Genomic DNA, 54526 nt, shown 5'->3' on the forward strand with positions numbered 1-54526 from the left:
TTGAACAGGTAGACGTCGGCGCCGATCCGGTCGGCGGCCAGCGACTCGACCGCCTTTGCCGCGAGCTCGCTGAAGATTGCCTCGCCCGCCTTGTCGTAGTTGAGCAGCTGGGTGACCGAGTCGCACTCGGCGGTGGCGAATTCGGGGTGCGAGCCCACGTCCAAATACAGCCTGGAGCCGTTCGCCGTGAAGATGTTGGAGCTGCGGTGCTTCGCCACCACCGGGCGGAACAGGTAGCGCGAGACCTCCTCCGGCGTCAACACCGCCTTGCCGTCGCGGTAGGCGGCGACCCCGAACTCGGTCTCCACCCCCATGATGCGGCGGGGGTACATCTACTGCCCGCCCTTTTGCACGAACGAGCGGACGAACTCCTCGGCGTTGGTGTCCAGCAGCGCGTCGATCTCGTCGAGGAGATCGTCCGTGCCCTGGGTGTTGATCTGCGCCTGCGATTGTTCGAGGTCTTGCTCCTCGCCGTCGTCGCCGCCCGGGTAGCCGAAGATCTGCTGCTGATTAGCCATGCTGTAACCCTAACGCGTCAATGAGCTCGTGCACCCCATGAGCTGCGTCGAGCGCGTCGCCGACGGTTTCCTTGGTAAAGGAGTCGATCGTATCCATCGGCACCCGCACCAACTCGTCGCCCACCCGGAAGATGATCGACTGCCAGCTGGCCGCAGCGATGTCCTCGCCGAACTTTGAGGTCACACGCCCGCGGAAGTACGCCCGCGAGTCTTTCGGCGGGGTCACCGCCGCGTGCTCGATCTCCGCGGTACTCACCATCGTTTTCATCCGCCCCTTGCGCACCAGCGCGTGGTACAGCGACTTCTCGGGATCGATGTCGGAGTACTGAATGTCGATCAGCTGCAGCTTCGGGTCCGCGATATCCACGCCGCGATCTACATACTGCTTGATCAGCGCCCATTTCGCCGTCCAATCCAGGCGGTCGGCCGTTGAAAGCGGGTCGCGTTCCAGGTCGTCGAGGATCTCGCCCCAGAGCTGGAGCACTTGCTTATCGACGCCCCCCAGCTCCCCCAACGCCCCACAACGATCCCGATACTCCCGCAGGATGGCGGTGGCGGAGAGGAGGCGGGCGTCGGCAAGCAGGAGCTCATGGGTGAGCGACGGATCGTGCGAGACCTTTTTGATCTCCGCGACCGGATTCTTCAGCGCAAGGTCCGAGAAATCCACCCCGGCCTCGATCGCGTCGATCACCAGCTTGGTCATGCCGACTTTGAGGAAGTTCGCGTACTGGCTCATGTTGGCGTCGCCCACAATGACGTGGAGGCGGCGGAACCGCTCCGCATCCGCGTGCGGCTCGTCGCGGGTGTTGACGATGCCGCGGTTCAGCGTTGTCTCCAGGGAGATCTCCTGCTCGAAGAAATCCGCGCGCTGCGAGATCTGGAACCCCGCCCGCTCGTTCGCCTGCCCGATGCCCACCCGGCCCGCGCCGATGATGACCTGGCGCGTGACAAAGAACGGCATCAGCGCCTGTGTCAGGCGCTGGAAGTCGGTGTCGCGGGAGTAGAGGTAGTTCTCGTGGCTGCCGTAGGACTGGCCCTTGCCGTCGACGTTGTTTTTGTAGAACTTCAACGGCGGGCACGGCTCGTGCTTGTTCAGCACGCTAACCTGCTGTTCCCAGAGCTGGCGGACCGCGGCGGCCGCCTTGTTCAAGTAGATGTCCCCCGCTGCGTCCTGCACCATCGCGTCGAACGCGTTCGAGGTCTCCGGCGCCGAGTACTCCGGGTGGCCGTGGTCGACGTAGAACCGCGCCCCGTTCTCGGTCACCACGTTTGCAACGCCCATCGCGTTCGGGTCCACCACCGGCACCGTGCGGTAGCGCTGGAGGTCGAACCCGCGCGTGTCTTTGAGTGGAGCCTCCTCCTCGTAGTCCCACCGCGACCGCGCCGCCGTGTGCAGCGCCGCGTACGCCACCACCGCGTGCGTGGAGGTGAGCAGCGGGCTCAGCGTCGGGTCGTCGGGACAAGTGATGCCGTACTCGGTCTCGGTGCCCATAAAACGTGCCATGGGTCACCAGCCTAGTGGGGGGCGGAAATTATGCGAGGCATAATACCGTCTACTTGAGGTTGAGGGCGTATCGAACGTGTGGGCGGTGCTGTTGGGGGTCTGGTATCCGCAAAACCCCAGGGGATTATGCCTGGCATAATACCCTTTACTTTAGGTTGAAGGTTGCTTTCTCTTCATGCGAACGCGTGTTCTAATTCGTGGCTTCGTGTGTTAGGTGCGTTTTGTATGGTGTATCCACTCCGTCCAAAAGGACCTTGAAACAAAGGAAACATAGCCATGACCAGCACGATTACCGCCACCGATTTCGACGTCAACGCCAAACCGCCGTCGAAGCGAGCATATGAGATCGCAGATGCGATCAGGCGCTCTCACCAGAGGGCGAACATGACGAAATCGGACCTTCTCGAGCAGATAGCGGAGTTTGACGCCAGCGATCTCGCCTACTCATTCGGCGCGGTGAGCACCGCAAGCTGGCTCGCCCGCGAGTTGCACTACCCGGTCCCCACTGCCTACGAGTACGTCCGAGTGGCGCGGAAACTCCAGGAGTTTCCGATGCTCAAGACGGCGTTTAGCTATGGCGAGCTGGATTACACCACGGTGCGGCTGCTGCTCCGGTACATCAATGAGCGCAACGAGAGAGGGCTCCTCGTGCTGGCAAAGGAACTGACGTTTACCGAGCTTCGGCGCGTCCTCGCCGGCGTCGAACCCGAGGATAAGGATGACGATGAAAAGCCCGACGAGCCGTATCTGGACGCCCACACTCGCGACGACGGGATGATCGCCGGTAGTTTCCTTCTCCCACCAGTCGAGGGCGAGAAATTCAAGGCTGCCCTCAAGATTGCGGAACTGGCATCCTACGGGGCGCAAGAGGGTGACGAGACCGAACCTCCTAAAGAGGCGTGCCCTGCGAAGATGGTGGACGAGCCGCGCCCCAATCCGGGGATGAGTGCGGAGAAGATCCTCCGGCCGCCGTCGCGGTTCGGGGCGCCGCTGAAGTCAGCGATGTACGACGCATTCGTCACCATGATCGACATGGTGCGCACGAACCCGGTCAGTCCCCTTCGAGCGCCCGGCGCGCACGTGAACATCATGTGCACGACGGACGGCAGGGCGTGGATGCCCTCGAACCCGCAGGCTCCGTCGAGCGCGATCCGGCAGTACCTCCACAACGCGCTGGGCCGCTGGCACATCATGGATGGCAAGGGGCTCACGCTGAATATGGGTAGACAGCAGCGGTTCGCCACAGATGCGCAGGTTACCGCGCTGCTCGCTCAGTGGGAGTACCAGTGCGCGATGCCCGGGTGCAACCACTCGCGGTTTATGGAGATCCACCATATTCACGAGTGGGTCGATGGGGGCTCAACCGACATCGACAACCTGATTCCCCTGTGTTCAAGCTGCCACTCGAAGGTCTCGCACGGTCTTGCGCACATCGCCAACAACAGCGGGTACATCGAGTTTAGGTTCCTCGACGGGTCCCGGTACGTCGCCGAGGGCCGGAGCCTGCCTAAGCGGGTGGAGGACTTCGAAGGTCCGATGGTCCTCGACCCCGACGAGGTGACCTTTGGCTAGAGGTTGAGGGTTACCAGCCGCGCTCCGCGAGACGGTGCGGGGCGGGAAGGTCGGCGACGTTGATGCCGACCATGGCTTCACCGAGCCCGCGGGAAGCCTGGGTGACGGCGGCGATGTCCTGCCAGTTGCGGGTCGCGGCGACCACGGCCTTGGCGCGAGCCTCCGGGTTGCCGGACTTGAAAATACCCGAGCCGACAAACACGCCGTCCGCGCCGAGGTGCATCATGAACGCGGCGTCGGCGGGGGTGGACACGCCGCCGGCGACGAGCAGGGGCACCGGCAGGCTGCCGTGCTCGGCAACGTAAGCTACGAGGTCGTAGGGCGCCTGAAGCTCCTTGGCGGCCACATAGAGCTCGTCGCGGTTTCCTGCCCAGATCGCCTGCAGGCCGGCGATCTCGGAGGTGATCTTGCGGATGTGCTTGGTGGCCTCGGAGACGTCGCCGGTGCCAGCCTCGCCCTTGGAGCGGATCATCGCGGCGCCTTCGTTGATGCGGCGAAGCGCCTCGCCGAGGTTCGTCGCACCGCAGACAAACGGCACCTCGAAGTCGCGCTTGTCAATGTGGTTGACGTAGTCGGCTGGGCTTAGCACTTCCGACTCGTCGATGTAGTCCACGCCGAGGTGCTCGAGGATCTTCGCCTCGTACACGTGGCCGATGCGCGCCTTCGCCATCACCGGGATGTCGACGGCGTCGATGATGCCCTCGATGAGGTCCGGGTCGCTCATGCGGGCGACGCCGCCCTGGGCGCGGATGTCGGCGGGGACGCGCTCGAGCGCCATCACAGCGACGGCGCCGGCGTCCTCGGCGATACGGGCCTGCTCGGGCGTGACCACGTCCATGATCACGCCGCCGAGGAACTGCTTGTTTACTTCGGAAAAATCAGCCATGCGAACAAGTCTGTCTATCCAACTGGTAGATTCCAAGAGCCAGTTCTAGATAGTTTCTCTGTACCAGTTGGAGGGGCACAGTGCTTATCGACGTCACCGCGAACCACCCGCTGCCCCTTCCCGCGCAGATCGCGGCCGGAATTCGGGCCGCGGTCGCTGACGGCAGCTTGATGCCGGGGGACGCGGTGATATCGACGAGGGCGCTCGCGGCGCAGCTCGGGGTCTCGCGCGGGACCGTGGTCGCCGCGTACGACCAGCTGATTAGTGAGGGCTACCTGCTTGCGTCCCAGGGGGCGCCGACTCGAGTGCACCCGGAGCTGCCCGCGGCGAGCGGCCAGGCTGGTGCGGCGGGTGGGGTTGAGGTGGCGTTGGCAAGCAACCTGCTGCTGTCGCTGAAACCTGCGCCGAGCGCTGCGGGCGGCGTGCGGCCTGCGGCGTGGCGCGCGGCGTGGCGGGAAGCAGCTGCGGAGCCGGGTGGGCCTGTGGACAAGTCGGGGCAGCCGGAGCTGCGGGAGGCGGTGGCTGAACACCTGCGCCTCACCCGCGGGCTGAATGTCGCGCCGGGGCAGCTGGTGGTCAGCGGTGGCTCGCGCGAGGGGCTGATGCTGATCCTGGCCACGCTCGCTGCGCAGACCGGGCGGCGGTTGCGGGTGGGCGTGGAAAGTCCGGGGCACCCGGGGCTGCGGCGCATCATCCCGATGGGTGGGCACGAGCTGGTTGAATGCGCCACGGACGTGGGCGGAATTGAGGTGGCGCACCTGCCTGGCGGCCTGGACGCGGTGCTGGTGACGCCAGCGCACCTGTACCCGCTCGGCGGAACCATGCCGGCAGCGAGGCGTGCACAGCTGGTTGAGTGGGCGGTGCGCACCGGCACGGCGGTGATTGAGGACGACTTTAACGCGGAGCTGCACTACCGGACGGCGCCCCAGCCGACGCTTGCCGCGCAGGCGCCGCAGGGCGCGGAAGTGTTCACGCTCGGGACGTTTTCGACGCTTTTGTCGAAGGAGTTGGCGGCGGGGTATGTGGTGGCGTCGGCAAGCAGCGCGGAGAGCTTGGCGCAGACGCGCCGGGTGCTGGGGATGCCGGTGAGCGCCGTGACGCAACGCGCGGTCGCCCACCTGCTGCGCGGAGGGTACGTCCGGCGCAACACGCGCGCGGTGCACGCGCGGCTGGCGGCGCGCCGCGACGTGCTCGAGGCCGACCTGCTCCCGGCGCTGCGGGGGATGGGCGCTGCGGCGGAACTGTCCGGGGCGGTCGGCGCAGACGCCGTGGTGTCCTTCGCGTCCGAGGAGCGCACGGCCGAATTCGAGGCGCTACTCGCGCAAGCCGGGTACGAGGCGGGCCGGCTGCCCCGCGCACTGATCTTGAGTTTTTCTCACCTCGACGAGGCGGAGTTCGCGACAGCGGTGGCAACGCTGGAGCGCCTGACCAGCCAGGCGTAGATCGCGCCGGTGATGTTGTGCAGCACGGCGGCCACGGCGCCGGGCAGCGCGGCTTCAGGGGCGAAGAACTTGCCGGCCATGCCGGACGACAGGCCGGCGGATTGGGTGCCCACCTCAACCGCGACGGTGCGGCGGTAGCTTTCGGGCTGGCCGGTGAGTTTGGCGGCGTAGTAGCCCAGGACGTAGCCGAGCACGTTGTGCAGCAGCACGGCGAGGAAGACGATGGCGCCGACCTGCAGCAGCGCGTCCTTGTTCTTGGCCACCGTCGGGAAGACCACGCCGCCGATGCCGAGGATGGAGATCCACGGCAGGACCGGGGAAATCTTCTCCATCCAGCTGTCCAGCACGTAGCGCAGGACGATCCCGCCGATGACCGGGATGAGCACCGTTTGGGCGAGGGTCTTGGCCATACCCGCGGCATCGACGTCGACATTCTCGCCGGCGAGCAGCAGCATCACGATCGGCGTCATGAACGGCGCGACGAGCGTGGACACGCTGGTCATTGCGACCGACAGGGCGACGTCGCCCTTGGCCAGGTAGGCGATCACGTTCGAGGAGGTGCCGCCCGGCACCGAGCCGAGCATGAGCAGGCCCACCGCAAGCGCCGGGTTGAGGCCGAGCAGCTTAGCGACGACCACCGCTCCCACCGGCATGATGACGAATTGGGCAACGACACCGATCAGCACCGGCACTGGCCGCCGGGCGACTTCCTTGAAATCCGGGATGGTGAGGGTGAGCCCCATCCCGAACATGATGATCATGAGGAAGTACGTGATGTACTGCGTCCATGGCAGAAACGGCGCCGGAAAGAAAAACGCGATTATCGACCCAATGAGGATGAACGCGGGGAAAGCCGCGACGGCGAGGGCTGCCGAACGATCCGCCGCCTCTTCGCGAGTGGTCACAGTGACCTCCTGTCCGTTATGTGGGACTGAAGTCCCGCCTTTTGAGATGGAGGCTACTGTACGGGATCGGTCAGCACTTCCGCAGCGATTACGCGTTTTCCGTGGCGGCCCGTGATCCGCGCCCACTCGTCGGGGTTGGCGGTGTTCGGCATGTCCTCGCTCTCGTCCTGCTCGGCGCGCACGGCGGCGCGCAAGTGGTCGGCGGTGACGCCGCTTGCCGCACCCGCGATGTGGTCCTTGATCGCGAGCTTCTTGGCGCGATCGACCACGTTGGCGATCATCGCGCCGGAGGTGAAGTCGTGGTAGTGGAGGGTTTCGGTGCTGCCGTCGACAAGCGACAGCTCGACGAACGGGCGCGGTGCGAACATGGCGTCGACTGCGGCGGCGATGAGTGCCTCCGGGGTGTCCGCGAGCGGGATGTCCGGGGTGATGTAGCGGGAGAAGATGTCGGCGGCCTCTTCTCGGTTGGGGCGCGAGACGCGGATCTTGATGTCGAGGCGGCCGGGGCGCAGGATCGCCGGGTCGATGAGCTCCTCCCGGTTGGTGGCGCCGATGACGATGACGTTTGCGATGCCCTCCACGCCGTCGATCTCGGTGAGCAGCTGAGGCACGACCGTGGTCTCCATGTCGGAGGAGACGCCGGAGCCCCGGGTGCGGAAGATCGACTCCATCTCGTCGAAGAAGACGATGACGGGGCGGCCGTCGGAGGCGAGCTCACGGGCGCGCTCGAAGATCAGCCGGATACGGCGCTCGGTCTCGCCGACAAACTTGTTGAGCAGCTCTGGGCCCTTGACGTTGATGAAGTGCGCCTGTCCCCCGTCGCCGATGCGCTGAGACAGCGAGTTGGCCACGGCTTTCGCAATCAGCGTCTTGCCGCACCCGGGCGGACCGTAAAGCAGCAAGCCCTTCGGCGGCGCGAGCTGGTAATCGCGGTAGAGCTCGGGGTACGCGAACGGCAGCTCGACGGAGTCCTTGATGGTGTCGATCTGGGAGCTCAGCCCCCCGATGTCGTCGTAGGTGACGTCCGGGACCTCTTCGAGCGAAAGCTGGTTGACCTCGGTCTTGGCAATGCGCTCGAAGGCGAATCCGGATTTCAAGTCGGCGAGCACCGTGTCCCCAGCGCGCGCCTGGTCCACAAGCGGCTGCGCCAGCTGGACCAGGTGCTCGGTGCCCTGGGTGTCGGCGACGACCGCGCGGCCCCCGTCAATCTTTTCAATCAGCGTGACAAGTTGGCCGGTTGTTTCGTAGCCGCATGCTTCGACGATGACGGTGCCGTCGCCAAGCCGGACAAGCATGCCCGGCGCGAGCGCATCCGGTGCGATAGTCGGGGCGATCTTGACGCGCATCTGGCGACCCGAGGTGTAGATCTCCGCCTCCATGCCGCGGGGCGCGGGCGCGAGGTAGATGCCGTAGGTCGAGGCGGGCTCGGCCAGCGCCTCAACTTGGCCGTAGAGGCTGTTGAGCTTGTCGCGGCTGGATTTCAGCAGCTCGGCGAGTTTCTTGTTGCGCGCGCCGAGTTCCTGGTTGTCGCGCTTGAGCTGGCGCAGCTCCGGTCCGAAGGCGTCGTCTTCAATCATGGGGCCAAGCTTATCTACGCGCCCTGCGCTGCGGACGCGGCGGCGTCACACCGTCGGCCAAGCGGCGCGTCCACACCAGGAACGCGGTGTGCGCGTTCATGCGATGCTCGGGGCGGGTGGCAAGACCCTCGACCTTCCACTCGCGGAGCAGCGTCTCCCAGGCGCGGGGCTCGGTGAAGCACTTGGCTTCGCGGATTGCCTCCATGATGTTCATCAGCTGCGGGACGGTGGCGACGTAGGTCATGAACACCCCGCCCGGAATGAGCAGGTTTTTGACCGTGTCGATGAACTGCCACGGCTCGACCATGTCCAAGATGAGGCGGTCGACCGGGCCGCCGAGGTCTTCCTGGGTGACCTCGCCGAAGTCGCCGAGGCGCGGCGACCACCAGGCGGGCTCGCCGCCGAAGTACTCGGCCACGTTGTCGCGGGCGAAGGCGAGGTGGTCGTCGCGGATCTCGTAAGAGAACACGTGGCCTTCTGGCCCGACGGCGCGAAGCAGCGACATAGTCAGCGCACCGGAGCCCGCACCCGCCTCGAGCACGCGCGCGCCCATGAAGATGTCGCCTTCAACCAAGATCTGGGCGGCGTCCTTGGGGTAGATCACCGCGGCGCCGCGGGGCATGGAGAGCACGTGGTCCACCAGCAAATGGCGGAAGCAGAGGAAGTCCGCCCCAAGGGTGGACTGCACCACGCTGCCTTCGTCGGAGCCGATGATGTCGTCGTGCTCGACAATGCCCTTGTGGGAGTGGAACTGGCCGCCCGGCACCAGCTCGACGGTGAAGTGGCGGCGCTTCGCGTCCGTCAGCTGCACCTTGTCGCCGGGGCGGAACTTGCCGGAGTAGTTGCTGATCATGGTGGTCTACGCCCCTTTGTAGTAAGCGGTGAGCGCCTGTTGGAACCAGGCTTGGTCCTTGAGCCCGACGAGTTCGCGGGCGGAGTGCATGGCGAGAAGCGGAACGCCCGCGTCCACGGTCGGGATCCCCAGCCGCGTGGCGGAGATCGGGCCGATGGTGGAGCCGCAGGGAACGTCGTTTCTGCCCACGAAGGTCTGCACCGGCACACTCGCTGCGGCGGCCGCGCGGGTGAACACGGCCTGCGTCTCGGCGTCGGAAGAGTAGCGCTGGTTGGCGTTGATCTTCAACACCGGACCTTTGTTTATCAGTGGCCGGTGCGTCGGGTCGTGCTTCTGCGGGTAGTTCGGGTGGACGGCGTGCGCCGCGTCCGCCGAGATGATTGACGACGCCGCGTAGAGCTCCAGCGGGTCGCCCAGTTCAGGGGCAAGCTCAGCGGCCAGCTTCGCCAGCACGCGTTCCAGCAGCGGTCCGCCGGCGCCCGTCGCTGAGGCTGAGCCGACCTCCTCGTGGTTGAAGGCTGCGAGCACCAGCACGTCCTCGGCGTCGTCCACCGCGTCGAGCAGCGCAGCCAGCGAGGCGTGCACGCTGGTGAGGTTGTCTAGGCGGCCGGCGGCGAGCGTCTCGCCCACCACCGCGGGTGCTTGCGTGTCCACGGAGATCAGCTCGTGGGAGATCACCGCTGCTGGGTCGACGCCGGCAGCGGCAGCAATGATCTCGCGCATCGACTCGTCGACGCACAGTACGGGCTGCATGTGGGCCTGGCGGTCCAGCTCTGGCACGTCCCCGCGGTAGAGGTGGATCGCCAGGCTGGGAACGCGCGCGATGGCGGGTGTGCGGATGAGGTGGCTGGTGCCGTCGGCAAGCGAAATGCGCCCCGCGAACGCGAGCTCCCTATCCGTCCACGTGTGCAACAGTGGGCCGCCGTAAATCTCGACGGGCAGCTGGCGAAACCCCTCGCCGGCGAATTCCGCGCCGGGTTTGAGCATCAGCCCTGGTGAATCGGTGTGCGATCCGACGATGCGGAAGCGCGCCCGTGGTGACTCTGGCACCCACCAGGCGATCACTGCGCCGCCCTGGACGTGCACGTGCCCGCCGGGCGTGGTGGCGGTGTCTTCGGTGAATCCGGCTGCGACGCACGCGTCGCGGACGGCCTGCGCTGCGTGGAAGGCGCTCGGGCTGGCGGAGATAAACTCTGCGAGGCTAGTCATGCCTTTAACCCTAGTGCTGCGATATTGTTGCCCCGATGTCTCTCGCCCTCTCCCCCTCCCGCGCCGGTGATTACCAGCAGTGTCCGCTGATGTACCGGCTCAAAGTCATCGACAAAATCCCCGAGCCGAAGTCCATCCACCAGGTCCGCGGCACGCTCGTCCACGCGGTGCTGGAAGAGATGTTCACCTGGCCGCGCGAGGCACGCACCTACCCCGCGGCGGTCAAACGTCTCAAGCCGGCGTGGGAGAGGATGCAGGAGCAAGAGCCCGCGTGCGCGGAGCCGGTGGAGGACGAGATGCAGTTGCTTGTCGACGCCCGCGCCCTCCTCAAAGGCTACTTCCACATGGAAGGCCCCGAACGCTTCGACCCGCACGCCCAAGAGATGCGCGTCGAAGCGGTGCTGCCCAACGGCGTGCCCGTGCGCGGGTTCATCGACCGCGTGGACATCGCTCCGACCGGCGAGGTACGCGTGGTCGACTACAAAACCGGCAAAATGCCGCTGCCCCGCTACGCCGATAGCGCCCGGTTCCAGATGCGCTTCTACGCGCTGGTGTACTGGCGCCTCTTCGGCGTCATCCCGGCCCAGCTGAAGCTCATGTACCTGAAGGTCATGGACACCATGATTTTCACCCCGTCGCGCGAGGAGCTGGAGTACTTCGAACGCGATCTCGGCGACCTGTGGGCGAAAATCGTGGCCGACGGCGAGGCCGGGTCCTTTCGCCCGCGGCAGTCGCGGTTGTGCGACTGGTGCCCCTTCCACGACTTGTGCCCGGTATACGGCGGCACTCCCCCGCCGTACCCGGGCTGGCCGTCAGAATAGGCCGGTAATCGCGCCGTTTTCGTCGACGTCGATGTTGTTGGCGGCCGGCACCTTGGGCAGGCCCGGCATGGTCATCACGTCGCCGGTCAGCGCCACGATGAACCCGGCACCGGTGCGCGGAACGAGGTTGCGCACGTGCAGGGTGTGGCCGGTCGGCGCGCCGAGCTGAGTGGGGTCGTCGGAGAACGAGTACTGCGTCTTCGAGATGCACGCCGGAAGCGTGTCCCAGCCGTTGTCTTTCAGCGTCTGCAGGTCCTTCAGCGCGGCGGCCGAGTACTGCACGTCGTCGGCGCGGTAGATTTCGCGCGCGATGGTGGCAATGGCGTTCTCCACACCGTCGGCCGGGTCGTAGAGTTGGGCCGCCGTGCCTTCGGAGTAGTTTTCGAGCAGGGTCTTGGCGAGCTCGATTGCGCCGTCGCCGCCCTTGGCCCACACCTCGGACTCCGCCAAAGCGATGCCGTTTTGCTGCGCCCAGTCCTTCACGAAGTCGCGCTCGGCCTGCGTGTCGGAGGTGAACAGGTTCAACGAGACCACCGGCGTGACCCCGAATTTAGCCACGTTCTCCACGTGGCGCTCGAGGTTGTCAATGCCCGCCTCAAGCGCCTGCAGGTTCTCTTCGTCCAGGTCCTGTTTGCTCACGCCGCCGTTGTACTTCATCGACCGGATCGTGCAGACCACGACGGCGCCCGCCACGTCGAGGCCGCCGGCGCGCGCCTTAATGTCGAAGAACTTCTCCGCGCCGAGATCCGAGCCGAAGCCAGCCTCGGTGAGCACGATGTCCGCGTAGCGCTGCGCGGTGCGGGTGGCGATTAGCGTGTTGCAGCCGTGCGCAATGTTGGCAAATGGGCCGCCGTGGATGAATGCCGGAGTACCGCCCAGAGTTTGCACCAGGTTGGGGTTGATAGCGTCCTTGAGCAGGGCCGCCATTGCGCCCTCGGCCTCGAGCTGGCCGGCGGTGACCGGCTGCTTGTCGTAGGTCAACCCGACCGTGATCGCGGCGAGGCGCCGCTTCAGGTCGGCCAATTCGGTGGCGAGGCCCAGAATTGCCATGATCTCGGAGGCCGCGGTGATCGTGAAACCGGTCTCGGTGGGCACGCCGTTGCCCGCGCCGCCGAGGCCGGTGACCACGCCGCGCAGCGAGCGGTCGTTGACGTCGAGGCAGCGCTGCCACGTCACTCGGCGCGGGTCGATGCCCAGCGCGTTGCCTTGCTGGATGTGGTTGTCAATAAGCGCGGCGAGCGTGTTGTTGGCAGCGGTGATGGCGTGGAAGTCGCCCGTGAAGTGGAGGTTGATGTTCTCCATCGGCACGACCTGGGCGTACCCGCCGCCGGCAGCGCCGCCTTTAATGCCCATGACGGGGCCGAGGGACGGCTCGCGCAGCGCCACCATCGCCTTGTGGCCCAGCTTGGCCAGCGCGTCGGTCAGCCCGATCAGCGTGGTCGACTTGCCCTCGCCTGCCGGCGTGGGCGACACGCCGGTGACAAGCACCAGCTTGCCCGGGTGCGAGTCCGGAACCTGGGTGGTGTCCACCTTGGCCATGTACTTGCCGTATGGGATCAGTGCGTTAGCGTCCACCCCCGCTTTCGCGGCGATGGCGTCAATCGGTTCCAGGGTGTGGGCTTGGGCAATTTCGACGTCAGATGGGATACCTGTCATATCGGACTAGAGTACCGCAGCGCCCAACACGTACCCGAGGCCTACGGCGATGGCGATGCAAATCACGCCCGGCACAAGGAAGGGGTGGTTGAAGACGTATTTGCCGATGCGGGTGGATCCCGTGTCGTCCATCTCCACGGCCGCGAGCAGCGTCGGGTAAGTAGGCAGAACGAACAGCGCAGACACGGCCGGGAAGGCGGCGACGGCGGTCAGCGGGCTGACCCCGATCGCAAGCGCGGCCGGCATAAGCGCCTTGGCTGTGGCGGCCTGCGAGTAGAGCAGGCACGCTGCGAAAAAGAGCACCACGGCGAGCAGCCACGGCTGCGTCTGCAGCACGTCGCCCGCGATCGCCTGGATGTCCTCGATGTAGAAGTTGATGAACGTCGTGCCCAGCCAAGCCACGCCGAGCACGCACAGCGAGGCAGACATGCCGGACTTGAACACCTGGGTGCCGAGCACCTCAACAGCCTGGTTCTTGCTGATCAGCAGGATGACGGCGGCAGCCGCCAACATGATCGCCATAATCGCCTCGTTGCGGGGCACGCTCGGCTCCTGGATGAGGCCGACCTGATCAGAGATGAGCGTGGCGTAGATCATCACGACCGCAATGGCGATGAGGAAGACCCAGACGGATGCCCGGGCACCGGGCTTGGTGGTTGCGGCGGATTGGGCGGCTGGCGGGGAAACCAGGCCGTCGTTAAGCCGCTGCTGATACACGGGATCGTCCTCGAGGTCCTTGCCAAGGCGGTTGGCCACCCAGGCGGTGGGGAAGATGGCGATAAAGGTCGCGGGGATCATCACAGCCAACAGCTGGAGGTAGCCCACGCCGAGCGGCTCCAGGATGGACGCCATGAACACCACGGCGGCGGAGATTGGCGAGGCCACAATGGCCATCTGGCTGGCTACGACGGCCACCGACAGCGGCCGCGACGGGCGGACCTTGCCCTCCTTCGCCACTTCCACGATCACCGGCAGCGTGGAGAACGCGGTGTGGCCGGTGCCAGCAAGCACGGTCATCAGCCAGGTCACGATCGGCGCGTACAGGGTAATCCGCTTCGGGTTGCGGCGCAGGAAGCGCTCAGCCAGGTGGACGAGGTAGTCCATGCCGCCGGCGAGCTGCATCGCGCTAATCGCCGCGATGACGCACATGATGATGCCGATGACGTCGAAGGGAATGGCGTCGGCAGTAACGGGGACGCCGGTGGCGCCAAGGAGAAGGACTCCGAGGCCGCCGGCGAAGCCGATAGCCACGGAGCCCATGCGGGCGCCCAAAACGATGGCGCCCAAAAGGATCGCGAGACGGATGAGGAACAGCATGCACTGATCATGTCACGCCGCTTGCCCGCCCAAAGTTAGCAAATAGTGTGATCTACAACTAGCGCTCGTCCTCGTCGATGTACAGCGCGCCGCGGTACTCGGGGTGCATGAGGTTTTCCTTGCTCAACACCTTCTTCAGCTCGTCTTCGGTCATGAGCTCCTTTTCCAGCACCAAGTCGTAGACGCTCCTGCCCGTCGCTGCCGCCTCGCGACCAATGAGGTCCCCGGCGTGGTGGCCGATGACCGGGTTCAGGTAGGTCACGATGCCGATGGAGTTGGTGACGTACGCCTCGCACGCCTCCTTGTTGGCGGTGATGCCTTCCACGCACTTCTCGCGCAGGGTCCGCGCCGCGTTGGCGAGAAGGTTAATCGACTCGAAGAGCGACTGGGCGATTACCGGCTCCATCACGTTGAGCTGCAGCTGGCCGGCCTCGGCGGCCATAGAAACCGTGACGTCGTTGCCGAACACCTTGAAGCAGACTTGGTTGACCACCTCCGGGATAACCGGGTTGACCTTAGCCGGCATGATTGACGAGCCCGCTTGGCGCTCGGGCAGGTTGATCTCGTTCAGGCCAGCGCGCGGGCCGGAGGACAAGAGACGAAGGTCGTTGCAGATCTTCGACAGCTTCATTGCCGCGCGCTTGAGCGCCGAGTGCATCATGACGTACGCGCCGGTGTCGCTGGTGGCCTCGATGAGGTCGGGCGATGCCTGGATGTTCAGCCCGGTGACCTCACGCAACGCGGTGACCGCCTGGTCGCGGTACCCGCTCGGCGTGTTGATGCCGGTACCGATCGCGGTCGCGCCCAGGTTCACCTCGAGCAGGGACTCGGCGGCGGCGCTGATCGTCTTCTGCTCCTCCGCCAGGTTCGAGCCGAACGCGGAGAACTCCTGGCCGAGTGTCATCGGCACCGCGTCTTGGAGCTGGGTGCGGCCCATCTTGATGATGTCGCTGAACTCGTCGCCTTTCGCGCGCAGCGATTTCTGCAGCCCGTCGAGCTCGACCAGCAGGCGGTCGATGGCGTAGTAGAGGCCCAAGCGGAACCCGGTCGGGTACGCGTCGTTGGTGGACTGGCTCATGTTGACGTCGTCGTTCGGGTTGATGACGTCATACGAGCCCTTCTCCTTGCCCAGTATCTCGAGCGCAACGTTGGCCACAACCTCGTTGGTGTTCATGTTCACCGAGGTGCCGGCGCCGCCCTGGAACACGTCGGAGGGCCACTGATCCATGCAGTAGCCCTCATCCAGAATCTTGTCGCACGCAGCGATGATCGCCTCGGCCTTGTCCTTCGGCAGGGTGTGGAGGCGGCGGTTGGCGATCGCGGTTGCCTTCTTCACCTGCACCATGCCGCGGATGAACTCTGGGAATTCGTTGATCGTGGTGCCCGAGATCTGGAAATTGTCTACGGCTCGCAGGGTGTGGACGCCGTAGTAGCTTTCCGACGGCACCGCGAGCGTGCCAAGCAGGTCTTCTTCAGTGCGTGTAGTCATAGAGCCCATTGTACGGGCCCCATGACAGGCCAGGTTAGGCCAGGTTACAGCCGTGCGATGCGCAGCTGTGTGGCCAAAATGCCCTCGGCGCCGATGCTGGCGAGGTCGTCCATCACCCGGTTGGCGTCGGCCTTCGGCACCATAGCGCGGGCAGCGACCCAGCCCTCGCGCTGCAGCGGAGAGACCGTCGGCGCGGAAACGCCCGGGGTCACCGCGACCGCGTCATCGAGGTTGGCCCGCGCGATGTTGTAGTCGACCATGTAGTAGTTGTGCGCCGTCAGGATGCCGGTGATGCGGCTGAGGACGCGCTGGTGGTCGTCGTTAAGCGTCACGCCCCCGCGCTTGACCACCACGGCCGCACTCGCCATGATCGGCTCACCAAACGGGGCAAGCCCCTGCTGGCGCAGCGTGGCGCCGGTGGACACCACGTCCGCGATCACATCCGCAACACCCAGCTTGATGGCGATCTCCACCGCCCCATCGAGGCGGATCACCGACTTGGGCTGGATGCCGCGATCAGCGAGGTAGTCCTGCACCAGGTGCGGGTAGGAGGTGGCGATATTTTTGCCCTCAAGCTGCTCGATCGTCCAGCTCTCGTTCTGCGGCGCGGCGAAACGGAAGGTCGACGAGGCAAAGCCCAAGTCGAGCACCTCCTCGACGTCCGCGCGTGAGTCAGCGGCGAGGTCGCGCCCCGTGATACCAAGGTCCAAGTGGCCCTGGGCGACGTAGATAGCGATGTCCTTCGGGCGCAGGAAGAAGAACTCAACGTCGTTCTCCTCGTCGAGCACGTTGAGCGCCTTGGACACTCCGCGGCCTTTGTAGCCGGCCTCTTTCAGCACGGTCATGGCGTGCTCGGACAGCGCGCCTTTGTTCGGAACAGCGATCTTGATCATGGTGCTAAAGATACTTGTAGATGTCGTCGGTGGTCAGTCCGCGCTTGATCATCATGACCTGCGTCCAGTACAAAAGCTGGCTGATCTCCTCCGCCAGCTCCGCGTCGGACTGGTACTCGGCGGCGATCCACACCTCGCCGGCCTCCTCGATGACCTTCTTGCCGATGAAATGCTCACCCTTGTCCAGCGCCTCAACGGTGCTGGATCCGGCGGGTCGCTCGGCGGCTTTCTGGGTGAGTTCAGCAAACAGGTCGTCGAAGTTTTTCACGGTGGTTAATGCTAGCCCACAGCATCCGCGTACCACCCGACAACATCCGCGGCAATCGCCCCTTCGAAGTTTGCCGGGTTGAAGCGGTGCACGCATGCGGGCACGTCCTCCGCCAAGCCCAGCACCACGCAGCCAGCGTCCACGGCCGCGGTCATCCCAGCCCAGGAGTCCTCGAAGACAAGGCACTCCTCAGGTTCTGCGCTCGCTCGCCTGGCCGCTTCCAAGTACATGTCGGGGGCGGGTTTCGGGTTCGCAACCTCGTCGCCGGTGATCGAGTCGGTGAAGAAGTGCCGGCCCATGGCGTCAATGCACCTGTCGGCCAGCACGCGCTCGGTGTTGGTGGTCACGTACATCGGCGTGCCCGCCGCCGCCAGCGACTCCAGTACGCCGCCCACACCCGGGTTGAGGTCGATGCCGCCCTCAAAAAGCTGCGCCATGCGATTGAACATGAAGGTGCGGTAGTGGTTGACGTTGACGTCGACAAGCGAAAGCCCTGCGTACTCCGCAAGGATCCGCAGGGTGTTGTCGAAGCTGCCGCCAACGGTAAGCTCCCGCACCTCCGGCGTGATGCGGCGGCCGAGCTCCTCCGAGAGCGCGTAGGTGGCCTCGCCCCACAGCGGCTCGGTGTCGATCAGCGTGCCGTCCATGTCCCAGAAGATGGCGGCCGGGGTGCTACTCAAAATCGGGCAGCTCCGCAAGCGCCTCGTCGGTCGCACCCGTGGCTGCGCACGCGCGGAAGACGAAGGATTCGATGTCGGCCTTCTCCTCCGGCTCGAGCACGGCGAAAGCGTACTTCGTGTTGAACTCGTCCAAGTTGGCGTAGAACGGGGTCACCACGGCGACCAGCTGGTCGCCTTCCGGATCGTCGCCGATGACGTCGAGCGCGTCGAGGAACATCTCCATGATGTGCTTGAGCTCGGGCAGCACGTTCGCGTCGAACGGCTCGTCCCAGAGCTCCTTGTCATCGTCGTTAAGGTAAGCACCCGAGGCAAAGGTGTGCAGGTCGTCGATGAATTCGTCGACGTCAGGCTGGAACTGGCTGCGGATCGAGGTCATGGCCTTCATCTTCGTCGATTCGCTCTAAATCCGCACGCCAAGCAGGCCGTCGATCGCGGCTGCGAGGATGCCGTCGTGATCCCCCTGAGCCTTATCGATCACCTCGAGCGCGGCAGGCGTGTCCAGGTCGTTGGCCAGGGCTTTTCGCAGCTTATCGACGCCCTCCTCCACGTCCTCCCGCGCCACCTCGCGCTGCAAGCGCTCACGCCAAGAGGCCAGACGCTCCTGCGCGGCATTGAGGGCCTCATACGAGAAGTCGCGGTCGGCGCGGTAGTGTCCACCGAATACTGCAAGGCGGATCGCGGACGGGTCGTAGCCCTCGCCACTCAGCTTGTGCACAAAGACCAGGTTGCCGAGCGACTTCGACATCTTCACACCGTCGAGCGCGATCATGCCGGTGTGGACGTAGTGGCCTGCCATGCGCGCGACGTTGTTGGCGGCCTCAGCGTGCGCCGCGGAGAACTCGTGGTGCGGAAAGGCGAGGTCGTTACCGCCGCCTTGGATGGCAAAGTGCTCGCCCAAGCGGTTCGTCGCAATCGCGGAGCACTCCACGTGCCAGCCGGGGCGGCCTGGGCCGAACGGGGATTCCCACGCCGGCTCCCCCTCGCGGTGGCCACGCCACAACAGCGCGTCCAGCGGGTCGCGCTTGCCTTCGCGGTCGGGGTCGCCGCCGCGCTCCGCGAAGTACGAAAGCATCGTCTCGCGGTCCAGGTTGGACTCGTAGCCGAACTGCTCGGTGGCGGTAATCGGCGCGTAGATGTCACCGTGGTCGAGCTCGTAGGCGGCGCCGGAATCGAGGAGTTTTTGCACCATCACCACGATCTCATCAACGGCCTCCATCGCGCCCACGTAATCCTGTGGCGGGAGGACGGAAAGGACCTCCATGTCCGAGCGGAAGAGGTCGATCTGGCTGGTGCCCAGCTCGCGCCAGTCCACCCCGTCGCGCTCGGCGCGCTCGAACAGCGGGTCGTCCACGTCCGTGATGTTCTGGACGTAGTGCACGTCGTGGCCGTTGGCCAGCAGCTGCCGGTACACCAGGTCGAAGGTGAGGTAGGTCGCCGCGTGGCCGAGGTGCGTGGAATCGTACGGCGTAATGCCGCAGACGTACATCCCCACCCGCTCACCGGAGGTGTCGACCGGTTTGACCACCTGGTCCGCGGTGTCGAACAGGTGCAGCGGAACAGGTGTTCCGGCAACGGACGGGACTTCGGGCACGGGCCAGGATTGCATGGCGGCAAGCCTACAGGCTGTTCTTAATAGGGCTGCATCACGCCAGTTGCGAGAAGCAGCATCACGATAAGCCCCAGCGGGATGCGGTAGGCGGCGAACCACGCGAACGAGTGGTTGGAGACGAACTTCAAAAGCCAGGCGATTGAGATGTAGCCCAGCACGAACGCGACGCCGGAGCCGACGAGCAGCTGCATGCCGGAGGCCGCTTGCCCTGCCTGCGGGTCAAAGGCGTCGGGTAGTGAGAACAGGCCGGAGGCGAGCACCGCGGGGATGGCGAGCAGGAAGGAAAAGCGCGTCGCCACCTCTCGGTCGAGGTCACGGAACAGGCCGCCCGAGATGGTGCCGCCGGAGCGAGAGACACCCGGGATCAGCGCGAGGCACTGCCACAAGCCCATAGCCACCGCGTCCTTCATCGTCAGCTCGTCGAACCCGCGGGTCTTCTTCCCCACCCGCTCGGCGAGGATGAACACGAAGGAAAACAGGATGAGCACCGTGGCGGTGATCCAGAGGTTGCGGAAGTTCTCGCGGATGAGATCTTTCAGCAGCACGCCCGCGAGGCCCACCGGGATAGTGCCGACGATGACCATCCACCCCATGCGGTAGTCGCGCCCCCGCTTTTCCGGGTTGGCCAAACCGGTGAACCAGCCGGTGAGGATCTGCCAAATGTCTTTGGCAAAGAAAACCAGCACGGCGAGCTCGGTGCCGAGCTGGATCACCGCGGTGAAACTCGCGCCGGCGTCCTCGCCCCAGAACAGCTCCGAGACGATGCGCAGGTGGCCGGATGAGGACACTGGGAGGAACTCGGTCAGGCCCTGCACGATGGACAGGACGACGACTTGGAGCCACGTCATGGTTTCAGTCACGGCATGCAACACTACTCTGGGGGCTGTGAAGAACTCGCGCACACGCAACGCCGCAGCAATCCTCGGATCACTGATGGTGCTTTCCGCCGCCGCGTGCGGCAAACCCACCGATATCGTCGACGAGCTCGCCGTGGACATGGGTAACGCCACCCCGGTCGAGTCCCCTGCCGCAGCGAACCCGGACGGGCGCGTCATCGATTTTGAGCCGGTGCGCGACTTAGACACCACCGAGGGCCTCGTTGGCGTGCGCACCGGCGATGCGCTGACGATCGGCTCTCCGGCAGAGCTGGGAAGCGGTGAAGCCACCCGCTACGAGCTTTCCCCCGAGTGCGGGGATGCGTCCGCCAACGCCGGCACGTTTTCGGTTGCGTGCGGAAACGTCGTTCGACTCTTCAGTGCGGGCGGCGAAGATAGCGTGCAGGTGGAAGTGCCGGTGACGGCGGCGACGGTGGCGACCTCTGGTGAGGTGCTCGTCGGCAGCGACACCGAGCGCACCGTGTGGGTGTACCGGGACGGCGAAATGGTGAAGAAGATCCCGGTGGCGCGCGAGACCGACCAGATTCAGGCAGTCGCGGTTGAGGGCCAGCCAGACACTGTGGTGCGCACCAGCCGCTTCGACACCACAATCCAGGACCTTGACTGGGCTGGAGGGCGACAGGGCGGCACTCTCCGCGTCGGGCTCGGCGTGGGCAAGATCGCCGCTGGCGAGGACGGGCTTGTGCTCGCCGCCGACGCCACCGGTTCGCAGCTGTTGGTCTACACCTCCGACGACATCATCCGCCTGCACCAGATGGCGCCGGTGGCCGAAGGCCCGTGGGACGTGACCTGGGACCGCACGCACCGCCTTGCGTGGGTGTCGTCGACCGCGGGCAACGTTGCTGCCGGGTACGACATCTCCCGCGGCGTGCCGCGCGAGTTGGTCAAGGTGGAGACGGTTGCTGATCCGCAAAGCATTGTTTCGCTTGACGACGGCAGCCTCATCATCGCCTCCGCCACAGGCGGAGGACTGCAATTTGTTGACGCCGCGGACATCGTGGCAAAGAGTAAGGAGTGAGCACGGTGACGTTGTACGACAAGGCTTTGAAGGTGATGTTCCGGATCCCCCCGGAACAGATCCACGGCATCATGTCCGTGGCCTTGGGCCTGTTGAACGTGGCCAAACCGTTAAACCGCGCAATGGAAAAGGTGGTGCGTGTCCACGATCCGGTGCTCGAGCAGGAGCTGTTCGGCGTCCACTTCCCCGCGCCGCTGGGGCTTGCGGCGGGCTTCGATAAGAACGCCACCGCGGTTGACGCGTGGGGCGCGATCGGCTTCGGTTACGCCGAATTAGGCACCGTGACTCCGAAGCCGCAACCCGGCAACCCTGCCCCGCGCCTGTACCGCCTGCCCGCGGACAAGGCGATTTTGAACCGCATGGGCTTCAACAACGACGGAGCGCTCACCGTCGCGGAGAACCTTAAGGGCCGTCGCTCAAGCGACGTGGTGGGCATCAACATTGGCAAGAACAAGACCCAGACCGACGCGGTGGCAGATTACCGCGCTGGCGCCACGCTGCTCGGCCCGCTGGCGGATTACGTCGTGGTGAACGTTTCCTCCCCCAACACCCCGGGTCTTCGCGATCTGCAGGCCGCTGACGAACTGCGCCCGATCTTGGGCGCGGTCAAGGACGCCACCGACACCCCCGTGCTGGTGAAGATCGCGCCCGACCTGTCGAACGAGGACATTGACGCGGTCGCCGACCTTGCCGTGGAGCTGGGGCTTGACGGCATCGTCGCCACGAATACCACCATCTCACGCGATCACCTCACCACCCCTGCCGACGAAGTGGCCGCGATGGGCGCAGGCGGCATCTCCGGAGCGCCGCTTAATGACCGAGCTCTTGAGGTGCTCGAGCGCCTCCACGGCCGCGTCGGCGGCAAGCTCGTCCTCGTCAGCTCCGGCGGCATCATGAACGCCGAGCAGGCGTGGGAGCGCATCGCTGCGGGCGCCAACCTGCTGCAGGGCTACACCCCGTTCATCTACGGCGGCCCGGGTTGGATCTACAACGTGCACAAGGGCCTTGCGCAGCAGGTGAAGTGCCACGGCTTGAACAATATCGCCGACGCTGTCGGCAGCGGGCTCACCTGGAAAAACGCCTAAGGATCAGCGCGCACAACAGCGCGCCGACTCCCCAGAGCACGAGCCACATCGTCGGTGCCACAGTGAGCACTGTGTTCGGCAGGAGCATGCCGATTGCCAATAGCGCGACAGCGCTGCCCAGCGCGATTAGCTGCGATCGCGAGCCGGGCTGCGACGTGTTCGATGTGGCGAACGCGCCGAAGATAACCGAGGCTGCGACGATCGCGACGAAGCGCGAGGTGATGTCGAACACCGCCTCGCCGCGCATGACCGCGAGAAACGCGAAGATGAACAACACCACGGCGGTGGCGATGAACGCCCCGCCGACGCGAAGTTGAATCGGTGCCATTCGCTAGAACTTACTCGTTCTCGAACCATCCCCAGGTGATGGCGCGGCCGAGCGTGTGGAAGTACAGGTTGAACCCGAGCTGGGTGGGGTTCGCGATCTCTTCCGGATCGAACTCGGTGTCCACGGCGTGGACGGCGTACAGGTAGCGGTGCGGGCCGTGGCCGGCCGGAGGGTTCGCGCCGTAGTACCCCTTTACCCCCGAGTCCCCCGCGAGCACCACGGCACCGACGCCGTGGCCGTCTTCCGACCCAGCGCCAGCCGGCAACTCGGTCACGTCTGCCGGGATGTTGAACGCCGACCAGTGCCAGAAACCGGAGGCCGTCGGCGCGTCCGGGTCGAAGCACGTCACAGCAATGGTCTTGGTGCCCTCCGGGACACCGGACCACGTGAGTTGGGGGCTCACCGCGCTGTCGCCGGTGAGTTTCTCCGGCAATTTCTCGCCGTCGGCGATGTCGTCGGAGCTCAGCTCGAACGCCGGGACGTCCTTCAGGGGCGCGTACGGGTCGGGTCCAGGGAAACGGTCTGAAACGTAAGAAGCAGTCATGGCTTCACTCTACCTGGAGCACGCATCACTCATTCTGAACTGGGGATTTGGTACTCCCACACGGCCGCCCTATAGTTATGCGAGTGCCCGGCCGAAAGGCCGAACAAACACCCAAAGCCCGGGTGGCGGAATGGCAGACGCGCTAGCTTGAGGTGCTAGTGTCCTATTAACGGACGTGGGGGTTCAAGTCCCCCCTCGGGCACAATGTGACCGGCGTTGTACGTGATTTGGACGTAGAACGCCGGTTTCGTCTGTGGTGAGGAAGGTGCGGCAAGATGCAGCGGTTGGGCGTCCGCCGAATCGTGTTGCTCGTGTGCCTAGCCGCCGCGTTCATCGCCGCTTGGGTGCTGCTCGAGGTGCCTCCGCTGGCGGTGATGCGGCAATGGGCGGAGGCCGCCGGCGCCTGGTTCCCGGTGCTGTTTTGGCTGTTGTACGTGGTGGTCACCCAGTTCCCGCTCCCCCGCACCATCATGACGGTCTCCGCCGGCATTCTGTTCGGCACGGTCGCCGGTATCGCCATCGCCATCACCGCCACGACCGTTTCCGCGGTGATCTCCCTTGTCCTGGTCCGGTTTCTGTTCCGCGACTTCGTCGCACCGCAGCTTACCCACCCCGCGGTTGAGACTGTTAACCAGCGCCTCGAGCGACGCGGCTGGGCTGCCGTTGCGAGCCTGCGCATGGTGGCGTTTATCCCCTTTTCCGTGATGAACTACGCCGCCGCGCTGACCCGCGTGCCGGTGCTCCCCTTCGCGGCTGCCACCTTCGTTGGCTCCTTGCCCGGCACGGTTATCACGGTGCTGTTCGGTGACACCCTCACCGGTGAGGCCAACCCTGCGGTAGTTGTGCTGACAGTGGTGCTCACGCTGGTAGGGCTTTCGGGCTTGCTTATCGACGCCCGCGTGCCCCTCGACGGCTACACTCAATCGACATGATTGGCGTGCACGCAAGGTACCGAGGACGCGACAAGCGGCGGGCCGAGGTCGTCGCACGCTCCGCGGAGGCGCTCGCCACGCTTCCGGGCGTGTCCCCCTTCGAGGTGGTGGGTGTAGAAGACATCCGCGCCGACGTGGACACCCCCGAGCACGCGCTCAATCTCGTGATGGCGCTGCTGTCGGACGGCGACTGGGCCATCGGGTTGGGCATTACGTCCCACGGCCGCGGCGTGCACGCCGCGAGTGATGCGGTAGGAACCCGCCCCGCGCAAGTGAAGGTGAACGTGGACACCCGCCACCCGGGTACCGCAGCCGACGACATTGCTGCGGCGTTCGCGCTTGTGGGACACGTGCTGCACAAGCGCACCTTCGAGGGGCGCGAAGCGACGGCGCTCGTGCGCAGCGGCATGAACCAGAACGAGGCGGCGCAGGCGCTCGGCATCTCGAAGCAGGCGATGAGCCAGCGCCTGCAGGCCGCTGGCTGGCAGGCGGAGCAGGCCGGGTGGCAGCTCGCGCTGAACTTGATTACTCGGGCTGAGGCAGATCGAGCCGACGGCTGACCTGCTCGATTTCCTTTACCGGCGCCGGCTCCGGCGCCGGGGTCTGGGTCGGGTCTGGCGCGTCGACGTGCTTGTTGGCAACCGCCCGCGCCTCGGCGAGCGCCTTTGCTAGCTCCGGGTCAGTGGAGGTGTCGAACCACTCCTCAGGGTTTTCCTCGCCGGCCATCTCGCGGGTTTGCTCGTCCACGCGCTCAGCTTCGTAGCGGAACACCCCGTCCTGGTCTTGTTTGGCAAAAGCCTTGGCGAACTGCTCCAGCGAGTTGCCGAACTGGGACGGAATAAGCCACATCGTCGCCGCCTCGTTGCCGGCGATCTTCGGCAGCTGGTCGAGATACTGGTAGGCGAGCAGCTCCGGAGTGACGCCGGAGGACTTAATTGCGGCGTTGACCTTCTGGATCGCCTTCGCCTCGCCCTGCGCCTCCAAGTACTTCGCGGCGCGCTCACCCTCGGCGCGCAGGATCATGGCCTGACGCTCCGCCTCCGCGTTGAGGATCGCGGCGTGCTTCTCGCCCTCCGCGGACAGGATTCGGGCCTGCTTCTCACCTTCTGCGGTCTTAATGTCTGACTCGCGCTTACCCTCTGCCGTGAGAATCATGGCGCGCTTCTCACGATCCGCCTTCATCTGCATCTCCATGGACTGCTGGATGGACGGTGGCGGATCAATGGCCTTCAGCTCGACTCGGCTAATGCGCAGGCCCCACTTGGCAGTGGCGGCGTCCAGCTCTCCGCGCAGGCGGCGGTTGATGGTTTCACGGGAGGTCAGCGTCTCCTCCAGCGTCATGCCGCCGACCACGTCGCGCAGCGTGGCCACCGAGATCTGCTCCACGCCGACCAAGTAGTTGTCCACGCCGTAGATGGCCTTGGCTGGGTCGTTGATCTGGAACGTCACCACCGTGTCAATCGCCACGGTGAGGTTGTCCTGGGTGATCACAGCCTGCGGCGGGAAGGACACCACCCGCTCGCGGGTGTCCACGCGGGCGCGCACGCGGTCGATGTAGGGCACGAGAAGCGTCAGCCCGCCTGAGACGGTGCGCGTGTAGCGGCCGAGCCGCTCAATGACGGCGGCTTCGCCCTGCGGGATCAGCTTCACGGAAGCGAACAGCAGAGAGACGACAAGGATAAGGACGACGACCAATATGATTGCGGGACCCATCGATTACTTCTCCTTCCACACGACGGCGACGGGGCCGTCAATCGCAGATACGGTAACACGTTCGCCGGACGCTAGGGTTTCGCCTGGATCGAGGCAGCGGGCGGACCACAACGACCCGTCGATAAGCACCTGCCCCCTGCTGCCTGACACCTCTTCAACCACCTGGGCTGGCGAGCCGACCAGCGCACGCGGCGACTCGTCGTAGACCGGCGGGGTGTCGAGGCGGCGGCGCAGGTACGGGCGCAGGAAGAACCAGAAACCGGCGGAGGTGACAGCGAAGACGACGACCTCCGCTGTCAACGAGATGCCGGCGAGCGCAGCCGCCGCCGTGGTGAGCGCACCTGCGGCGAGCATGAGCAGCGTCAGCTCGCCAACGGCAAGCTCGAGCGCGGCGAGTAAACCTGCGGCCGCGAACCACACCAAAGCACCCATGCCCAAAACGTTACACGGTGCTACTACATCTCCAGGTCGCTCTTCGAAAGTTCCGGAGTGGTGACGAAATCGACTAGCCGCTCCACCGCGCCGATGAGCGTGGAATCCAGGTCGCGGAAGGTGGCAACCGAGCTGTAGACCCGGTGCCACCCCTCCTTCGGGTCCGACCACCCAAGGCGCCGGCACACGCCCGTTTTCCAGTCCTCGCCGCGCGGCACCTCCGGCCAAGCCCGGATGCCCACGCTCGCTGGCTTCACCGCAGCCCAAATGTCGATGTACGGGTGGCCGGTGACAAGGACGTGCTCCCCGACATCGGCGACGAGGCGCGCCTCTTTTGTTCCCTCAATCAGGTGGTCCGCCAGCACCCCGATGCGGGCATCGGGGCCGGGGCCGAACTCCGCAAGCCGGGCGGGGAGGTTGTCCAAGCCCTCGAGGTACTCGACGACAACGCCCTCAACCCGCAGGTCGTGGCCCCACACCTTCTCCACAATCGCGGCGTCGTGGATGCCCTCCACCCAGATCCGGGACGGGAGCGCCACCTTCGCCTTGACGTTCTCGACTTTCCGCGAGCCGGAGTTAGACCGTTTCGGCCCCTCCTCCTTCGGCGGCAACCACCTCGTCAGCGTGACGCGGTTGCCTTCCAAAAGGAACGCGCCGGGCAGCATCTTGAACAGCCTTTGCACGCCGCGCCGGTCCTCTAACCGCACGAAATCGCCGTCGTAGGTCCGCTCAAATCCGACGACTGCGCCGACGAACTCGTCGCCGACAATCTCGACCACAATCCCCGGCTCCGCAGGGACCTGCGGGTAGGTGGGTCTGCGGTTGCGCTCGTGGCCGTGAAAAATGTCCATATCGGCGATCAAGTCTATCCGCTACAATCGCGCGAATGCAGACGCGCGCCGAAGTGTATTCTCCGCTCCAGAACACCGCTGTGTGGCTGGCCGCATGGCTCTATAACGTGGAGTCGACAGACGACACGGTGCAGGCGATCACCGACCTCGGCGGCCGGCACAGCTACCAGGATTTCGGCGTCGAGCCGCTGCTCGCCCGGCTGCGGGCCACCGCGGCGCTTGATTCCCCCGGGCCCGTGATCCGCCTGCTGCTGTGGGGGCCGGGTCAGGCTGCCGGCTTGCGCCCCGGCAGCCCTGCCTACGAGGCGCTGACCCCCGCGGGTGCGGTAGCCGTGCTCGACAGGGGCGGGTTGGCGCACGTGCTCGTGCCCGAGTACTCGCCCCGCGGCGTGTCGTGGCGCTGGTTCGAGGAGAGCGAGCGGCTGCCGGAACCCGAATGGCTTTCCCCGGGCGAAGCCGACGCGCTGTTGTCCCGGGCGACGAACGAGGCTGCCGATCTGATCGAGGCCGCCGGCGGCTCGCGGAAGGACCTTCCGAACCCGCGGCTTGCCGTGGGGTCATTGGCCGACTTCTACGACACCCCGGGACTTCCCGCCGGCGTCACCCCGCGCGCCGCGAAACTGTTCGCCAGGGCCGACCGGGTGGCGGCGACTATTGAAACGGTGACTGACCGCCTCGAGGACCACACTTTCGACCCCCAGCTGTTCGCTCTGTGGCGCCACATCCGCACTGCGCGCATGGCGGGCGTGGCGGAAGCGGTCATGGACTACGCCCGCGAGTACGCGGCGAGCTAGCGGCGCAGGTTAGCCGCGGGCGGGGCGGCGCACCGGCTCGCAGCAGTGCGGGCTGCACGGCGAGCCGTTAACGGTGCACCCCTGCACCGTCACGGTCGAAAGCGTCTGGGGCTCGGTGCCCTGGGCGACGCATTCGGCGATGTCCACGATCATCTGAGCGAACGCCGGTTCAAGCCCGACTGTGTCGACGCGTTCCAGCGCAACGCCCCGCGCCTCGCACGCCTGGCGAAGTTCGGTGTCGAGATCCCAAACCACCTCCATGTGGTCGGTGATGAACCCGATAGGTACGCAAACCAAGGTGTCGAAGTGCTCCTGGTTGTCAAGCTCTTCAAGGCGGTCGACCACATCCGGCTCGAGCCACGGCGTGGCTGGGTTACCCGAGCGCGACTGCCACACCACTTCGTAGGTGCCAACGCCCGCGGCCTCTGCGACCAACCGCGACGCTTCTGCGACTTGGCGGGAGTACAGGTGCTCGTCGCCGGGCCCGCCAGCCGCGGTGTCGGCGGCAGTGGGGACAGAGTGCGCTGTGAACAGCACACGCGCGGAGCCTTCCTGCTTATCGACGGCCCCTTTCACCTTCCCAGCCATCAACTCAATAAAAGTTGGGTGTCCGTAGAACTGCCAGAGCTTGGTGTAGTCGATCTGCGGGGTGACCTCGCGCAGACGCTGAATGTCCTCGTCGTACTGCCGGCACGCCGAATAGCCGCCCCACGCGCTGGTGGCGAGGACCAGCACGTTTGTCCGGCCGTCGTCCTCAAGCTGCTTCGCGGTGTCTTCGGCAAACGGGTGCCAGTTGCGGTTTCCGAAGTAGACGGGCAGGTCGTGACCGCGGCCGGCGAGCTCTGCCTCGATGTTGCGGATCAACTCGCGGTTCTGCCCGTTGATCGGGCTGACACCGCCGAAGTGGAAGTAGTGCTCGCCCACCTGCGCCAGACGCTCGCGGGGAATGCCCCGCCCGCGGGTCACATTCTCAAGAAACGGGATAACCTCGTCTTCTCCCTCGGGGCCGCCGAAAGAAAGGACGAGGAGTGCGTCATAACCAGAAAGCGCCATAAATGGTCATTCTAAAGCAGCCGGACTGCCTTAGGAGACATATTCGCCCAACGCACAGGCACCACGGAAACATTCTGGCCGGACTGCGGCGCCTCGATCATCATGCCGTCGCCGAGGTAGATCGCCACGTGCTGGGAGCCGCCGGGACCCCAGAACAAGAGGTCGCCGCGCTGCGCTGAGGAGGGGTCGATCTGCGTGCCCCGCTGGTACTGGTAGCCGGTGTAGTGCGGCAGCGAAACGCCCGCGCCCGCGTACGCGTAGAGCACAAGTCCCGAGCAGTCGAAACCCTTCACCGAGCCGCCGTTAAGGCCAGTGGTCGGGCCGTTCGCGTCTCCGCCGCCCCACACGTACGGGGTGCCGACCATGGACATGGCGCGGGCAATCGCGGTCTCGACACCGGAAGAGTTCGCCGGTGCGACAGTTTCACGGATGGTCTCAGTCACTGTCTCCGGCGTGACCACCTTCGGCAGCGCGCTGATCAACGTCTCCGTCGGGGTCTCGTTGGAGCCGGCGACACCTACACCGGATTGAAAACCGCCGGCGAAGGCAGAGACGATCTCGGCTGCGGAGTAACCAGAGACGTTCGCACCGGAGCTCAATGAACCGAGCGCGGGTGCCGCGTACGGGTCAGCGAACGTGGCGTGCGGAGCCTGGGAGTAGCCCACCAGCGCGGAGGCTGCAGCGATGCTGGAAGCCTGCTCCACTGTGTCTTCCGGCGAATCCTCGCGAAGGGTTTCGGCGGTGGCTACCGCAGCAGCGACATCGTCCTCGCTGGGCGCCGGGGCATCCGGCGCGAGCTCCGCCACGCGTTCCTGCACGGCCTCGATGATCTCAGGCGCAACCTCGGCCTCCTCGGGACGCGTCTCATCCGCGTCCGTCTCATCGGCCTGCCCCTTGTCCGCCTGCGCCTCGTCCGCGTTATCGGCCTCTGGCCTCACCTCTGCGAGAGAATCCTGGGCGTCGGCGAGATCTGCTTGCGCTGCCTCCAACTCGGCAGCCCGGGCCTCCAGTGCTGCAGTGGTCTCCTCCAGCAGTTGCTGCGCCTCGGACTGTGAGACTTCGGCATCCCCGGCCGCGGCGTCGGCCAGCTGCGCCGCCTCGCGGGCCAGCGAGGCCTCGTTCGCAGCCTGGATACGAGCCTGCTCCACGGCCTCGAGAGCGGACTGCTTCTCCGCGGTGCGTTGGCGCAGGAACCGGGCCCGCTCGAGCGCGTCCTTCTGGCCGTTCTTTCCCCCGAGGTGCTGCAGCGGAGCGGATTGACCCGCGGAACGGTATTGCGACCTCGTGATCTCGTCGAGATCAGCACGGGCCCGCTTGACTTCCGCCTCGGCTTCCGCGAGCCGCTGCTCCGCAGTCTCAACACCGCGCCGGGCCTGCTCAGCCCGCGCCTGCTTATCGCGCAAGTCAACCAGTGCGCGGTTCACGCTTTCCTGGATAGCGCCAATGTCGAGCGCAGCCTCGTCGACGCCCGCCTGGGCGCGAGACACGGCAGCTACCAGGTCGGCAGTGGACTGCGTCGACTCCTGGGCTGCGGCGAACGGCGACAGCGACAAGGTAACGGCACTAGCGACCGTTGCCGCGATGGTCCGCGGGTGGGCGGGGCGAAAACGCCGCACGGATGTGACCACGAGGGTGCTCCTCACAGCGCACGCCAAAGCAGGCGTGCCCAACTGCGTCCGCGACGCCCGCGCGTGACTAGCGCACCGGCAACGGGACAGGGCTTGCGCCTTGACGTGCGTCTTCAAAGTTGACTACTGATGCGCGGATCGTGAATCGGCGGCAAGCGCAACGGCGCGAGAGTTTTTCAGTACTTGGCGTGCTTCCCCACATGCCCGAACTGCGTAGGCGGCACGCTTGACTAGAGCGTGCTGCCGATGAAACTCAAGTGCCTTGCATAGACTTGCGCCGACCCACGAGCCGACATACGCACCTTACGTCACGAAATCATCTCGATTCGCTTTCAATCTCTTCAGTCACAGCAGTCAAGGCAGTTCCACTGACGGTTCCTGGGGCTGACCTGCTGGTTCCATTGTTAGAAAGAAGCGGTGTGACAATCGTCACACCGCAGTGGTGCTGGAGCAGCTGTTTGAAACGTCAGCCCTAGTGGCTTGACCTTCTGGTCGCGGCGACTGTCGCAGCGATAATGAGCGCGACTGCGACCGTCACCGCGACAGCAAACGCGCCCCAGGGAACGCTGAACGCGCTCGACGCCGCGTAGAAATCGGCCAAACCGGCAACTGGATCCTGCTGTGCGGCCATCGCGCGCTGACCTTCCTCAACCTCTGCGCGCGAAAGGGTGTCGCTCACCCCGATCGCAACGTGGGGGGTGCGCACAATCACGGTGTCGAGCCCGGTCTCGTTGGCCAAGTCTTGCGCGAGATCGCGCAGTTGCGGCACGTGCTCCGGGGTGTGGTCGAGCAGGACGATCCCGGTAGCGCTATCAAGCACCTGCCCCATCGCCTCGCGGACCTGTGCCGACCCTTCCTCCTCACGGCCGAAAGCGGCCCCAGAGGCGCGGAGCTGGTCGGCGAGTGTTGCGAAGTTGGCGTAGATATCGGTCATGGCGAAGACACACTCTAATCGGAATCCAAAAACATTACGGGCGTACTGTTAGTATGGCAGTGGAACTGTGGCGCCTGGCTTAGAATTGACGGTTGACCGCCACGGGTCGCACAACCCATAAACGATGAGAATTGGAGCTCATAATGGCTGAAAGCAAGAACTCCTTCAACGCCAAGAAGACGCTCGAGGTCGGCGATAAGTCGTACGACTACTACGCGCTCGACGCAGTCGAAGGCATGGAGAAGCTTCCGTACTCGCTGAAGGTTCTGGGCGAGAACCTCCTTCGCACCGAGGATGGCAAGAACGTCACCGCTGACCACATCAACGCGATCGCGAACTGGGATCCGTCGGCAGAGCCTTCGATCGAGATCCAGTTCACCCCGGCTCGCGTGCTGATGCAGGACTTCACCGGTGTGCCGTGTGTTGTCGACCTGGCCACCATGCGCGAGGCCGTGTCCTCTCTCGGCGGCAACCCGGATCAGGTGAACCCGCTCAACCCGGCCGAGATGGTGATCGACCACTCCGTGATCATCGAGGCGTTCGGCTCCAAGGACGCCGAGGCGAAGAACGTCGAGATCGAGTACCAGCGCAACGAGGAGCGCTACCAGTTCCTGCGCTGGGGCGCCGAGAACTTCTCCAACTTCCGCGTTGTTCCTCCGGGCACCGGCATCGTCCACCAGGTCAACATCGAGTACCTCTCCCGCGTGGTCTTCGACAACGAGGGCGTCGCCTACCCGGACACCTGCATCGGCACCGACTCCCACACCACGATGGAAAACGGCCTGGGCATCCTCGGCTGGGGCGTCGGCGGCATCGAGGCCGAGGCCGCCATGCTCGGCCAGCCGGTGTCCATGCTCATCCCGCGCGTCGTCGGTTTTAAGCTCACCGGCGAGATCCCGGCCGGCGTGACCGCAACCGACGTGGTGCTGACCATCACCGAAATGCTGCGCGAGCACGGCGTGGTGCAGAAGTTCGTCGAGTTCTACGGCAACGGCGTCAAGCAGATCCCGCTGGCCAACCGCGCAACGATCGGCAACATGAGCCCGGAGTTCGGCTCCACCTGCGCCATCTTCCCGATCGACGAGGAGACCATCAACTACCTCCACCTGACCGGCCGTTCCCAGGAGGACATCGACCGCGTCGAGGCGTACGCAAAAGCTCAGGGCATGTGGCTCGAGCAGGACGCAGCCGAGGCGGAGTACTCCGAGTACCTCGAGCTCGACCTGTCCACTGTGGTGCCGTCCATCGCCGGCCCGAAGCGCCCGCAGGACCGCATCCTGTTGTCCGAGGCGAAGGACACCTTCCGCACGCAGCTTCCGGACTACAACACCGCAGGCGAGGGCACCGCTGAGCCGGTCCGCGCGACGAAGGTCGACACCGTCTCCTACAACGAGTCGTGGCCGGGCAACGGCGAGTCCGCGGCGGCTGGCGCAGAGGGCCGCGCGTCCAAGCCGGTGATCGTGGAGTCCCCGCAGGGCGGCGAGTACACGATCGACCACGGCATGGTGGCGATCGCCGCGATCACCTCCTGCACCAACACCTCCAACCCGTCGGTCATGGTGGGCGCTGCGCTGCTCGCGCGCAAGGCCGCTGAGAAGGGCCTGAAGTCCAAGCCGTGGGTCAAGACCATCATGGCTCCGGGCTCCCAGGTCGTCGACGGCTACTACGAGCGCGCCGACCTGTGGAAGGACCTCGAGGCCGTCGGCTTCTACCTCACCGGCTTCGGCTGCGCCTCCTGCATCGGTAACTCCGGCCCGCTGCCGAGCGAGATCTCTGAGGCGATCAACGAGTACGACCTCACCGCGACCGCAGTGCTGTCCGGTAACCGCAACTTCGAGGGCCGCATCTCCCCCGACGTGAAGATGAACTACCTCGCGTCCCCGCTGCTGGTTATCGCCTACGCAATCGCCGGCACCATGGACTTCGACTTCGAGACCCAGCCGCTGGGCCAGGACCAGGACGGCAACGACGTGTTCCTGAAGGACGTGTGGCCGTCCACCGAGGAGATCGAGTCCACCATCGCGTCCACCATCTCCCGCGAGATGTACGAGGCGGACTACGCCGACGTGTTCAAGGGCGACGAGCAGTGGCAGGGCCTCGACATCCCGCAGGGCAAGACCTTCGACTGGAGCGAGGACTCCACCTACATCCGCAAGGCTCCGTACTTCGACGGCATGCCGGAGGAGCCGGAGGCAGTGTCCGACATCGAGGGCGCTCGCGTGCTGGCGAAGCTGGGCGACTCGGTGACCACCGACCACATCTCCCCCGCTTCCTCCATTAAGCCGGGCACCCCGGCTGCTGACTACCTCGACGCCAACGGTGTTGCGCGCCAGGACTACAACTCCTTCGGCTCCCGCCGCGGTAACCACGAGGTCATGGTCCGAGGCACTTTCGCAAACATCCGCCTGCGCAACGAGCTGGTGGACGAGCAGGGCGGCTACACCCGCGACTTCACCCAGGAAGGTGCGCCGCAGGCGTTCATCTACGACGCTGCGATGAACTACGAGAAGGCCGGCATCCCGCTGGTCGTCCTCGCGGGCAAGGAGTACGGCACCGGCTCCTCGCGCGACTGGGCCGCGAAGGGCACCAACCTGCTTGGTGTTCGCGCCGTCATCGCCGAGTCCTTCGAGCGCATCCACCGCTCCAACCTGATCGGTATGGGCGTTCTACCGCTGCAGTTCCCGGAGGGTGAGTCCCACGCCTCCCTGGGCCTGGACGGCACGGAGACCTTCGCAATCTCCGGCATCACCGCCTTCAACGAGGGCGACGAAATCCCGCGCACCGTCCACGTCACCGCGACGAAGAACGGCGGCGAGGCTGTCGAGTTCGACGCTGTGGTTCGCGTCGACACGCCGGGTGAGGCTGAGTACTACCGCAACGGCGGCATTCTCCAGTACGTCCTGCGCCAGATGGTGAAGAGCTAGTACCAAACCCCTATTTAGGGCCACTCGGTGGGTATTCACCGGGTGGCCTTTTAGGTGCCGTCGACAAGCAAGAAAGCCCTTTTACATATGCCGATTGTCAGCGAATCCGAGCTTGCCCGCAGGCGGCAGGAGATTATCGACGCCGCGCGCGTCTGCTTCGCCCGCTACGGGTTTGAGGGAGCGACCGTGGCGAGGCTGGAGCAGGCAACCGGCAAAACGCGGGGGGCAATCTTCCACCACTTCGGTGATAAAGAATCGCTGTTCCTCGCGATTGTCAGCGAGGACGCGGAGCGCCAGGCCGAGGTGGTGTCGCAGCGCGGCCTTGTTGAGGTGATGCGCGAGATGCTGCGCCACCCCGACGAGCACGACTGGTACGTGACCAGGAGTGAGATTGTGCGGAAGCTGCGCACCGACCCCGATTTTGAGGGGCGCTGGCGCGAGCACCAAGAGGTGCTTGACCGCGCGGTGCGTCAGCGTCTGGAGTCGAACGATCAGGTGCGCCACGACGTCGACCTGAGTGTGGTGCAGACCTACCTCGAGACCGTGCTGGAAGGGTTCATCGTGAGGCTGGCAGCCGGCGAGCCGGCGGAGCAGCTGGAAGCGATGCTGGACGTCGTGGAGCAGTCTGTGCGCGGCTGAAAGCTGGGAGGCTTATCGACGGCCCCAATTCCGAGAAAGTAGACCAAGCGGTATAGAATGTTCCGCATGGCTCAGCTGCTCTTTCTCTCCCTCCGCGACGGCGACATCGGTCCCGACGTGGCGCGCGCGGAGTACCGCGACGCGCTTCACGCCTCCGGCCTGGCGGAGGTGGAGATGGAGCACCGCGTGCTCGACACACCCTCGGCAGCGATTGGTTCTCTGGAAAACGTCAGCGGCGTGATCGTGGGCGGGAGCTCCCTGAACGTGACCAACGCTGAGGCGGGGCGCGGCTACAGCGCTTACCAGCAGCACATTCACTCCCAGCTCGCGCAGCTGGTCGAGACTGGGGTCCCAGTGTTTTTCGTGTGCTTCGGGCTGTCGTGGCTCGTGCACAACGCCGGCGGCGAGATCAGGCACAGCCACGCTGAAGATTCCGGCCCCACGACCGTGAACGTGACGGCAGCCGGGCGCGAGGACGTGCTGCTCGCGGCGGCGCCAGCGACATTTACGGCGCTGACCGGCCACACGGAGAACCCGGAGACTGCGGGTGGCCTGCCCGACTCGTTGACGGTCCTAGCCACCGGCCCCGGCGGGATGGTGCAGATCGTGCGCTATCGCGACAACGTGTGGGCGACGCAGTTCCACGCCGAGATGGACGCCGACGCGATGCGCACCCGGATGGACTTCTACCACGACTACGGCTACTTCGCTGCGGAGGATTACGCCCGCATCGTGGCCGATCTGCCCAACCACGACGTCGCCGCGGCGAACGGGCTGCTGCGCAGTTTCGTTGGTTACTGCGCGTCCTCGAGCGCGCTGGCTGGCTGCTCGCCGTCCTCAAACTCGTAGGGGTTCTCCGGGAACGGCTCCCCGCGGTTTACGGCTGCGGCGATGACTTCGGCCACGAGCTCGCGCGAGGTTTTCGAACCTTCGGGCATATCTCCGTTGATGTGGGCGAGACCGTTGGAGGGTGCGTCGGTAAGCGCCGTGGGCCCCAGGATCTGGTTCGGGAACTCCGCCTGGAGCAGGCGCTTGTCGACGGCCTTCTTACTCTCCACATACGCGTACCACGACCCGCCGTCGTCGTCCGTGCTGGCGTGAGCAGCGCCGGCGTAGGAGACGTTGACAAGGAACGGGGCGTACTCCCCCAGCTCCTCGAGCGCGTCGATCATTGTCAGGGCAGCGTCGCGGTCCACCGCGTAGGTCTTCTCCGCGCTGCCGCCGCCGGCGCCGGCGGACCACACCACCGTGTCGAACGGAGTGAGCAAGCGCGCCCACCCCTCCTGGTCGAGCTGCGTGAGGTCCTGAACGATCACGGCGGCACCCGCCTCCGAAAGGCGCGGGGCGTGGTCTGGGTTGTGCACCAGCGCGGCGACCTTGTGGCCCGCCTCAACAAGCATCGGCACGGTGTGGCGCGAAACGTTGCCGCCAGCTCCCAGGACGAGAACATAGGAGGCAGTCGGGGCGTCGTTTTCTGGATGTGTCATGGGCCCCACCGTACGTCAATGGGTACTATTTTTGCCCATGTACGCAATCATCACCACAACCGGCAAGGACCGCGTCGGCATCATCGCAGCCGTCGCGAACGCGGCCGCAGAGCGCAACCTGAACATCGTCGACGTATCCCAGACGCTGATGGACAACTTCTTCACCATGATCATGCGCGTGGAGCTGCCGACCGCGGGCGGCGAGCCGGTCGACATGGGCGATCTGCAGGCGCACCTCGCCGCCACCGGGCAGCAGCTCGGGGTGGACGTGCGCATCCAGGCGGAGGACCTGTTCACCGCCATGAACGAGATCTAGGGCGCGGGGTATTCACGAACTATGGCGACTGATTTCGACTTCAAGGCTGGCCGCATCCTCGACGTCATCCGCATGATCGAGGATTACCGGCTGGACATCCGCACGGTGACCATGGGCATCTCGCTCATCGGGTGCACCCGCGCAACGATGGAGGCGACCGCAGACGCGGTGTACGACCGCGTTATGGAACGCGCCCGCGACCTCGTGCCCGTTTGCGAAGGCATCGAGCGCGAGCTGGGCATCCCGATTGTGAACAAGCGCATCTCGGTCTCCCCCATCGCGCTGGTGGCCGCCGGCGCCGAGGGCAACCCGGTGCTGGTGGCGAAGGCGTTGGACAAGGCCGCGGCTGAGCTCGGCGTCAACTTCGTCGGCGGCTACTCCGCTCTGGTGGAAAAGGGCGCGACCGAGGCTGACGCCCGCCTCATCCGCTCCATCCCTGAGGCCCTGTCCACCACCGGCAACGTGTGCGGTTCTGTCAACGTGGCCACCTCCCGCGCCGGTATCAACATGGACGCGGTTGCCGAGATGGGCCGCGTGATCAAGGAGGCTGCCGAACTCACCGCGAACGAGTCCTCCATCGCCTGCGCGAAGCTGGTTGTCTTCGCCAACGCCGTGGGCGACAACCCGTTCATGGCCGGTGCGTTCCATGGCGTCGAGGAACCGGACACGGTCATTTCCGTCGGTGTGTCTGGCCCGGGGGTTGTCGACAACGCTATTGGGTCGCTGGAGGGGGCTTCGCTTAACGACGTCGCCGAAGAGATCAAGAAAGCCGCCTTCAAAATCACCCGCGCCGGCCAGCTGGTGGGCAACATGGCTGCCGAGCGTCTCGGCGTGCCGTTCGGCATCGTGGACCTCTCGCTTGCCCCCACCGCCGAGATCGGCGACTCCGTGGCGCACATTCTCGAGCACATGGGACTTGACCAGGTGGGTACCCACGGCACGACGGCGGCGCTGGCGCTGCTCAACGACGCAGTGAAAAAGGGCGGCATGATGGCCTGCTCGCGCGTCGGCGGCCTCTCCGGCTCTTTCATCCCGGTCTCGGAAGACCAGGGCATGATCGACGCCGTGCGCGCCGGCTCCATCACGATGGACAAGCTCGAAGCGATGACGTCGATCTGCTCCGTGGGCTTCGACATGATCGCAATCCCCGGCGACACCTCCGCCGAACTGATTGCGGGCATGATTGCGGACGAAGCCGCCATCGGTGTCATGAACCACAAGACCACCGCCGCCCGCCTCATCCCAGTACCTGGCACCAAGCCGGGCGACGAGGTCAACTTCGGTGGCCTGCTCGGCTACGCCCCGGTGATCCCCGTATCGCAGGTGGGCAACGACGCGTTCATTCGTCGCGGCGGGTTCATTCCCGCGCCGGTTCACGGCTTCCGCAACTAGCCTTGCTAGCGATCCCCGCCCAGGCTATCCTGTACGCAATCCTGTACGTTTTTTCGGCTGAGGGAGACGTGTTGTGAAAGTCATGTCGTACACCGAGTCGCGCGCTAACTATGCGGAAGTTCTCACCCGAGTGGTGGAGGACTGCGAGGAGGTGGTTATTACCCGTTCGGGCCACGAGCCGGTCGTCGTAGTCTCCCTCGCAGAGTACGAAGCGCTTAAAGAAACCGCCTATCTCCTCGGGTCTCCTAGGAACGCCCGTGTACTCGAAGAAAGAATTGCACGGGTCGATCGCGGATCGGTCTTGGAACGCGCGTTGCTCGAGGATGACTAGTGCTCATCTGCTGGGACCCAGACGCATGGGAAGAGTATTGCGATTGGCAGACCCAAGATCGGCGCATGCTTAAACGCATCAATGCGCTTATAAACGATATTTGTAGGAACGGAAACGAGGGCATCGGCAAACCCGAACGCCTCATGCACAATCTGACTGGCTACTGGTCTCGGAGGATCAACAGCGAGCATCGCTTGATCTACAAAATCGACGAGGCCGGTGTCACCATTATTTCCTGCAAATACCACTACGGTGACTAGCCCCGTCAAAGTTAACGCTTTTTGCCCACCGTAAAGTAGGCCAGCCAGCCCAGTGTGTTCACTGCGGGGATAGTAACTCCCCAGAGCCACTTGGGGCCGCGGAGGGAACGTGCGTCGGCACGCGCGAGATTCCAGAGTGCGGCACTCTTGCCGACGGTGTCGATGCCTGCGAGAATGCCCACAATCTTTCGCTGCTCCCTGGACATGGCGTTCCAGCCGTCGCGAAGGGTGTCGAGAATAGTGTCGTTCGAAGCCATGCGTCTGATCGTACGCGAGCGCAGGCATTTTAAGACCGTGTACTAGATTCATGTGAATGACCGTCGATCGTCCTTTCCTGCTGCTCAGCACTCGTCCTGAGGACGCTGCGTCTGCCGAGGAGTACGCATCCTTCCTCTCTAAAATGCGCATCCCGGAAGAGGCGCTGGAACAAAGGCGCGTCGAATCCGCTCCACTCGGGGACGTCGACCTGGATAAGTACTCCGGAGTGCTCCTCGGTGGCAGCCCATTCAACAACACCGATGAGGTCAAGAGCGATCTGCAGCTTCGCGTCGAACACGAGATTGGCACGCTCGTGCGAGAGATCATCGAGTGCGACTTCCCTCTCATGGGCGCCTGCTACGGCATCGGCATGGTCGGCGGTGCTATCGGAGCGCGGCTTGGCAGCGAGTACGCCGAGGAAGCCGGGATGATCGAGATTCTCCTTACCGAGGACGGTAAACGCGACCCGCTGCTCGACGGCCTACCCGATTCCTTCCCTGCTCTCGTCGGCCACAAAGAGGCGATCACCGAACTACCGTCTGAGGCGACACTGCTTGTCGCCGGCTATGCCTGCCCGACCCAAATGTTCCGAGTGAAAGAGAACGTCTACGCGACCCAGTTTCACCCGGAGCTCACAGCCCAGGCGCTCGAGGCGCGTCTGCGCCTCTACGCTCACTTGGGCTACTTCCGCCTCGACGTGTTCGACGACATTCTGGCGACCGCATACGCGCACGATTACTCCTGGTCCAACCGGATCCTTTACAACTTCGCGGAGCGCTACCGCCAGTTTTAGGGCCGGTTCGGGGTTCCGGGAAAGGTTTGCGCCGCTCTAAAGCCGCTTTAGGTCGCCCCCGCAGCCGTTATCGTCTCCTTCGGGCTTGCGTTTCACCGTCTCAAACAACGCGTTGTGTGCTGGCGGTGGCGCATCTTCCGAACGCGCAATGACGGACATCGTGCCGTCCGTTTCGAGGATGATCGCCTGCACACCGTCGAGGCTGGCGGTACCGCTGATGCGCACCGCCTGCAGGATCTCCCGCTGTGTCACGCGCTCGGCGCGCATCGTGTCGGTGAGGAAGTCGCCGCCGTAGTACAACAGAGCGGGGTCGGCTTTGATAAGCCGCTCGAACTTGCTCGAGCGAAAGGCGAGGCGAGAGATCGTCCATTGCGCCAGAAGGAGAACCAAGATCGCGGTTACAGACTGCGCGAGCTTAAGGTCCTCCGTCGTCAACGTGCTAGCGAAGATTGATCCGATCGCGACAGTGATGATGAAGTCGAAGATGTTGAATTTCGACAATGACCGTTTGCCGCTGATCCGCAGCATGGCGATCAACGTGACGTAGATGATGACGCCCTTCACCGCCGTGGCGGCAAGGGTCCCCCATTCGCTAGCGAGAATGCCCGGCATCAGGCTAGCTCCACAATTTCCATGTATTCGTCGCTCCACAGGTCTTCGTCGCCCTCGGGCATGATGATGACGCGCTCAGGCTCGAGTGCGCGAACGGCACCCGGGTCGTGGGTCACCAGCACCACCGCGCCCGTGTAGGTCTTCAGCGCGTCGAGCACCTGCTCGCGGGACTGGGGGTCGAGGTTGTTCGTGGGCTCGTCGAGAAGCAGAACGTTGGCGCGGGAGGAGACGAGCGTCGCTAGCGCGAGGCGCGTCTTCTCGCCGCCCGAAAGCGTGCCCGCCGGCTGCTCGAGTTTGTCGCCGGAGAACATGAATGCACCGAGCAGGCCGCGCAGGTCCTGCTGCCCCGCGTCCGGGCAGGCCTCGATCGTGTTCTCCCACACCGTCTTATCGCCGTCGATCGTGTCGTGCTCCTGGGCGAAGTAGCCGATCTTGAGGCCGTGGCCGGACACTAGGCCGCCCTCGCCGTCTGTGCGCTCCACTCCGGCTAACAGCTTGAGCAGGGTCGTCTTGCCTGCGCCGTTGGTGCCGAGGACGACCACGCGCGAGCCCTTGTCGATGGCTAGGTCCACGCCGGCAAAGACTTCCAGCGAACCGTACATCTTGGTGAGGCCTTTGCCGTACAGCGGCGTCTTGCCACAGGGAGCCGGTTCGGGGAAAGAGATGGAGGCGAACTTGTCGGCAATGCGGACGTCGTCAAGCTCGCTCATCATGCGGTCAGCGCGGGCAAGCATCTGCTTCGCTGCGGCCGCCTTCGTCGCCTTCGCACCCAGCTTCGCCGCCTGCTTCTGCAGCGCGGCGGCCTTCTTCTCCGCGTTGGCGCGCTCGCGGCGCCTTCTCGCCTCGTCTTCCGCGCGGGCCTTCTGGTAGGTAGAGAAGCCCATGTTGTACACGTCCGCCTCAGCGCGGACGGCGTCGAGGAACCAGACCTTGTTGCAGACGTCGTCCAAGAGCTCGACGTCGTGCGAAATCATGATGAGGCCGCCCTCGTGCTTTGACAGGAAGTTTCGCAGCCAGGAAATGGAGTCGGCGTCGAGGTGGTTCGTGGGCTCGTCGAGAAGCAGCGTCGTTTCACTCTTGCCCGAGCCGGAGCGCGATGCGAACAGAATCTGGGCGAGCTCCACGCGGCGGCGCTGACCGCCGGAGAGGGTTCTCAACTTCTGGTCGAGGACTCGCTCAGGCAGGCCCAAGTTGTCGCAGATTTGCGCCGCCTCTGCGTTGGCCTCGTAGCCGCCGAGCGCCTGGTAGCGCTCCTCAAGGCGCGAGTACTTCGCGATCGCCTTGTCGCGCTCAGCGCCCTCGGTGGTTTCCATGATCTGCTGCTGTTTGGCCATGGAGCGCTGAATCTGGTCCAGCCCGCGCGCGGAGAGCACGCGGTCGCGGGCGGTTTGCTCGATGTCTCCTTCTTTGGAGTCCTGGGGCAGGTAGCCGATCTCGCCTGAGCGCGTCACGGAGCCGCCGTATGGCTCGGTCTCCCCCGCCAGGATGCGCATCGTGGTGGTCTTGCCGGCACCGTTTCGGCCCACAAGCCCGATTCGGTCGCCGGGCTGAACACGCAGGTGCTGTCCCGGTGCCGAAAGCAGGGTCCGGGCGCCGACGCGGACCTCGAGATCATTGGTGACAATCACGGTATCACCTTACAAGCGAGGTCAAATGGCCTGTTCACTAGCAGGGATCGACGTACTCCGCGGCGTTGCTCAGGAGCCGGCCGTTGCCCCCGTAGGTCGCTTTGGCCCGGCACATTGCGTCGACATCGGTGCCGTAGTCGATGTAGATCGGGTACACATTGTGGCCGTCGACCTGTGCCCGCAGTGACGGGCACGCGCCCGGAACCGCGAAACGAACCGGCTCCCCGCTCGGGTGCATCATGAGCACCTGCTGGGCGATGTCATACATCGCGCCGCCGTCGTTGCCCTCATCGATGACCGAGTCGAGAATCAACACCGCGCGCCCGTCACAAGCCGGGTACGTCGCGACCTCTCCGGCCTCCCCAAGCCCCGCGGACACAATGACGCCGTCTTGCAGGTAGTAGTTCGATCCGCCAGTCTGCGACGGGGTCGGCGCTCCCTCTGTCACCGTCTCAGTCACCGTTTCCGTCGGAGACGCCGGCGACGATGACGTCGAGATCGGGGTGGCGACCACCGTTGGCTCCTCAATTCCTGACGAGCTGCAGCTAGCGAGCAACACCAACGAGGCGAGTGCCGTGGCCGCGCCGAAGACGCGTAAAGGCAAATGCATGGCTCACACGCCAGCTACACCGCGAAACCGAGGGCGCGGAGCTGCTCGCGCCCTTCTTCGGTAATGAACTGCGGGCCCCACGGCGGCATCCAGACCCAGTTGAGCTCCAGCTCGTCCGCGGCGGTGTTCTCCAGCACGGAGATGCGGGCCTGCTCCTCGATGACATCGGTGAGCGGGCACGCGGGCGAGGTCAACGTCATGTTGATCACCGCGATGTTCTTGCCCTCGCGCTCCTCAATCCACAGGTCGTACACAAGACCCAAGTCAACGACGTTGATGCCCAGCTCAGGGTCGATCACGTCGCGCATGAACTCCTCGACATCGCCCGCGAGCTTGAGCTGCTCCTCGGTCTGCTCCGGGCGCTTCGCTGCCATATCTTCAGCCATGGGTTAGTCCTCTCTCTTCTCTTTCGCTTCGGCGGTCGCGGCCTCAAAGGCCTTCCAACCGAGCAAGGCGCACTTGACGCGGGCGGGGAACTTGGCCACGCCGGCAAATGCGACACCGTCGCCGATGAGCTCGGCATCGCCTTCCAAGTTGCCGCGGGAGGTAATCATTTCCTCGAACGACTGCAGCTTCTTGAACGCTTCCCCGATCGGTTTGCCGATCAGCTCCTCCGCCATGACGGAGGTGGACGCCTGGGAAATGGAGCAGCCAATGGCGTCGTAGGAGATGTCCTCAACGGTCTCCCCGTCCTCAGACAGCTGGACGCGAAGCGTCAGCTCGTCGCCGCAGGACGGGTTAACGTGGTGGACCTCAGTCTCGAACGGCTCGCGGAGCCCGGCGTGCTGCGGGTTCTTGTAGTGGTCCAGGATGACTTCCTGGTACATCGATTCCAAATTCATCGTGCGAAAAACTCCTTCGCTTTGCTAATCGACGCAGCCAACACATCCACTTCCTCCAACGTGTTGTAGAGGTAGAAACTTGCCCGGGACGTCGACTGCAGGTCGAGCCCGCGGTGCGCGGGCCACGCGCAGTGGTGTCCGGTGCGGATAGCCACGCCCTCTGCATCGAGCACCTGGCCGAGGTCGTGTGGGTGCACGCCGTCGACCGTGAACGCGATCGCGCCGCCGCGCTTGTCGGCGGTGAGGGGTCCGGCGATGGACAGGCCGTCGATAAGCTGCATTTGCTCCAGTGCGTACGCCGTGAGCTCGCGCTCGTGCGCCGCGATCTCCTCCATCCCGATCTCGGTGAGGAAATCGACAGCCGCGCCGAGACCAACCACCTGCGAGGTCATCTGGGTCCCGGCCTCGAATCGCTGCGGGGCCGGCGCGTAGGTCGAATGGTCCATGTGGACGACCTCGATCATGGATCCGCCGGTGAGAAACGGCGGCAGTTCGTTCAGGTGCTTGGAGTACACCACGCCAACGCCGCTCGGGCCGCACATCTTGTGGCCGGAGAATGCGGCGAAGTCCACGTCAAGCGCGTGGAAGTTGACGGGCATGTGCGGCACCGACTGGCATGCGTCGAGCACGGTGAGCGCGCCGACCGCCTTCGCGCGGCGCACCATCTCCTCGACGTCGGCGTGCGCGCCGGTGACGTTGGACTGGTGCGTGAACGCCACGACCTTGACCGAGTCGTCGAGCTCGAGCGAGTCGAGGTCGATGCGCCCGTCCGAGGTCATTGTGTACCACTTGAGCGTGGCGCCGGTGCGGCGCGCGAGCTCCTGCCAGGGCACCAGGTTCGCGTGGTGCTCGAGCTCGGTGATGACGATGGTGTCGTCCGAGGTGACCTGCAGGTCGCCGGCGCGGGAGTCGCCCAGCACGTAGGCGGTGAGGTTCAGCGCCTCGGTCGCGTTTTTCGTGAACGCGATCTCGTCGCCGCGCGCGCCCACGAAGGCCGCGATCTTTTCGCGCGCCGACTCGTAGGCGTCGGTCGCCTCCTCGGCCAGCTGGTACGAGCCGCGGTGCACCGGGGCGTTGCAGCCGAGGACGAAGTCGCGCTCAGCATCCCAGACGCGCTGCGGACGCTGGGAGGTCGCGCCCGAGTCGAGGTACACCAGAGGCTTACCGTCGCGGATGGTGCGCCCCAGGATGGGGAACTCCTTGCGGATGGCGTGAACGTCGAAACTCATTAGATGAACTTCTCGTAGCCCTCGGCCTCGAGCTGGTCAGCGAGCTCGGCGCCGCCGGTCTTCACAATCTTTCCGTCGGCGAAGACGTGGATGAAATCCGGCTTAACGTAGTTCAGGATGCGCTTGTAGTGGGTGATCATCAGTACGCCACCGTTGGTCTCGTCCTGGTAGCGGTTGATGCCCTCGGAGACGATGCGCAGCGCGTCGACGTCGAGGCCGGAGTCGGTCTCGTCCATGACGGCGAACTTCGGCTTGAGCAGGGACAGCTGCATGACCTCGTGGCGCTTCTTCTCGCCGCCGGAGAAGCCTTCGTTGACCGAGCGCTCGGAGAAGGAGACGTCCATCTGCAGCGCTTCGCGCGCCGAGTTCAGCTCGGAGACCCACTCGCGCAGCTTCGGCGCTTCACCGCGCACAGCGGTCACAGCCGAGCGCATGAAGTTGGAGGACGACACGCCCGGAACCTCCACCGGGTACTGCATGGCTAGGAAGAGGCCGGCGCGGGCGCGCTCGTCGATGTCCATGTCGAGGATGTTCTCCCCGTCGAGCAGCACCTCGCCGTCGGTTACCTCGTACTTCGGGTGGCCGGCCAGCGTGTAGGCCAGCGTCGACTTGCCGGAGCCGTTCGGGCCCATGATTGCGTGAGTCTCGCCGCCGTTGATCGTCAGGTTCACGCCCTTGAGGATCGGCTTGGCCTCCTGGCCCTCCTCCGTCGGCAGGACATTCGCGTGCAGGTTCTTGATTTCCAGAGTGGACATAAGTCAGTACTTCCTTTAGTTGTTGTTCTGCTCGAGCTCGCCGGCTACGCGCGCGATGAGCTCCTCGCGCACCGATTCCACCGGGATTTGGTTCAAGACCTCATTGAAGAAGCCGCGGATGATCAGGCGCGTCGCCTCCGCCTCCGGGATGCCGCGGGAACGGAGGTAGAACAGCTGGTCGTCGTCGAAGCGGCCGACGGTGGCGGCGTGACCCGCGCCAGCGATCTGGCCGGTCTCGATCTCCAGGTTCGGCACCGCGTCCGCGCGGGCACCGTCGGTAAGCACCAGGTTGCGGTTCGTTTCGTAGGTGTCGGTGCCCTTCGCGTTCGCGCGGATCAGCACGTCGCCCACCCAGCAGGTGCGGGCCTCGGGCAGGCCGGAAGAGGGGTTGCCCTGGAGCGCGCCCTTGTACAGGACGTTGGAGCGGCAGTTGGGCACTGAGTGGTCCACCAGCATCCGGTTCTCGATGTACTGACCGTCGTCAGCGAAGTAGACGCCGGTCAGCTCCACGTCGGCGCCCGGCGCGGCGAAAGTGACGCGCGGAGTCAGGCGCACGATCTCGCCGCCGAACGCCGCGACGCTGTGGCGCAGCACGGAGTCGCGGTTCACCCGGATGGATTGCTGGCCGATGTGGATCGCGCCGCGGTCCCAGTTGGTGTCCACCACGGCGTTGACGTGGGAGCCCTCGCCGATGTGCCAGTTCACGTTGTCGGCGTGGATGCCGGTGCCCGCGTAGCGCACGATAACCGTGGCCTGAGAATTGCGGCCTGTCTCAACGAGAATGTTGCTGAACGTGGTGGCATCCTCGCCGGCACCGGTGATGGTGATCACGATCGGGGTGTCAAGCATTGCCTCGTCCGGCACGGAGATGACAGTGCCGCGCTCGGCGGACGTCCACGCCTGGGCGGCGACGCGGTCGACCGGACCGCCGGCCACCCGCAGGCGCTCGTCGCTGGAATCGAGGTGGTCGACGGTGACGTTCGACGGTGCGTCGACAAGCACCTGCTCCTCAACCTGCGCCGGGAACGTGCCGTCGTGCAACCCGCGCAGCCTGCGGAGCGGGATGAAGCGCCAAACCTCGTCGCGCCCGCCTGGGACCGGGAAGTCGGCGACGTCGAACGACTGGAACAGGTCGCCCTTGTTGTTGTGCGTTGTTGCGTTTCCTACTGGCGTGGTCACTAGCCCACAGATCCTTCCATTTGCAGCTCAATAAGGCGGTTCAGCTCGAGGGCGTACTCCATCGGCAGCTCCTTAGCAATCGGCTCGACGAAGCCGCGCACGATCATCGCCATCGCCTCTTCCTCGGCAATGCCGCGGGACATGAGGTAGAACAGCTGCTCCTCGCTGACCTTCGACACCTTCGCCTCGTGGCCCAGCGTCACGCGGTCGTTGCGGATGTCGTTGTACGGGTACGTGTCAGAACGGGAAATGTCGTCGACCAAGAGCGCGTCGCATTCCACGTTCGACACGGAGTGGTGCGCGTTCGCGTTGACCTGGATCAAGCCGCGGTACGCGCTGCGGCCACCACCGCGGGCAACGGACTTCGACACCACCGACGAGGAGGTGTGCGGAGCCAGGTGCACCATCTTCGCGCCCGTGTCCTGGAACTGGCCCTCGCCTGCGAACGCCACAGAGAGCACCTCGCCGCGGGCGTGCTCACCAGTCATCCACACAGCCGGGTACTTCATGGTGACCTTGGAGCCGATGTTGCCGTCGACCCACTCCATCGTTGCGCCTTCCTCGGCGCGGGCGCGCTTGGTCACGAGGTTGTAAACGTTGCTCGACCAGTTCTGAATCGTGGTGTAGCGGCAGCGGCCGCCCTTCTTCACAATGATCTCAACCACGGCGGAGTGCAGAGAGTCCGACTTGTAGATCGGAGCGGTGCAGCCCTCCACGTAGTGCACGTACGCGTCCTCGTCGACGATGATCAGGGTGCGCTCGAACTGGCCCATGTTCTCCGTGTTGATGCGGAAGTAGGCCTGCAGCGGGATATCCACGTGCACGCCCTTCGGCACGTAGATGAAAGACCCGCCGGACCACACTGCAGAGTTCAGGGCGGAGAACTTGTTGTCGCCGGCCGGAATAACGGATCCGAAGTACTCCTGGAACAGCTCCGGGTACTCGCGCAAGCCGGTGTCGGTGTCGACGAAGATGACACCCTTTTCTTCGAGGTCCTCGCGGATCTGGTGGTAGACCACCTCGGACTCGTACTGAGCGGCGACGCCGGCCACGAGGCGCTGCTTCTCGGCCTCGGGGATACCCAGCTTGTCGTAGGTGTTCTTGATGTCCTCGGGCAAGTCGTCCCAGCTCTGGGCCTGCTCCTCAGTGGAGCGGACGTAATACTTGATGTTGTCAAAATCAATGTCGGAAAGGTCCGCGCCCCAGGTCGGCATCGGCTTCTTCTCAAAGATCTCGAGTGCCTTCAGGCGCTGGTTGAGCATCCATTCCGGCTCGTTCTTGATGCCGGAGATGTCGCGCACCACGTCCTCGCTGAGGCCGCGGCGAGCCGACGCGCCCGCGACGTCCGAGTCGTGCCACCCGTAGTTGTAGGCGCCGATGGAGTTGATGATCTCGTCATCGTTCATCGGCGTCTCAAGGCCGGGTGCGGGAGTTGCTTTCGTCATTGTGTGTCCGCTCCTTAGCTTTGAAAGCTCGTTGTTGTCTGGTTTTTTCGCTGCCCTGCGTAAGGCTGGTTCACGTCCGTTAACGGAATGTTCGTCGTGCAAATTCCGTTGCCGTCCGCGATCAAGGCCAGCGACTGAATGTGGCTGCCCACAAGCTCTGCAATGAGCTCGTGCTCTGCTTCGCACAGTTCCGGGTGCTCGGCCGCAACCGCGGCAACCGGGCAGTGGTGCTGGCACAGCTGGATGCCTCCGGCGGCCTTGGTCACGGTAGTGGCGTAGCCGTAGCTCTCCAGCGCGGAAGCGACATCTTTGACCACGTCCTCCACCGCGCCGTCGGTGCTCACACCCGCAAGGATCTTCCGGATCCGGGCGCTGGCGAGGTCGCGCACCGCTTCTTGGCCGCCAAGGTTCTCGATCACGTCCACCGCGTCTTTAGCGAGGTCGCCGTACCCGGTGCCAAAGTGCGCGCGGCCGGAGTCGGTAAGGCGGAAGTGTTTCGCCGGGCGGCCGCGCGTTGCTTCCGCCCCGGCGACGGCGTTGGGTTCGCATTCCTCGGCAATGCCCTCCACCACCAGCGCGTCGAGGTGCCTGCGCACCCCAGCGGCCGACAGTTCGAGGGCCTCGCCCAGTTCGGTGGCGGTGACCGGCCCGCGCTTGAGAAGCTGCGACATGACCGCGCGGCGGGTCTCCCCAACATTTGTTCGCTCAGCCATTGCCTCACCTCTTTCCAGCGTCGATTTCTCAGGGCCTTTTCACAACACTAGTGTGTGCTAAATGATTTCGCCGCAGCGGGTCGGGGGAACCCAGGAGCATTTCGCTTATCGACGCCACGCCGTCTCCTACAATCTCCCCGCGCTCGATTCCCTCCCTCACCACGGGGCCCTTCGAGTGGTGGGCCTTATCGGCGCTGTGATCGTCGCCCTCGGCGGCTGGCGCGGCGGCGCCCTTCCGGCGACCGCAGAGGCCACCGACACCGAGGTAATCGTCTCCAACGCGGCGGTGTTCGTCGGCGCAGCCGTTATGGTCGCTGCGTGGTTGGGCATGGGACCCCGCGCCGCGCGCGGCGATGTGCGCGACAGTGTGACCACGTTCTTGTGGTGGTCGGCACCCCTGGTCGTCACCGCCCCGCTGTTTTCCCAGGACGTGTACTCCTACCTCGCGCAGGGCGCGGCGGTGCACCGCGGCTTGGACCCCTTCTCGGGTGGACCCGTGACCCTGCTCGGACGCGGCGACCCGCTGGCGCAGAACGTGCCGAAGATCTGGTCTGACTCCCCCAGCCCTTACGGCCCGGTTGCGCTCGGAGTGTCCGCGGCGATCTCGGTGCTCTCCGGCGACGACGTTCGCGCGGCGATTATCATGCACCGGCTCGTCGGCATTGCCGCGCTACTCGTGTGCGCGTGGGCGCTCGCCGCGCTTGCCCGCCGCCGCGGCGTATCCCCGGGATCCGCGCTGTGGCTGGGTCTGCTTAACCCGTTGGTGGTGCTGCACCTGGTCGGGGGAATCCACAACGAGGCAATCATGCTCGCTTTCATGCTTGCAGGCCTCGAAGTCGGCCTGCGGGCGCTCGACGAGGGTGCCGTGCGCAGCTGGACGTTGTTCACCGCCTCGAGCGCGTTGATCTCCTGCGCCGGGCTGGTGAAGGTTTCCGGTTTCATCGCGCTCGGCTTCACCGGCATGGCGCTCGCCCGCGTGACGCGCCCGCGTCTCGGAACTGTCACCGCAGTCGGGGCAGCGGCACTCTTCCAGCTCGCCGCTCTCGCCTCTACCGCGGTAGTGGTCGCGGCGATCGCCCACACCACCAACGGGTGGCTGTTCGTCCAAGGCGGCGCGGCCGAGATCCGCAGCTGGCTGTCCATGACCACCGAGGCCGGGATCATACTGAGCAACGTCGGCGAGTGGCTGGGGCTTGGAGACCACACCGACGGTCTCATCTCGTTCACCCGCGGCCTCGGGTTCACCATCGCGGTCGCCTACATGGTGCGCAAGCTGTTCGAGACGCTCAACGGCAAGCAGCATCCGGTGCACGCGATGGGTTTATCCACGCTCGTTCTCGTCGCGCTGTTCCCCGTCGTTCAGCCGTGGTACCCGCTCTGGGCTATCCCGGCGCTCGCAGCGAGCGAGCGGCGGTTGCTTGTGCGAGCAGGCCTCGCCGTCTTCAGCGCCGCTATCTGCTTCGTCGTCCTTCCCCTTGGCAGCTCGATGGAGCCGAACGAGGTCGCTGTGGTCTACGCGGGCGCGTTCGCCTCGGTGGCGCTGATCGCCGGCGCGGCGTGGCTCTGGTTCCGGCGTAGGACGCCTGCGCGACTACACTGACGAGCCATGGAAAACGCGCTGGTTGTCACCGATGTGGTCAAGCGCTTCGGCGAAAAGGTGGCGGTCGACGGTTTGAGTTTTGCCGCTCCGCAGGGCCAAGTCCTGGCACTTTTGGGCCCGAACGGCGCAGGCAAGTCCACCACCCTGGACATGTGTGAAGGTTTCGCCCGCCCCGACTCCGGTGAGATCCGGGTCCTCGGCATTGACCCGGCCAAGCAACCGCAGAAAGTGCGCGAGCGCATCGGCATCATGCTGCAGGGCGGCGGTTCGTATTCGGGCGTGACAGTGCGCGAGATGCTCAATCTCGCCGCGTCGTACAACGTCGACCCGCACGACCCGGATTGGCTGATCGACCTGCTCGGCCTGCGCGGGGTGGAAAACACCACCTACCGCAGGCTCTCTGGCGGCCAGGCGCAGCGGCTCTCGCTCGCCCTGGCGATTATCGGCCGGCCCGAGCTGGTGTTTTTGGACGAGCCCACCGCCGGCATGGACGCCCAATCCCGTGCCGCTGTGTGGGACATCATCACCGCGCTGCGCCGCGACGGCACCACGGTCATCCTCACGACCCATCTGATGGACGAGGCCGAGTCCCTCGCCGACCGCGTCGTGGTGATTGACCGCGGCACGGTCGTCGCCCAGGGGACCCCAGCCGAGCTCACCGCCCACGCCGGCTCCCCAACCACCACGGTGATCACGGCCTCCCCACTCGACCCTGACGCCCTCGGAAGCCAGCTCGCCCCCTTCGGTTGCAAAGTGCGCGAGACCCGCCATCAGCACTACCGGGTGTTGGGAGAGATGACCCCCGCCGCTGTTTCCGCGGTTGCGCTCGAGGCGGAGCGGCAAAAGGTGCAGATCACGGACCTGCGGGTGTCGCACCGCACGCTCGAAGACGTGTTCTTGGACGTCACCGGGCGCCAGCTCCGCAGTTAGATCCGGCCAGACGAGAAGAGAAGGAGTCCAGCATGGAGACAAGCCCGCAGCTCGACCACGGCGTTTTCTCCCCCGCCCCGCGGCGGGCCACCTTCAGCCAAATGGCTGTTGCGCAGGGCAAGATCGAGTCGAAGCTCATGCTGCGGCACGGCGAGCAGATCCTGCTGAACCTACTGATCCCGGCAGGTCTGCTTATCGCTGCTGCTGTGGCGCCGGTATTCGGCGACATCGATTTCAACACCCTTGTGCCGATGGTCTTCGCTGTCGCCGCGACCTCCGCCGGGTTCACCGGCCAGGCCATCGCGCTCGCGTTCGACCGGCGCTACGGCGCTCTGAAGCGCACCGGCGCATCCGGGGTGCCTCCGTGGGTGATCATCGCAGGCAAAATCATCGGCGTGCTTGCCACCGTAGCCGTGCAGATCGCGGTGCTGGGTGCGCTTGCGGTGTTCCTCGGCTGGCGCGTCAGCCTCGTTGGTGCGCTCGCCGGCCTTGCGGTTTTGCTGATCGGCGTGGCGGTGTTCACCTCGCTCGGCATGCTCATGGGCGGCACCCTGAGCTCAGAAGTAGTGCTCGCGCTGGCAAACCTCATCTGGGTCGCGTTCATGGGCATCCTCGGCTGGGTGGCGTATTCGGGTGATGTTGCCCACGCCGGCTGGTGGAACGCTGTCCCGACGGTGGCTCTGGCCGGTGCGCTCACACAGGCCCTCCACGTCGCCTTCAACGCCTGGGCGTGGCTTTCGCTGGCTGTCTGGGGTGCTATCGGCGTCGGCGGCGCCGAGCGCTGGTTCCGCTTCGACGGCTAGGTGTTTGGCCCCCGCGCGCGATAGACTGCCCCGAAACAACGAGCATCAAACAAAAGTTGGAGAGGTTCGACAGTGAGCACCACCGCGCCCGCGACGAACGGCGGCGATACTGGGTTGGCGGCTGAGGGGCCGTCGATAAGCTTGCAGCGCACGCTTGCGATGATCCTGCTGGTGTGCCAGGGCGGCATTACGGTGACCGGGTCGCTGGTGCGCGTCACCGGCTCCGGCCTGGGTTGCAACACGTGGCCGCTGTGCCACGAGGGCTCGCTCGTGCCCGTTGAGGGCGCGGCGCCGTGGATTCACCAGGCGATCGAGTTCGGCAACCGCCTGCTCACCTTCGTCGTCGCCGCTGCAGCCGTTGCCGTTCTGCTGGCAGTGAAGAAGGCCGGGCGCCGGCGGGAGATCAAGACCCTAGCCTGGATTTCGCTGCTCGGCGTGGTGCTGCAAGCCGTCATCGGCGGCATTTCGGTGCTGCTCGACCTGCGTTGGTGGTCGGTGGCCGTGCACTTCTTACCCTCGATGGTGCTCGTCTGGGTCGCGGCGATGCTGTACATGCGCGTCGCCGAGCCCGACAACGCCGCGCCAACCGAGCGCTACCCCAACTCCGTGCGCACGCTGGTCGTGCTCGCTGCCGCCGCGCTGTGCCTGGTGCTGATCACCGGCACCATGGTCACCGGCTCCGGCCCCCACTCTGGAGACTCCGGCGTGGGCATGGAAGGCCGCCTCGAGCTCGACACGGCCATGCTCGCCTACGTCCACGCCGCGTGCATGTACGTCTACCTCATCTGCACTCTGGTGGCTGTCTACCTGCTGCGCAAGCACAACGCGCCGAAGGACGCGTTCAACACCTCCTTGGTGCTGGTGGCGCTCATCGTCGTCCAGTGGGCCATCGGCGTGACGCAGTTCCGCCTCGGTGTGCCGCGCTGGACCATCCCCGCGCACATTGGGATGAGCTCCATGGTGGTCGCTTTTTCCGCGTTCTTGTACTCGCACGGGAAGCGCAGGTTGCCTACGCTGAAGTGACATGAAGGCAATTTATGTCACCGAGCACGGCGGACCCGAGGTATTGCGCTACACCGACGTGGAGGCCCCTGAGCCGACGCAGGAGCAGTTGCTTATCGACGTCGCGTTTGCCGGCATCAACTACATCGACACCTACTTCCGCTCCGGTTCCTACCCGCAGGATCTGCCGTACATCCCCGGCACCGAGGGCTGCGGCCGCGTCGCGCACGACCCCAAGGGGGAGATCGCGGAGGGCACGCTGGTGGCGTGGAACCGCGGACCCGGCTCATACGCCGAGCAGGTCGTGGTGGACCGCGGCCGCGTCGTTGCCGTGCCGGAGGGAGTCGACGAGGCAGTCGCGGCCTCCATGCTGCTGCAGGGCATGACCGCGCACTACCTCACCGAGTCTGTCTACCCCGTCACCGAAGACACCTCGCTGGTTGTGACCGCGGGCGCCGGTGGTGTGGGCCTCATCCTCACCCAGATGGCCGCGGCGAAAGGCGCGTCGATCTTCTCAGTTGTCTCCACCGAAGAGAAGGCTGAGCTCGCCCGGGAGGCGGGCGCCACCCACGTCTTCACCTACGCGGACGACTTGGCGGCCCAGATCAAAGACGCGAACGACGGCCGCGGCGTCGACGTGGTCTTCGACGGGGTGGGAAAGGACACGTTCGATTTCGCGCTCGAGGTGTGCCGCCCGCGCGGTCTCGTCGCATCTTTCGGCTCCGCCTCCGGCGACGTGGAGCCCTTCGAGATCCAGCGGCTGAACCGCGCCGGCTCCCTCTTCCTCACCCGGCCGAAACTAGACGACTACACCGCGTCCGACGACGAGTTCCGCATGCGGGCCCAGGCGGTCGCGCGCGGTGTCGAGGACGGCACGCTCACGTTCCGCATCCACCCGCCTTACGACCTCGCCGACGCGAAGCAGGCGCACGAGGACTTGCAGGCGCGTAAAACAACCGGTTCGGTCGTCCTGCGGGTCAGCGAGCAGTAGCTGACGGCGCCGTCAAGCTACAGCAGCGTGGGCAGGCCGAGCACCGCGTCCACGGACAGGCCGAGGAAGAGCGCCGCGAGGTAGTTGTTCGACAGGATGAACAGCTTCAGCGGCTTGACCTTCTCCCCTGCCTTCACGCCGCTGTAAAGCTTGGTCGCAACCACAAGGAACACGGCCCCGGACACGAGTGCGGTGATCAGGTAGATCCACGACGCCGCGGGCACGAGAAGCAGCGAGGTGGCAACAGTGAGCCACGAGTAGACCACGATCTTGCGCGTGGTCTCGGTCGGCGTGGCCACGACAGGCAGCATCGGTACGTTCGCGCGGGCGTAGTCGTCGCGGTACTTCATCGCCAGGGCCCACGTGTGCGGCGGTGTCCA

Annotated in this window: 59 protein-coding genes and 1 tRNA gene (2 of these 60 cut by a window edge); 22 read left to right on the top strand and 38 right to left on the bottom strand. The window is 65.2% G+C overall.

Going from position 1 to position 54526, the window contains the following annotated elements; genetic code table 11:
* The 3 genes in view from pafA to dop are tightly spaced (each overlapping or abutting the next) and all read right to left on the bottom strand, a layout consistent with a single transcriptional unit that may run on beyond the window.
* A protein-coding gene (pafA, locus tag V6D40_RS00290) for a Pup--protein ligase (RefSeq protein ID WP_334265036.1) crosses the window boundary here: on the bottom strand, positions 1 to 332 show its beginning. 1042 nt of this gene lie to the left of the window's left edge; the window shows 332 of its 1374 coding nt (coding positions 1-332); its start codon is at positions 330 to 332; the stop codon falls past the left edge of the window.
* Complete coding sequence (locus V6D40_RS00295) at positions 333 to 518, bottom strand: ubiquitin-like protein Pup (RefSeq protein ID WP_334265037.1); 186 nt, start codon at positions 516 to 518, stop codon at positions 333 to 335.
* Positions 511 to 2022 (bottom strand): depupylase/deamidase Dop, encoded by a 1512-nt coding sequence (dop, locus tag V6D40_RS00300; RefSeq protein ID WP_334265038.1) that lies wholly within the window; start codon positions 2020 to 2022, stop codon positions 511 to 513. The genes V6D40_RS00295 and dop overlap by 8 nt, the downstream gene beginning before the upstream one ends.
* Before the next feature lie 276 nt (positions 2023 to 2298).
* Here dop and V6D40_RS00305 point away from each other — a divergent pair, with 276 nt between their 5' ends.
* Positions 2299 to 3594, top strand: coding sequence for an HNH endonuclease signature motif containing protein (locus tag V6D40_RS00305; RefSeq protein WP_334265039.1), 1296 nt, complete (start codon positions 2299 to 2301; stop codon positions 3592 to 3594).
* A gap of 10 nt (positions 3595 to 3604) precedes the next feature.
* On the opposite strand, the gene pdxS is transcribed toward V6D40_RS00305, so the two are convergent.
* On the bottom strand, positions 3605 to 4480 hold the full coding sequence (gene pdxS / locus V6D40_RS00310; protein ID WP_334265040.1) for a pyridoxal 5'-phosphate synthase lyase subunit PdxS: 876 nt from the start codon (positions 4478 to 4480) through the stop codon (positions 3605 to 3607).
* An 80-nt stretch (positions 4481 to 4560) separates the two neighbouring features.
* Here pdxS and pdxR point away from each other — a divergent pair, with 80 nt between their 5' ends.
* Positions 4561 to 5922: a MocR-like pyridoxine biosynthesis transcription factor PdxR gene (pdxR, locus tag V6D40_RS00315; protein ID WP_334265041.1), complete on the top strand. Its 1362-nt coding sequence runs from the start codon at positions 4561 to 4563 to the stop codon at positions 5920 to 5922.
* On the opposite strand, the gene V6D40_RS00320 is transcribed toward pdxR, so the two are convergent.
* Genes V6D40_RS00320 through V6D40_RS00335 form a run of 4 tightly spaced genes read right to left on the bottom strand, consistent with a single transcriptional unit; the run spans position 5856 to position 10466 of the window.
* The gene (locus V6D40_RS00320; RefSeq protein WP_334265042.1) at positions 5856 to 6827 is read right to left on the bottom strand and encodes a bile acid:sodium symporter family protein; all 972 of its coding nucleotides are present in this window, start codon (positions 6825 to 6827) and stop codon (positions 5856 to 5858) included. The two genes, pdxR and V6D40_RS00320, sit on opposite strands and share 67 nt — an antisense overlap.
* A 53-nt stretch (positions 6828 to 6880) precedes the next feature.
* The gene (gene arc / locus V6D40_RS00325; protein ID WP_334265043.1) at positions 6881 to 8404 is read right to left on the bottom strand and encodes a proteasome ATPase; all 1524 of its coding nucleotides are present in this window, start codon (positions 8402 to 8404) and stop codon (positions 6881 to 6883) included.
* 10 nt (positions 8405 to 8414) lie between these two features.
* On the bottom strand, positions 8415 to 9257 hold the full coding sequence (locus V6D40_RS00330) for a tRNA (adenine-N1)-methyltransferase (RefSeq protein ID WP_334265044.1): 843 nt from the start codon (positions 9255 to 9257) through the stop codon (positions 8415 to 8417).
* Between the two features lie 6 nt (positions 9258 to 9263).
* Positions 9264 to 10466, bottom strand: a complete 1203-nt coding sequence (locus V6D40_RS00335; RefSeq protein WP_334265045.1) for a M18 family aminopeptidase — start codon at positions 10464 to 10466, stop codon at positions 9264 to 9266.
* 35 nt (positions 10467 to 10501) lie between these two features.
* Here V6D40_RS00335 and V6D40_RS00340 point away from each other — a divergent pair, with 35 nt between their 5' ends.
* Positions 10502 to 11287: a RecB family exonuclease gene (locus V6D40_RS00340; RefSeq protein WP_334265046.1), complete on the top strand. Its 786-nt coding sequence runs from the start codon at positions 10502 to 10504 to the stop codon at positions 11285 to 11287.
* On the opposite strand, the gene V6D40_RS00345 is transcribed toward V6D40_RS00340, so the two are convergent.
* The 9 genes from V6D40_RS00345 to V6D40_RS00385 are packed head-to-tail and all read right to left on the bottom strand — an operon-like array spanning position 11279 to position 20047.
* Complete coding sequence (locus V6D40_RS00345) at positions 11279 to 12943, bottom strand: formate--tetrahydrofolate ligase (RefSeq protein ID WP_334265047.1); 1665 nt, start codon at positions 12941 to 12943, stop codon at positions 11279 to 11281. The genes V6D40_RS00340 and V6D40_RS00345 overlap by 9 nt on opposite strands.
* Before the next feature lie 6 nt (positions 12944 to 12949).
* The gene (locus V6D40_RS00350) at positions 12950 to 14260 is read right to left on the bottom strand and encodes an anaerobic C4-dicarboxylate transporter (protein ID WP_334265048.1); all 1311 of its coding nucleotides are present in this window, start codon (positions 14258 to 14260) and stop codon (positions 12950 to 12952) included.
* A 58-nt stretch (positions 14261 to 14318) separates the two neighbouring features.
* Entirely contained in the window at positions 14319 to 15749 is a 1431-nt protein-coding gene (aspA, locus tag V6D40_RS00355) for an aspartate ammonia-lyase (protein WP_334265049.1), read from the bottom strand.
* A gap of 44 nt (positions 15750 to 15793) precedes the next feature.
* Positions 15794 to 16642, bottom strand: coding sequence for an ATP phosphoribosyltransferase (hisG, locus tag V6D40_RS00360; protein ID WP_334265050.1), 849 nt, complete (start codon positions 16640 to 16642; stop codon positions 15794 to 15796).
* Positions 16643 to 16646: 4 nt separating this feature from the next.
* Entirely contained in the window at positions 16647 to 16910 is a 264-nt protein-coding gene (locus V6D40_RS00365; RefSeq protein WP_334265051.1) for a phosphoribosyl-ATP diphosphatase, read from the bottom strand.
* Between the two features lie 11 nt (positions 16911 to 16921).
* A complete protein-coding gene (locus V6D40_RS00370; protein WP_334265052.1) occupies positions 16922 to 17590 on the bottom strand; it encodes an HAD family hydrolase in 669 nt (222 codons plus the stop codon).
* Positions 17583 to 17975, bottom strand: a complete 393-nt coding sequence (locus tag V6D40_RS00375) for a hypothetical protein (protein ID WP_334265053.1) — start codon at positions 17973 to 17975, stop codon at positions 17583 to 17585. The genes V6D40_RS00370 and V6D40_RS00375 overlap by 8 nt, the downstream gene beginning before the upstream one ends.
* Positions 17976 to 17990: 15 nt before the next feature.
* Positions 17991 to 19196, bottom strand: coding sequence for a cysteine--1-D-myo-inosityl 2-amino-2-deoxy-alpha-D-glucopyranoside ligase (mshC, locus tag V6D40_RS00380; RefSeq protein ID WP_334265054.1), 1206 nt, complete (start codon positions 19194 to 19196; stop codon positions 17991 to 17993).
* Positions 19197 to 19219: 23 nt separating this feature from the next.
* On the bottom strand, positions 19220 to 20047 hold the full coding sequence (locus tag V6D40_RS00385; protein ID WP_334288636.1) for an undecaprenyl-diphosphate phosphatase: 828 nt from the start codon (positions 20045 to 20047) through the stop codon (positions 19220 to 19222).
* 37 nt (positions 20048 to 20084) lie between these two features.
* Between V6D40_RS00385 and V6D40_RS00390 the strand changes: the two genes are divergently transcribed.
* Together V6D40_RS00390 and V6D40_RS00395 are read left to right on the top strand one after the other, a co-directional pair.
* Complete coding sequence (locus tag V6D40_RS00390) at positions 20085 to 21113, top strand: hypothetical protein (protein ID WP_334265055.1); 1029 nt, start codon at positions 20085 to 20087, stop codon at positions 21111 to 21113.
* A gap of 5 nt (positions 21114 to 21118) precedes the next feature.
* A complete protein-coding gene (locus V6D40_RS00395; protein WP_334265056.1) occupies positions 21119 to 22198 on the top strand; it encodes a quinone-dependent dihydroorotate dehydrogenase in 1080 nt (359 codons plus the stop codon).
* Here V6D40_RS00395 and V6D40_RS00400 read toward each other — a convergent pair.
* Both V6D40_RS00400 and V6D40_RS00405 read right to left on the bottom strand, forming a co-directional pair.
* On the bottom strand, positions 22179 to 22526 hold the full coding sequence (locus V6D40_RS00400) for a hypothetical protein (protein WP_334265057.1): 348 nt from the start codon (positions 22524 to 22526) through the stop codon (positions 22179 to 22181). The two genes, V6D40_RS00395 and V6D40_RS00400, sit on opposite strands and share 20 nt — an antisense overlap.
* 10 nt (positions 22527 to 22536) lie before the next feature.
* Entirely contained in the window at positions 22537 to 23070 is a 534-nt protein-coding gene (locus tag V6D40_RS00405; protein ID WP_334265058.1) for a YbhB/YbcL family Raf kinase inhibitor-like protein, read from the bottom strand.
* A gap of 116 nt (positions 23071 to 23186) precedes the next feature.
* On the opposite strand from V6D40_RS00405, the gene V6D40_RS00410 reads away from it, so the two are divergent.
* The 3 genes from V6D40_RS00410 (at position 23187) to V6D40_RS00420 (ending at position 24562) form a co-directional block, all read left to right on the top strand.
* Positions 23187 to 23272, top strand: a tRNA-Leu gene (locus tag V6D40_RS00410).
* Between the two features lie 73 nt (positions 23273 to 23345).
* Entirely contained in the window at positions 23346 to 24002 is a 657-nt protein-coding gene (locus V6D40_RS00415; RefSeq protein ID WP_334265059.1) for a TVP38/TMEM64 family protein, read from the top strand.
* On the top strand, positions 23999 to 24562 hold the full coding sequence (locus V6D40_RS00420; protein WP_334265060.1) for a MarR family transcriptional regulator: 564 nt from the start codon (positions 23999 to 24001) through the stop codon (positions 24560 to 24562). The genes V6D40_RS00415 and V6D40_RS00420 overlap by 4 nt, the downstream gene beginning before the upstream one ends.
* Here the strand turns inward: V6D40_RS00420 and V6D40_RS00425 are convergent.
* From V6D40_RS00425 to V6D40_RS00435, 3 genes are read right to left on the bottom strand one after another with little or no spacing between them, the layout of a single operon-like run.
* Positions 24528 to 25715 (bottom strand): SPFH domain-containing protein, encoded by a 1188-nt coding sequence (locus tag V6D40_RS00425; RefSeq protein WP_334265061.1) that lies wholly within the window; start codon positions 25713 to 25715, stop codon positions 24528 to 24530. The genes V6D40_RS00420 and V6D40_RS00425 overlap by 35 nt on opposite strands.
* 3 nt (positions 25716 to 25718) lie before the next feature.
* Complete coding sequence (locus V6D40_RS00430) at positions 25719 to 26147, bottom strand: NfeD family protein (RefSeq protein ID WP_334265062.1); 429 nt, start codon at positions 26145 to 26147, stop codon at positions 25719 to 25721.
* Between the two features lie 23 nt (positions 26148 to 26170).
* Positions 26171 to 26998, bottom strand: coding sequence for a DUF3097 domain-containing protein (locus V6D40_RS00435; protein ID WP_334265063.1), 828 nt, complete (start codon positions 26996 to 26998; stop codon positions 26171 to 26173).
* Between the two features lie 35 nt (positions 26999 to 27033).
* Between V6D40_RS00435 and V6D40_RS00440 the strand changes: the two genes are divergently transcribed.
* Positions 27034 to 27792: a hypothetical protein gene (locus V6D40_RS00440; RefSeq protein WP_334265064.1), complete on the top strand. Its 759-nt coding sequence runs from the start codon at positions 27034 to 27036 to the stop codon at positions 27790 to 27792.
* A 9-nt stretch (positions 27793 to 27801) separates the two neighbouring features.
* Here the strand turns inward: V6D40_RS00440 and V6D40_RS00445 are convergent, their stop codons facing one another.
* From V6D40_RS00445 to V6D40_RS00455, 3 genes are all read right to left on the bottom strand, one after another.
* Positions 27802 to 28845: a ferrochelatase gene (locus V6D40_RS00445; protein WP_334265065.1), complete on the bottom strand. Its 1044-nt coding sequence runs from the start codon at positions 28843 to 28845 to the stop codon at positions 27802 to 27804.
* A gap of 11 nt (positions 28846 to 28856) precedes the next feature.
* A complete protein-coding gene (locus tag V6D40_RS00450; protein WP_334265066.1) occupies positions 28857 to 30473 on the bottom strand; it encodes an NlpC/P60 family protein in 1617 nt (538 codons plus the stop codon).
* Between the two features lie 472 nt (positions 30474 to 30945).
* Positions 30946 to 31407 carry an Rv1476 family membrane protein gene (locus V6D40_RS00455; RefSeq protein WP_334265067.1) on the bottom strand — a complete coding sequence of 154 codons (462 nt, stop codon included), beginning with the start codon at positions 31405 to 31407 and terminating at the stop codon, positions 30946 to 30948.
* 143 nt (positions 31408 to 31550) lie between these two features.
* Here V6D40_RS00455 and acnA point away from each other — a divergent pair, with 143 nt between their 5' ends.
* The 3 genes from acnA (at position 31551) to V6D40_RS00470 (ending at position 35819) form a co-directional block, all read left to right on the top strand.
* Positions 31551 to 34331, top strand: coding sequence for an aconitate hydratase AcnA (gene acnA, locus V6D40_RS00460; RefSeq protein ID WP_334265068.1), 2781 nt, complete (start codon positions 31551 to 31553; stop codon positions 34329 to 34331).
* A gap of 87 nt (positions 34332 to 34418) precedes the next feature.
* A complete protein-coding gene (locus V6D40_RS00465; protein WP_334265069.1) occupies positions 34419 to 34970 on the top strand; it encodes a TetR/AcrR family transcriptional regulator in 552 nt (183 codons plus the stop codon).
* A gap of 66 nt (positions 34971 to 35036) precedes the next feature.
* A complete protein-coding gene (locus V6D40_RS00470; protein ID WP_334265070.1) occupies positions 35037 to 35819 on the top strand; it encodes a glutamine amidotransferase-related protein in 783 nt (260 codons plus the stop codon).
* On the opposite strand, the gene V6D40_RS00475 is transcribed toward V6D40_RS00470, so the two are convergent.
* A complete protein-coding gene (locus V6D40_RS00475) occupies positions 35765 to 36457 on the bottom strand; it encodes an NAD(P)H-binding protein (RefSeq protein ID WP_334265071.1) in 693 nt (230 codons plus the stop codon). The genes V6D40_RS00470 and V6D40_RS00475 overlap by 55 nt on opposite strands.
* A 37-nt stretch (positions 36458 to 36494) precedes the next feature.
* On the opposite strand from V6D40_RS00475, the gene V6D40_RS00480 reads away from it, so the two are divergent.
* The 4 genes from V6D40_RS00480 to V6D40_RS00495 all read left to right on the top strand — a co-directional run bounded on the left by V6D40_RS00480 (position 36495) and on the right by V6D40_RS00495 (position 38756).
* A complete protein-coding gene (locus tag V6D40_RS00480; RefSeq protein WP_334265072.1) occupies positions 36495 to 36773 on the top strand; it encodes an ACT domain-containing protein in 279 nt (92 codons plus the stop codon).
* A 21-nt stretch (positions 36774 to 36794) separates the two neighbouring features.
* On the top strand, positions 36795 to 38165 hold the full coding sequence (locus tag V6D40_RS00485) for a PFL family protein (RefSeq protein WP_334265073.1): 1371 nt from the start codon (positions 36795 to 36797) through the stop codon (positions 38163 to 38165).
* Between the two features lie 73 nt (positions 38166 to 38238).
* Positions 38239 to 38496, top strand: a complete 258-nt coding sequence (locus tag V6D40_RS00490) for a type II toxin-antitoxin system Phd/YefM family antitoxin (RefSeq protein WP_334265074.1) — start codon at positions 38239 to 38241, stop codon at positions 38494 to 38496.
* Entirely contained in the window at positions 38496 to 38756 is a 261-nt protein-coding gene (locus V6D40_RS00495) for a Txe/YoeB family addiction module toxin (protein ID WP_334265075.1), read from the top strand. Before V6D40_RS00490 ends, V6D40_RS00495 begins: the two co-directional genes overlap by 1 nt.
* Positions 38757 to 38767: 11 nt before the next feature.
* Here the strand turns inward: V6D40_RS00495 and V6D40_RS00500 are convergent, their stop codons facing one another.
* Positions 38768 to 39013, bottom strand: coding sequence for a hypothetical protein (locus V6D40_RS00500; RefSeq protein ID WP_334265076.1), 246 nt, complete (start codon positions 39011 to 39013; stop codon positions 38768 to 38770).
* A gap of 56 nt (positions 39014 to 39069) precedes the next feature.
* On the opposite strand from V6D40_RS00500, the gene V6D40_RS00505 reads away from it, so the two are divergent.
* Entirely contained in the window at positions 39070 to 39807 is a 738-nt protein-coding gene (locus V6D40_RS00505) for a glutamine amidotransferase (protein WP_334265077.1), read from the top strand.
* Between the two features lie 36 nt (positions 39808 to 39843).
* Here the strand turns inward: V6D40_RS00505 and V6D40_RS00510 are convergent, their stop codons facing one another.
* The 10 genes from V6D40_RS00510 to V6D40_RS00555 are packed head-to-tail and all read right to left on the bottom strand — an operon-like array spanning position 39844 to position 48820.
* Entirely contained in the window at positions 39844 to 40419 is a 576-nt protein-coding gene (locus V6D40_RS00510) for a DUF421 domain-containing protein (protein WP_334265078.1), read from the bottom strand.
* Positions 40419 to 42047: an ABC-F family ATP-binding cassette domain-containing protein gene (locus tag V6D40_RS00515; RefSeq protein ID WP_334265079.1), complete on the bottom strand. Its 1629-nt coding sequence runs from the start codon at positions 42045 to 42047 to the stop codon at positions 40419 to 40421. Before V6D40_RS00515 ends, V6D40_RS00510 begins: the two co-directional genes overlap by 1 nt.
* 37 nt (positions 42048 to 42084) lie before the next feature.
* Positions 42085 to 42657 carry a hypothetical protein gene (locus V6D40_RS00520; RefSeq protein WP_334265080.1) on the bottom strand — a complete coding sequence of 191 codons (573 nt, stop codon included), beginning with the start codon at positions 42655 to 42657 and terminating at the stop codon, positions 42085 to 42087.
* Positions 42658 to 42671: 14 nt separating this feature from the next.
* Positions 42672 to 43043: a metal-sulfur cluster assembly factor gene (locus V6D40_RS00525; protein WP_334265081.1), complete on the bottom strand. Its 372-nt coding sequence runs from the start codon at positions 43041 to 43043 to the stop codon at positions 42672 to 42674.
* A gap of 3 nt (positions 43044 to 43046) precedes the next feature.
* The gene (sufU, locus tag V6D40_RS00530) at positions 43047 to 43499 is read right to left on the bottom strand and encodes a Fe-S cluster assembly sulfur transfer protein SufU (RefSeq protein ID WP_334265082.1); all 453 of its coding nucleotides are present in this window, start codon (positions 43497 to 43499) and stop codon (positions 43047 to 43049) included.
* Positions 43496 to 44728: a SufS family cysteine desulfurase gene (locus tag V6D40_RS00535; protein ID WP_334265083.1), complete on the bottom strand. Its 1233-nt coding sequence runs from the start codon at positions 44726 to 44728 to the stop codon at positions 43496 to 43498. Before V6D40_RS00535 ends, sufU begins: the two co-directional genes overlap by 4 nt.
* Positions 44728 to 45483, bottom strand: coding sequence for a Fe-S cluster assembly ATPase SufC (sufC, locus tag V6D40_RS00540; protein ID WP_334265084.1), 756 nt, complete (start codon positions 45481 to 45483; stop codon positions 44728 to 44730). The genes V6D40_RS00535 and sufC overlap by 1 nt, the downstream gene beginning before the upstream one ends.
* Before the next feature lie 15 nt (positions 45484 to 45498).
* Entirely contained in the window at positions 45499 to 46662 is a 1164-nt protein-coding gene (gene sufD / locus V6D40_RS00545) for a Fe-S cluster assembly protein SufD (RefSeq protein ID WP_334265085.1), read from the bottom strand.
* Complete coding sequence (sufB, locus tag V6D40_RS00550; protein WP_334265086.1) at positions 46662 to 48107, bottom strand: Fe-S cluster assembly protein SufB; 1446 nt, start codon at positions 48105 to 48107, stop codon at positions 46662 to 46664. The genes sufD and sufB overlap by 1 nt, the downstream gene beginning before the upstream one ends.
* Before the next feature lie 14 nt (positions 48108 to 48121).
* Complete coding sequence (locus V6D40_RS00555; RefSeq protein WP_334265087.1) at positions 48122 to 48820, bottom strand: helix-turn-helix transcriptional regulator; 699 nt, start codon at positions 48818 to 48820, stop codon at positions 48122 to 48124.
* 61 nt (positions 48821 to 48881) lie between these two features.
* Here V6D40_RS00555 and mptB point away from each other — a divergent pair, with 61 nt between their 5' ends.
* From mptB to V6D40_RS00580, 5 genes are all read left to right on the top strand, one after another.
* Positions 48882 to 50420 (top strand): polyprenol phosphomannose-dependent alpha 1,6 mannosyltransferase MptB, encoded by a 1539-nt coding sequence (gene mptB / locus V6D40_RS00560; protein WP_334265088.1) that lies wholly within the window; start codon positions 48882 to 48884, stop codon positions 50418 to 50420.
* A 6-nt stretch (positions 50421 to 50426) separates the two neighbouring features.
* Positions 50427 to 51350 (top strand): ABC transporter ATP-binding protein, encoded by a 924-nt coding sequence (locus V6D40_RS00565; RefSeq protein WP_334265089.1) that lies wholly within the window; start codon positions 50427 to 50429, stop codon positions 51348 to 51350.
* A 32-nt stretch (positions 51351 to 51382) separates the two neighbouring features.
* Complete coding sequence (locus V6D40_RS00570; RefSeq protein ID WP_334265090.1) at positions 51383 to 52153, top strand: multidrug ABC transporter permease; 771 nt, start codon at positions 51383 to 51385, stop codon at positions 52151 to 52153.
* 72 nt (positions 52154 to 52225) lie between these two features.
* Complete coding sequence (locus V6D40_RS00575; RefSeq protein ID WP_334265091.1) at positions 52226 to 53176, top strand: COX15/CtaA family protein; 951 nt, start codon at positions 52226 to 52228, stop codon at positions 53174 to 53176.
* Between the two features lies 1 nt (position 53177).
* Entirely contained in the window at positions 53178 to 54146 is a 969-nt protein-coding gene (locus V6D40_RS00580; protein WP_334265092.1) for a quinone oxidoreductase family protein, read from the top strand.
* A 17-nt stretch (positions 54147 to 54163) separates the two neighbouring features.
* Here the strand turns inward: V6D40_RS00580 and V6D40_RS00585 are convergent, their stop codons facing one another.
* Positions 54164 to 54526 carry the end of a heme o synthase gene (locus V6D40_RS00585; RefSeq protein WP_334265093.1) on the bottom strand. It continues 540 nt past the right edge of the window, so 363 of the gene's 903 nt are visible here — the last part of the coding sequence; its start codon lies off the right edge, out of view; its stop codon occupies positions 54164 to 54166.

This window comes from Corynebacterium sp. Marseille-Q4381 (assembly GCF_036881695.1).
GTDB lineage: Bacteria > Actinomycetota > Actinomycetes > Mycobacteriales > Mycobacteriaceae > Corynebacterium.

Excerpts from the sequence above, each read along its gene's own strand:
- V6D40_RS00475 (WP_334265071.1), bottom strand. The coding sequence starts at position 36,457 with ATGACACATCCAGAAAACGACGCCCCGACTGCCTCCTATGTTCTCGTC.
- V6D40_RS00555 (WP_334265087.1), bottom strand. The coding sequence starts at position 48,820 with ATGGCTGAGCGAACAAATGTTGGGGAGACCCGCCGCGCGGTCATGTCG.
- V6D40_RS00470 (WP_334265070.1), top strand. The coding sequence starts at position 35,037 with ATGGCTCAGCTGCTCTTTCTCTCCCTCCGCGACGGCGACATCGGTCCC.
- V6D40_RS00465 (WP_334265069.1), top strand. The coding sequence starts at position 34,419 with ATGCCGATTGTCAGCGAATCCGAGCTTGCCCGCAGGCGGCAGGAGATT.
- sufC (WP_334265084.1), bottom strand. The coding sequence starts at position 45,483 with ATGTCCACTCTGGAAATCAAGAACCTGCACGCGAATGTCCTGCCGACG.
- arc (WP_334265043.1), bottom strand. The coding sequence starts at position 8,404 with ATGATTGAAGACGACGCCTTCGGACCGGAGCTGCGCCAGCTCAAGCGC.
- V6D40_RS00345 (WP_334265047.1), bottom strand. The coding sequence starts at position 12,943 with ATGACAGGTATCCCATCTGACGTCGAAATTGCCCAAGCCCACACCCTG.
- V6D40_RS00295 (WP_334265037.1), bottom strand. The coding sequence starts at position 518 with ATGGCTAATCAGCAGCAGATCTTCGGCTACCCGGGCGGCGACGACGGC.
- V6D40_RS00330 (WP_334265044.1), bottom strand. The coding sequence starts at position 9,257 with ATGATCAGCAACTACTCCGGCAAGTTCCGCCCCGGCGACAAGGTGCAG.
- V6D40_RS00505 (WP_334265077.1), top strand. The coding sequence starts at position 39,070 with ATGACCGTCGATCGTCCTTTCCTGCTGCTCAGCACTCGTCCTGAGGAC.
- V6D40_RS00565 (WP_334265089.1), top strand. The coding sequence starts at position 50,427 with ATGGAAAACGCGCTGGTTGTCACCGATGTGGTCAAGCGCTTCGGCGAA.
- V6D40_RS00350 (WP_334265048.1), bottom strand. The coding sequence starts at position 14,260 with ATGCTGTTCCTCATCCGTCTCGCGATCCTTTTGGGCGCCATCGTTTTG.
- V6D40_RS00520 (WP_334265080.1), bottom strand. The coding sequence starts at position 42,657 with ATGCATTTGCCTTTACGCGTCTTCGGCGCGGCCACGGCACTCGCCTCG.
- aspA (WP_334265049.1), bottom strand. The coding sequence starts at position 15,749 with ATGACTACACGCACTGAAGAAGACCTGCTTGGCACGCTCGCGGTGCCG.
- V6D40_RS00415 (WP_334265059.1), top strand. The coding sequence starts at position 23,346 with ATGCAGCGGTTGGGCGTCCGCCGAATCGTGTTGCTCGTGTGCCTAGCC.
- V6D40_RS00510 (WP_334265078.1), bottom strand. The coding sequence starts at position 40,419 with ATGCCGGGCATTCTCGCTAGCGAATGGGGGACCCTTGCCGCCACGGCG.
- V6D40_RS00580 (WP_334265092.1), top strand. The coding sequence starts at position 53,178 with ATGAAGGCAATTTATGTCACCGAGCACGGCGGACCCGAGGTATTGCGC.
- V6D40_RS00440 (WP_334265064.1), top strand. The coding sequence starts at position 27,034 with ATGCAGACGCGCGCCGAAGTGTATTCTCCGCTCCAGAACACCGCTGTG.
- mshC (WP_334265054.1), bottom strand. The coding sequence starts at position 19,196 with ATGCAATCCTGGCCCGTGCCCGAAGTCCCGTCCGTTGCCGGAACACCT.
- V6D40_RS00455 (WP_334265067.1), bottom strand. The coding sequence starts at position 31,407 with ATGACCGATATCTACGCCAACTTCGCAACACTCGCCGACCAGCTCCGC.
- V6D40_RS00385 (WP_334288636.1), bottom strand. The coding sequence starts at position 20,047 with ATGACGTGGCTCCAAGTCGTCGTCCTGTCCATCGTGCAGGGCCTGACC.
- V6D40_RS00480 (WP_334265072.1), top strand. The coding sequence starts at position 36,495 with ATGTACGCAATCATCACCACAACCGGCAAGGACCGCGTCGGCATCATC.
- V6D40_RS00340 (WP_334265046.1), top strand. The coding sequence starts at position 10,502 with ATGTCTCTCGCCCTCTCCCCCTCCCGCGCCGGTGATTACCAGCAGTGT.
- V6D40_RS00335 (WP_334265045.1), bottom strand. The coding sequence starts at position 10,466 with ATGACTAGCCTCGCAGAGTTTATCTCCGCCAGCCCGAGCGCCTTCCAC.
- V6D40_RS00430 (WP_334265062.1), bottom strand. The coding sequence starts at position 26,147 with ATGGGTGCTTTGGTGTGGTTCGCGGCCGCAGGTTTACTCGCCGCGCTC.
- V6D40_RS00375 (WP_334265053.1), bottom strand. The coding sequence starts at position 17,975 with ATGAAGGCCATGACCTCGATCCGCAGCCAGTTCCAGCCTGACGTCGAC.
- V6D40_RS00485 (WP_334265073.1), top strand. The coding sequence starts at position 36,795 with ATGGCGACTGATTTCGACTTCAAGGCTGGCCGCATCCTCGACGTCATC.
- sufB (WP_334265086.1), bottom strand. The coding sequence starts at position 48,107 with ATGACGAAAGCAACTCCCGCACCCGGCCTTGAGACGCCGATGAACGAT.
- mptB (WP_334265088.1), top strand. The coding sequence starts at position 48,882 with ATGATTTCGCCGCAGCGGGTCGGGGGAACCCAGGAGCATTTCGCTTAT.
- acnA (WP_334265068.1), top strand. The coding sequence starts at position 31,551 with ATGGCTGAAAGCAAGAACTCCTTCAACGCCAAGAAGACGCTCGAGGTC.
- V6D40_RS00425 (WP_334265061.1), bottom strand. The coding sequence starts at position 25,715 with ATGGGTCCCGCAATCATATTGGTCGTCGTCCTTATCCTTGTCGTCTCT.
- V6D40_RS00305 (WP_334265039.1), top strand. The coding sequence starts at position 2,299 with ATGACCAGCACGATTACCGCCACCGATTTCGACGTCAACGCCAAACCG.
- V6D40_RS00400 (WP_334265057.1), bottom strand. The coding sequence starts at position 22,526 with ATGGCACCGATTCAACTTCGCGTCGGCGGGGCGTTCATCGCCACCGCC.
- V6D40_RS00500 (WP_334265076.1), bottom strand. The coding sequence starts at position 39,013 with ATGGCTTCGAACGACACTATTCTCGACACCCTTCGCGACGGCTGGAAC.
- V6D40_RS00435 (WP_334265063.1), bottom strand. The coding sequence starts at position 26,998 with ATGGACATTTTTCACGGCCACGAGCGCAACCGCAGACCCACCTACCCG.
- dop (WP_334265038.1), bottom strand. The coding sequence starts at position 2,022 with ATGGCACGTTTTATGGGCACCGAGACCGAGTACGGCATCACTTGTCCC.
- V6D40_RS00570 (WP_334265090.1), top strand. The coding sequence starts at position 51,383 with ATGGAGACAAGCCCGCAGCTCGACCACGGCGTTTTCTCCCCCGCCCCG.
- V6D40_RS00535 (WP_334265083.1), bottom strand. The coding sequence starts at position 44,728 with ATGAGTTTCGACGTTCACGCCATCCGCAAGGAGTTCCCCATCCTGGGG.
- hisG (WP_334265050.1), bottom strand. The coding sequence starts at position 16,642 with ATGATCAAGATCGCTGTTCCGAACAAAGGCGCGCTGTCCGAGCACGCC.
- pdxS (WP_334265040.1), bottom strand. The coding sequence starts at position 4,480 with ATGGCTGATTTTTCCGAAGTAAACAAGCAGTTCCTCGGCGGCGTGATC.
- V6D40_RS00420 (WP_334265060.1), top strand. The coding sequence starts at position 23,999 with ATGATTGGCGTGCACGCAAGGTACCGAGGACGCGACAAGCGGCGGGCC.
- V6D40_RS00525 (WP_334265081.1), bottom strand. The coding sequence starts at position 43,043 with ATGGCTGAAGATATGGCAGCGAAGCGCCCGGAGCAGACCGAGGAGCAG.
- V6D40_RS00405 (WP_334265058.1), bottom strand. The coding sequence starts at position 23,070 with ATGACTGCTTCTTACGTTTCAGACCGTTTCCCTGGACCCGACCCGTAC.
- sufU (WP_334265082.1), bottom strand. The coding sequence starts at position 43,499 with ATGAATTTGGAATCGATGTACCAGGAAGTCATCCTGGACCACTACAAG.
- V6D40_RS00445 (WP_334265065.1), bottom strand. The coding sequence starts at position 28,845 with ATGGCGCTTTCTGGTTATGACGCACTCCTCGTCCTTTCTTTCGGCGGC.